49 protein-coding genes and 1 tRNA gene (2 of these 50 running past the window's edge) are annotated in these 57,671 nt (G+C 48.4%); 16 read left to right on the forward strand and 34 right to left on the reverse strand.

The window, feature by feature from the left end; all coding sequences use genetic code 11:
* From pseC to DXD78_RS11190, 6 genes are all read right to left on the reverse strand, one after another.
* Nucleotides 1-423: the beginning of a UDP-4-amino-4,6-dideoxy-N-acetyl-beta-L-altrosamine transaminase gene (gene pseC, locus DXD78_RS11165; protein ID WP_009038599.1), read on the reverse strand. The gene continues 741 nt to the left of window position 1, outside the view; only the first 423 of its 1,164 coding nucleotides appear in the window; its start codon is at nt 421-423; its stop codon lies beyond the left edge, outside the window.
* Nucleotides 420-1,442, reverse strand: coding sequence for a UDP-N-acetylglucosamine 4,6-dehydratase (inverting) (pseB, locus tag DXD78_RS11170; protein ID WP_009038600.1), 1,023 nt, complete (start codon nt 1,440-1,442; stop codon nt 420-422). The genes pseC and pseB overlap by 4 nt, the downstream gene beginning before the upstream one ends.
* 14 nt (nt 1,443-1,456) lie before the next feature.
* Entirely contained in the window at nt 1,457-1,945 is a 489-nt protein-coding gene (locus DXD78_RS11175; RefSeq protein ID WP_009038601.1) for a UpxZ family transcription anti-terminator antagonist, read from the reverse strand.
* Nucleotides 1,946-1,980: 35 nt separating this feature from the next.
* The gene (locus tag DXD78_RS11180) at nt 1,981-2,517 is read right to left on the reverse strand and encodes a UpxY family transcription antiterminator (RefSeq protein WP_009038602.1); all 537 of its coding nucleotides are present in this window, start codon (nt 2,515-2,517) and stop codon (nt 1,981-1,983) included.
* A gap of 542 nt (nt 2,518-3,059) precedes the next feature.
* Complete coding sequence (locus tag DXD78_RS11185) at nt 3,060-4,169, reverse strand: PspC domain-containing protein (RefSeq protein ID WP_009038603.1); 1,110 nt, start codon at nt 4,167-4,169, stop codon at nt 3,060-3,062.
* An 82-nt stretch (nt 4,170-4,251) separates the two neighbouring features.
* Nucleotides 4,252-4,578, reverse strand: a complete 327-nt coding sequence (locus DXD78_RS11190) for a PadR family transcriptional regulator (protein WP_009038604.1) — start codon at nt 4,576-4,578, stop codon at nt 4,252-4,254.
* Between the two features lie 318 nt (nt 4,579-4,896).
* Between DXD78_RS11190 and DXD78_RS11195 the strand changes: the two genes are divergently transcribed.
* From DXD78_RS11195 to nuoE, 3 genes are read left to right on the forward strand one after another with little or no spacing between them, the layout of a single operon-like run.
* Complete coding sequence (locus DXD78_RS11195; protein ID WP_009038605.1) at nt 4,897-6,804, forward strand: NADH-ubiquinone oxidoreductase-F iron-sulfur binding region domain-containing protein; 1,908 nt, start codon at nt 4,897-4,899, stop codon at nt 6,802-6,804.
* 12 nt (nt 6,805-6,816) lie between these two features.
* Nucleotides 6,817-8,583, forward strand: a complete 1,767-nt coding sequence (locus tag DXD78_RS11200) for an NADH-dependent [FeFe] hydrogenase, group A6 (protein ID WP_009038606.1) — start codon at nt 6,817-6,819, stop codon at nt 8,581-8,583.
* A 21-nt stretch (nt 8,584-8,604) separates the two neighbouring features.
* Complete coding sequence (gene nuoE / locus DXD78_RS11205; RefSeq protein WP_005836594.1) at nt 8,605-9,081, forward strand: NADH-quinone oxidoreductase subunit NuoE; 477 nt, start codon at nt 8,605-8,607, stop codon at nt 9,079-9,081.
* 6 nt (nt 9,082-9,087) lie between these two features.
* On the opposite strand, the gene hydF is transcribed toward nuoE, so the two are convergent.
* The 4 genes from hydF to DXD78_RS11225 are packed head-to-tail and all read right to left on the reverse strand — an operon-like array spanning nt 9,088 to nt 14,314.
* Nucleotides 9,088-10,296 carry a [FeFe] hydrogenase H-cluster maturation GTPase HydF gene (gene hydF / locus DXD78_RS11210; protein ID WP_009038607.1) on the reverse strand — a complete coding sequence of 403 codons (1,209 nt, stop codon included), beginning with the start codon at nt 10,294-10,296 and terminating at the stop codon, nt 9,088-9,090.
* A gap of 11 nt (nt 10,297-10,307) precedes the next feature.
* Nucleotides 10,308-11,726, reverse strand: coding sequence for a [FeFe] hydrogenase H-cluster radical SAM maturase HydG (gene hydG, locus DXD78_RS11215; protein WP_009038608.1), 1,419 nt, complete (start codon nt 11,724-11,726; stop codon nt 10,308-10,310).
* A 52-nt stretch (nt 11,727-11,778) separates the two neighbouring features.
* On the reverse strand, nt 11,779-12,837 hold the full coding sequence (hydE, locus tag DXD78_RS11220; RefSeq protein ID WP_009038609.1) for a [FeFe] hydrogenase H-cluster radical SAM maturase HydE: 1,059 nt from the start codon (nt 12,835-12,837) through the stop codon (nt 11,779-11,781).
* Nucleotides 12,838-12,853: 16 nt separating this feature from the next.
* The gene (locus DXD78_RS11225) at nt 12,854-14,314 is read right to left on the reverse strand and encodes a monomeric [FeFe] hydrogenase (protein ID WP_009038610.1); all 1,461 of its coding nucleotides are present in this window, start codon (nt 14,312-14,314) and stop codon (nt 12,854-12,856) included.
* Nucleotides 14,315-14,421: 107 nt separating this feature from the next.
* On the opposite strand from DXD78_RS11225, the gene DXD78_RS11230 reads away from it, so the two are divergent.
* Nucleotides 14,422-14,919: a GNAT family N-acetyltransferase gene (locus tag DXD78_RS11230; protein ID WP_005836588.1), complete on the forward strand. Its 498-nt coding sequence runs from the start codon at nt 14,422-14,424 to the stop codon at nt 14,917-14,919.
* An 89-nt stretch (nt 14,920-15,008) separates the two neighbouring features.
* On the opposite strand, the gene DXD78_RS11235 is transcribed toward DXD78_RS11230, so the two are convergent.
* The 3 genes from DXD78_RS11235 to uvrA all read right to left on the reverse strand — a co-directional run bounded on the left by DXD78_RS11235 (nt 15,009) and on the right by uvrA (nt 19,983).
* Nucleotides 15,009-16,529: a peptide MFS transporter gene (locus DXD78_RS11235; RefSeq protein WP_005836587.1), complete on the reverse strand. Its 1,521-nt coding sequence runs from the start codon at nt 16,527-16,529 to the stop codon at nt 15,009-15,011.
* 117 nt (nt 16,530-16,646) lie between these two features.
* Nucleotides 16,647-17,126 (reverse strand): Cys-tRNA(Pro) deacylase, encoded by a 480-nt coding sequence (gene ybaK, locus DXD78_RS11240; RefSeq protein WP_005825350.1) that lies wholly within the window; start codon nt 17,124-17,126, stop codon nt 16,647-16,649.
* Nucleotides 17,127-17,151: 25 nt separating this feature from the next.
* A complete protein-coding gene (gene uvrA / locus DXD78_RS11245; RefSeq protein ID WP_009038611.1) occupies nt 17,152-19,983 on the reverse strand; it encodes an excinuclease ABC subunit UvrA in 2,832 nt (943 codons plus the stop codon).
* 189 nt (nt 19,984-20,172) lie between these two features.
* On the opposite strand from uvrA, the gene DXD78_RS11255 reads away from it, so the two are divergent.
* Both DXD78_RS11255 and DXD78_RS11260 read left to right on the forward strand, forming a co-directional pair.
* Nucleotides 20,173-21,963, forward strand: a complete 1,791-nt coding sequence (locus DXD78_RS11255) for a LysM peptidoglycan-binding domain-containing protein (RefSeq protein ID WP_009038612.1) — start codon at nt 20,173-20,175, stop codon at nt 21,961-21,963.
* Nucleotides 21,964-22,036: 73 nt separating this feature from the next.
* On the forward strand, nt 22,037-22,738 hold the full coding sequence (locus DXD78_RS11260; protein WP_009038613.1) for a porin family protein: 702 nt from the start codon (nt 22,037-22,039) through the stop codon (nt 22,736-22,738).
* A 168-nt stretch (nt 22,739-22,906) separates the two neighbouring features.
* Here DXD78_RS11260 and DXD78_RS11265 read toward each other — a convergent pair whose 3' ends face one another.
* The 5 genes from DXD78_RS11265 to DXD78_RS11285 all read right to left on the reverse strand — a co-directional run bounded on the left by DXD78_RS11265 (nt 22,907) and on the right by DXD78_RS11285 (nt 26,505).
* A complete protein-coding gene (locus DXD78_RS11265; RefSeq protein WP_005825355.1) occupies nt 22,907-23,368 on the reverse strand; it encodes a DUF4293 domain-containing protein in 462 nt (153 codons plus the stop codon).
* Entirely contained in the window at nt 23,368-23,703 is a 336-nt protein-coding gene (locus DXD78_RS11270) for a DNA-directed RNA polymerase subunit omega (protein WP_005825356.1), read from the reverse strand. The genes DXD78_RS11265 and DXD78_RS11270 overlap by 1 nt, the downstream gene beginning before the upstream one ends.
* Before the next feature lie 24 nt (nt 23,704-23,727).
* Nucleotides 23,728-24,546, reverse strand: coding sequence for an outer membrane protein assembly factor BamD (locus tag DXD78_RS11275; RefSeq protein ID WP_009038614.1), 819 nt, complete (start codon nt 24,544-24,546; stop codon nt 23,728-23,730).
* 189 nt (nt 24,547-24,735) lie between these two features.
* On the reverse strand, nt 24,736-25,161 hold the full coding sequence (locus tag DXD78_RS11280; RefSeq protein ID WP_005825359.1) for an amino acid-binding protein: 426 nt from the start codon (nt 25,159-25,161) through the stop codon (nt 24,736-24,738).
* A 45-nt stretch (nt 25,162-25,206) separates the two neighbouring features.
* Nucleotides 25,207-26,505 carry a phenylacetate--CoA ligase family protein gene (locus tag DXD78_RS11285; RefSeq protein ID WP_057087770.1) on the reverse strand — a complete coding sequence of 433 codons (1,299 nt, stop codon included), beginning with the start codon at nt 26,503-26,505 and terminating at the stop codon, nt 25,207-25,209.
* 116 nt (nt 26,506-26,621) lie between these two features.
* On the opposite strand from DXD78_RS11285, the gene uvrB reads away from it, so the two are divergent.
* The 4 genes from uvrB to DXD78_RS11310 all read left to right on the forward strand — a co-directional run bounded on the left by uvrB (nt 26,622) and on the right by DXD78_RS11310 (nt 36,220).
* Complete coding sequence (gene uvrB / locus DXD78_RS11295) at nt 26,622-28,682, forward strand: excinuclease ABC subunit UvrB (protein WP_005825363.1); 2,061 nt, start codon at nt 26,622-26,624, stop codon at nt 28,680-28,682.
* Between the two features lie 87 nt (nt 28,683-28,769).
* A complete protein-coding gene (locus tag DXD78_RS11300; RefSeq protein ID WP_057087774.1) occupies nt 28,770-29,825 on the forward strand; it encodes a linear amide C-N hydrolase in 1,056 nt (351 codons plus the stop codon).
* A gap of 132 nt (nt 29,826-29,957) precedes the next feature.
* A complete protein-coding gene (locus DXD78_RS11305) occupies nt 29,958-33,284 on the forward strand; it encodes an exodeoxyribonuclease V subunit beta (RefSeq protein ID WP_087332527.1) in 3,327 nt (1,108 codons plus the stop codon).
* 44 nt (nt 33,285-33,328) lie between these two features.
* Nucleotides 33,329-36,220, forward strand: coding sequence for a PD-(D/E)XK nuclease family protein (locus DXD78_RS11310; protein ID WP_117652726.1), 2,892 nt, complete (start codon nt 33,329-33,331; stop codon nt 36,218-36,220).
* 121 nt (nt 36,221-36,341) lie between these two features.
* Here DXD78_RS11310 and DXD78_RS11315 read toward each other — a convergent pair whose 3' ends face one another.
* The 5 genes from DXD78_RS11315 to DXD78_RS11335 all read right to left on the reverse strand — a co-directional run bounded on the left by DXD78_RS11315 (nt 36,342) and on the right by DXD78_RS11335 (nt 40,829).
* A complete protein-coding gene (locus DXD78_RS11315) occupies nt 36,342-37,469 on the reverse strand; it encodes a response regulator (protein ID WP_005825374.1) in 1,128 nt (375 codons plus the stop codon).
* Nucleotides 37,470-37,510: 41 nt separating this feature from the next.
* Nucleotides 37,511-38,446, reverse strand: a complete 936-nt coding sequence (locus DXD78_RS11320; protein WP_005825375.1) for a UDP-glucuronic acid decarboxylase family protein — start codon at nt 38,444-38,446, stop codon at nt 37,511-37,513.
* Nucleotides 38,447-38,611: 165 nt separating this feature from the next.
* Nucleotides 38,612-39,145 carry a ParB/RepB/Spo0J family partition protein gene (locus DXD78_RS11325; protein WP_005825377.1) on the reverse strand — a complete coding sequence of 178 codons (534 nt, stop codon included), beginning with the start codon at nt 39,143-39,145 and terminating at the stop codon, nt 38,612-38,614.
* A complete protein-coding gene (locus DXD78_RS11330; RefSeq protein ID WP_005836560.1) occupies nt 39,142-40,431 on the reverse strand; it encodes a DUF3440 domain-containing protein in 1,290 nt (429 codons plus the stop codon). Before DXD78_RS11330 ends, DXD78_RS11325 begins: the two co-directional genes overlap by 4 nt.
* A gap of 2 nt (nt 40,432-40,433) precedes the next feature.
* Complete coding sequence (locus DXD78_RS11335) at nt 40,434-40,829, reverse strand: hypothetical protein (RefSeq protein ID WP_005825381.1); 396 nt, start codon at nt 40,827-40,829, stop codon at nt 40,434-40,436.
* A 192-nt stretch (nt 40,830-41,021) separates the two neighbouring features.
* Between DXD78_RS11335 and DXD78_RS11340 the strand changes: the two genes are divergently transcribed.
* On the forward strand, nt 41,022-41,573 hold the full coding sequence (locus tag DXD78_RS11340; protein ID WP_005825383.1) for a chromate transporter: 552 nt from the start codon (nt 41,022-41,024) through the stop codon (nt 41,571-41,573).
* Entirely contained in the window at nt 41,570-42,094 is a 525-nt protein-coding gene (locus DXD78_RS11345) for a chromate transporter (protein ID WP_005825387.1), read from the forward strand. The genes DXD78_RS11340 and DXD78_RS11345 overlap by 4 nt, the downstream gene beginning before the upstream one ends.
* On the opposite strand, the gene fucP is transcribed toward DXD78_RS11345, so the two are convergent.
* Nucleotides 42,086-43,303 carry an L-fucose:H+ symporter permease gene (gene fucP, locus DXD78_RS11350; RefSeq protein WP_009038620.1) on the reverse strand — a complete coding sequence of 406 codons (1,218 nt, stop codon included), beginning with the start codon at nt 43,301-43,303 and terminating at the stop codon, nt 42,086-42,088. The two genes, DXD78_RS11345 and fucP, sit on opposite strands and share 9 nt — an antisense overlap.
* 153 nt (nt 43,304-43,456) lie before the next feature.
* Between fucP and DXD78_RS11355 the strand changes: the two genes are divergently transcribed.
* Nucleotides 43,457-44,341 carry an AraC family transcriptional regulator gene (locus DXD78_RS11355; RefSeq protein WP_005836553.1) on the forward strand — a complete coding sequence of 295 codons (885 nt, stop codon included), beginning with the start codon at nt 43,457-43,459 and terminating at the stop codon, nt 44,339-44,341.
* A gap of 94 nt (nt 44,342-44,435) precedes the next feature.
* Nucleotides 44,436-44,855, forward strand: a complete 420-nt coding sequence (locus DXD78_RS11360; RefSeq protein ID WP_009038621.1) for a pyridoxamine 5'-phosphate oxidase family protein — start codon at nt 44,436-44,438, stop codon at nt 44,853-44,855.
* Here the strand turns inward: DXD78_RS11360 and DXD78_RS11365 are convergent.
* From DXD78_RS11365 to DXD78_RS11390, 6 genes are all read right to left on the reverse strand, one after another.
* On the reverse strand, nt 44,832-46,001 hold the full coding sequence (locus DXD78_RS11365) for a MalY/PatB family protein (protein ID WP_009038622.1): 1,170 nt from the start codon (nt 45,999-46,001) through the stop codon (nt 44,832-44,834). The two genes, DXD78_RS11360 and DXD78_RS11365, sit on opposite strands and share 24 nt — an antisense overlap.
* Nucleotides 45,998-46,864 carry a DUF3737 family protein gene (locus DXD78_RS11370; RefSeq protein WP_009038623.1) on the reverse strand — a complete coding sequence of 289 codons (867 nt, stop codon included), beginning with the start codon at nt 46,862-46,864 and terminating at the stop codon, nt 45,998-46,000. Before DXD78_RS11370 ends, DXD78_RS11365 begins: the two co-directional genes overlap by 4 nt.
* 16 nt (nt 46,865-46,880) lie before the next feature.
* Nucleotides 46,881-47,444 carry a sugar O-acetyltransferase gene (locus DXD78_RS11375; RefSeq protein WP_009038624.1) on the reverse strand — a complete coding sequence of 188 codons (564 nt, stop codon included), beginning with the start codon at nt 47,442-47,444 and terminating at the stop codon, nt 46,881-46,883.
* Nucleotides 47,445-47,639: 195 nt separating this feature from the next.
* Nucleotides 47,640-48,455 carry a carboxymuconolactone decarboxylase family protein gene (locus tag DXD78_RS11380; protein ID WP_009038625.1) on the reverse strand — a complete coding sequence of 272 codons (816 nt, stop codon included), beginning with the start codon at nt 48,453-48,455 and terminating at the stop codon, nt 47,640-47,642.
* A gap of 11 nt (nt 48,456-48,466) precedes the next feature.
* Nucleotides 48,467-49,462: a flavin reductase gene (locus DXD78_RS11385; RefSeq protein WP_009038626.1), complete on the reverse strand. Its 996-nt coding sequence runs from the start codon at nt 49,460-49,462 to the stop codon at nt 48,467-48,469.
* 283 nt (nt 49,463-49,745) lie between these two features.
* A tRNA-Asp gene (locus DXD78_RS11390) sits at nt 49,746-49,819 on the reverse strand.
* 165 nt (nt 49,820-49,984) lie between these two features.
* Between DXD78_RS11390 and DXD78_RS11395 the strand changes: the two genes are divergently transcribed.
* Complete coding sequence (locus DXD78_RS11395; RefSeq protein ID WP_009036966.1) at nt 49,985-51,301, forward strand: pyridoxal phosphate-dependent aminotransferase; 1,317 nt, start codon at nt 49,985-49,987, stop codon at nt 51,299-51,301.
* Nucleotides 51,302-51,331: 30 nt separating this feature from the next.
* Here DXD78_RS11395 and DXD78_RS11400 read toward each other — a convergent pair whose 3' ends face one another.
* Complete coding sequence (locus tag DXD78_RS11400) at nt 51,332-52,912, reverse strand: SusD/RagB family nutrient-binding outer membrane lipoprotein (RefSeq protein ID WP_005824658.1); 1,581 nt, start codon at nt 52,910-52,912, stop codon at nt 51,332-51,334.
* A 20-nt stretch (nt 52,913-52,932) separates the two neighbouring features.
* Nucleotides 52,933-56,040 carry a SusC/RagA family TonB-linked outer membrane protein gene (locus tag DXD78_RS11405; RefSeq protein ID WP_009036965.1) on the reverse strand — a complete coding sequence of 1,036 codons (3,108 nt, stop codon included), beginning with the start codon at nt 56,038-56,040 and terminating at the stop codon, nt 52,933-52,935.
* Nucleotides 56,041-56,180: 140 nt separating this feature from the next.
* Here DXD78_RS11405 and DXD78_RS11410 point away from each other — a divergent pair, with 140 nt between their 5' ends.
* Nucleotides 56,181-56,774, forward strand: coding sequence for a YqgE/AlgH family protein (locus tag DXD78_RS11410; RefSeq protein WP_008663291.1), 594 nt, complete (start codon nt 56,181-56,183; stop codon nt 56,772-56,774).
* On the opposite strand, the gene DXD78_RS11415 is transcribed toward DXD78_RS11410, so the two are convergent.
* Both DXD78_RS11415 and DXD78_RS11420 read right to left on the reverse strand, forming a co-directional pair.
* Entirely contained in the window at nt 56,767-57,303 is a 537-nt protein-coding gene (locus DXD78_RS11415) for a GNAT family N-acetyltransferase (protein ID WP_034528745.1), read from the reverse strand. The two genes, DXD78_RS11410 and DXD78_RS11415, sit on opposite strands and share 8 nt — an antisense overlap.
* A 13-nt stretch (nt 57,304-57,316) precedes the next feature.
* Nucleotides 57,317-57,671: the 3' portion of a hypothetical protein gene (locus DXD78_RS11420; protein WP_009036963.1), read on the reverse strand. It continues 104 nt past the right edge of the window; 355 of the gene's 459 nt are visible here — the last part of the coding sequence; the start codon falls outside the window, past its right edge; its stop codon occupies nt 57,317-57,319.

Consider the following 57,671-nt stretch of genomic DNA (forward strand, 5'->3'; position numbering starts at 1 on the left):
ATCCAAAGGATAGCCTGCAAAATCAACCGGAACAATACCTTTGTAAGTACCGCGGGGAGAAGCTTTAAGCATGGCTTCGAGTTTACGGATATCCATGAGGTAAGTATCCTTGTCAATATCACAGAATACCACCTCGCCGCCACAATAGCGGATGCAGTTGGCACTGGCAGCAAAGGTCATGGGAGTGACAATCACCTTGTCGCCCGGCTTTACATTCAGTGCGGTAGCTGCAAGATGAAGCCCCGAAGTGGCATTGTTCACCGCTACGGCATATTGTGCACCTACATATTCGGCAAATTTCGTTTCAAATTCCCTGATTTTGGGACCTTGTGTCAGGTAATCGCTTTTCAGGGTATCGATGACTGCCCGGATATCCTCATCTGTGATATGCTGACGACCGTATGGAATAGGCTTGCTTATCATTTCACCTCGAAATTAGGGTCAACGTATTTCTTTATATTCTCGCGCATAGTCTCTACTGTCTCCCACTCCGTATTGTTGTCACTGCTGTAGTGGAAACCGTCGGGAACGGGCATTGCATTGTGATGTCTGATGAACTCTTCGCGACTGTGCTTGAAAGATACGGAAGGAAGAATGACATAATATCTGCCCAAATCGATTGTATCAAGAGCATCGGTTACAGTAATCATCTCCTCGTGCAGCTTCTCTCCCGGACGGATGCCCACTTCCACCTGCGGCAGATTGGGTGCAATGGCGGTAGCCACGTCCTGGATATGATAGGAAGGAATCTTAGGAATAAAGATTTCACCACCCAGGTGATGTCCGATGGCATACATGACCAAAGCGACACCGGCTTCCAGCGAAATGTTGAAACGGGTCATGCGCATATCGGTTATGGGAAGTTCCTTCGCCCCGTTGTCACGCTTGTTGATAAAGAAAGGGATTACGGAACCGCGGGAACCCATCACATTGCCATAACGGACTACGGAGAACCTGATGTTCTTGGAACCGCTGATATTGTTGGCAGCAGTAAACAGCTTGTCGGAAGTGAGCTTGGTGGCGCCATAAAGATTGATGGGGGCACATGCCTTGTCGGTAGAAAGGGCCACCACATGCTGTACACCGGTGGCAAGAGCAGCCTTTATCACATTCTGCGCACCGTGTACATTGGTTTTGATGCACTCTTCGGGATTGTATTCAGCGGTATCCACCTGCTTGATGGCGGCTGCATGGATAATCACGTCCACTCCTTCGCAAGCCCGCGTCAGGCGTTCGAGGTCACGGACATCACCGATAAAGAAACGCAGTTGCGGATACTTATGACCGGGATATTTCTGTTTCAGCTCAAATTGCTTCAGCTCATCGCGGGAGTAAATAATGATTTTCTTTACTTGCGGATAATCACGGAGGATGGTTTCCACAAACTTCTTTCCGAAGGAACCCGTTCCTCCGGTAATCAATACGGATTTATTGTTAAGCATTATAATGAAAAGTTTTATTCATCGATATATTCCCACGGATAGGGATTGTCTGTCACATTCTGAAACTCATCAACCGCTTCCTGCTGTTCGGGAGTAAGTGATAAGGAATCCCAGGAGGCGATGATGGAACGGCCTTCGTCGGCCAAAGACTCGTCGAACACTTCACCGTAGCAGGCGGTAAGCAGACGGAGCTTCAGTAAGGAAGCGGGAAGGGCATCGAGCACATCCCAACAACAGTCCAGCACTTTCTGGACATGCCGCTGCTTTTCGCCATGGTCCACAAAAGAGGCGCTGTAACCCATAAGAAGGGCAAGACAGACATTTGCCTGCTCTTCGATGGTAGTGCCTTTTACACCCGACCGGTACAAAGCCATGGTAAGACGGTAGACCTCACCGTTCCGCCGTGACAAGTCATCGCTATAGACGGGACTGCCGTCCATACCCAAATACATCAGTTCGTGCGCAGCACGCTGAAGAGTGATTGCTTCTTCGGAAAGAGACATAAGCAATTATAGAATTAAAAATTAAAAATTAAAGTTCAGCCGATTACTTCTATAAGATCGGGATGGATAGTGGCCATGGCAACAGCTATGACACCTTGTATTTCGATAACCACGCGACGGTCACGTGCGCCCTTTACCTTCAGAAATATCCCCTCTTGCCCCTCAAATTCACCGCCGGTAATCCGGACTTTGGTACCTTTGGACAAGTTCAATTCATCCGGTTGAAAATAAAGAAGATGATCATCGTAAGTGCCGGATACGGCAATGAAACGCTGCATCTGACCGTCTGGGACAATAATCTTCTGCCCACTGCGGGTATCGGTGATATATTGCAGATAAGTGACTTGAGACTTGACACGCTGCACATTGGAAGGACGGGCATGGACAAAAAGCAGATTATGAACGACCGGAACCAGAGCACGGACTTTTTTCCTTTTTTTTATACATATCTTGTATTGCATAGGAATGAAACAGCCCAAGTTTTCTTTCTTGAGCAGATGCATGGCATCCGGTTCTCTGCGGTAGGTGGCACGCATAGCATACCAGATTTCGACCTCTTTCTCTATTCCCATTTTTATGCTTTTGTTCAGACAAGGGTGTTCTCTTGGGGCTTTAAATTCCTTGCATACACTTGGAATTCAATCACTTGCGGACACTTTATGTAGAATACGACAAGCTTTATGCCCTTCTTGTCAACAGATTTTTTGCAGTCATTCATTACCTAACAGGTAAAATGCTGTAAACGAATCTATTGCAAGCAAAAAGCGTTCAATAGACGTTCGTTTTTTGAACGTCAATATTTAAGAAAATTAAAGAGGGAAGATTACTTAAAAATTAGTAAAAGGAAGAAGTTAGAGAAATACAATGCAACAGGCTTACTGACAAAGTATTATACTCACTAAAAAGAAATTTATAGAATATTTTTATTAAACATTTTGCGAGATTCAAAAATACACGTTATCTTTGCGTTCATTAAACGAACGTTTAAAAAACGCCTTTTCCAAACGCAATATTTCACTGTATAACAACCAATTACAACCAAATAAAAAATATCGTGTTTATAGAAATCAGATTTCCACAAACACGATATCAATTAAAAAAGAAATTACTATTCTCAGAAATTAAAGATACCCAATTCCGGGAAAGTAGCCCCCTGCACCGCAAAACAGATTCCGAAACAAGCCGCACTTACAATCCAAAGGATAACCAGCGTCCACTTCAAGCCGGAGTTCATCGGCTGCCACTTGAATATCTGGCTAAAGATGGCCCACACAAGGCTGACCAAAGGAATTCCTACCAGCAAGATTCCTGCAATGTACATCACAATGGCAGACAGTGGAGAAGTAGGCAGTACCACATCAGCCATCGGGAAAAGGGAAATGAGAGCTGCACCACCACCAACAGCCACCGCTATCGCAGCAAACAACAGCGCCACGAATACCACTCCAAACACAAACAGTATCGGACTGCAAATAATGGCGAATATCACCAGACAGATTTTCAACAGCCAACCGACTACCATCACCAGCGTATCTCCCAACTTCTGCAAGAAAGTACGGGGCTTGTCCGACCTCATATAATCATTCACCCCATTGGCAACCTTCTCGAAGCCATCCGTCACCGTCTTTCCGATATTCTCTACCGTAACAGCCTCACCGCGCATGCTTAACTTCTCGGCAGCCGTGCGGGCTTCCGGGATAATCAGCCAACATACGATATAAACCGGTATCAACGTTCCTACCCCACAAATCAAGACGACAAGCAGCAACAGACGGAGCAAAGTCACATCCCAACCCAGATAGGCAGCCATTCCACTAATGACACCACCCAGCATCTTGTCATCAGGATTGCGGTAGAGACGGCGGCGTGTAGTGCTATAAGCGGTATTGCTGCTCCATGCACCGGCACCATAACCACCTCCGGCATTTGTACTACCGGCATCGGCACTGCTGCTCTCTCCTTCCGTCTCCATGTCCTCCGGCTTTCCCATGCGGGCAATCACCTCTTCCACATCGGCAATCGTGATTACTTGTGAACCGGCCGACAATTTCTCGGCAAAGAGTTCGGAAATGCGGCGTTCTATATCATCTACAATCTCGTCGGCACCGGCTTCCTTACGGAAGTGTATCTTGAGATTACTCAGATAATTATCCAAAAGGCGGTATGCGTCATCATCAATATTAAAAACGGTTCCACCTAAATTTACAGTTAATGTCTTTTTCATAACACACTATTTATTTACAATTTGACTATTTACGATTTACTATTTACCATTCGGCGAATGCAGCATATTCTCTGTGGTCATTTCAAGAATTGCTGATGTGATTCACCGTCTCGTTCAACTCTTTCCAGGACATTTCCAGTTCACCGAGAAAGACTTCTCCTTTTTCCGTCAACCGGTAATACTTACGTGGAGGACCTTGCGTAGACTCAATCCATTCATAACCCAGCAAGTCGTCGTTCTTCAGACGGGTGAGCAACGGATAAAGTGTACCTTCCACTACAATCAGTCTGGCTTCTTTCAACTTCTGAATGATATCCGAAGCGTAAGCCGGCTCCTTGTGAAGCAGCAACATGATGCAATATTCAAGCATGCCCTTGCGCATTTGCGACTTTACATTGTTTACATCCATAATGGTATTTACTATTTGACAATTTACGATTTACTATTTTGCTGCGCAATAGAGTAATGAGTGTTCTCATTCATTCTATTGTTGTTCCTTGTATGACACAAATATATGTATTATATCAGTACCTTGTATTACAAAGTACCTTATATTAAGCATAATTAACAAGACGAGAGCTACTTTACTATGTTCATAGGACAAGTATAATCAATATCATAATGTAATATAAATAGGGAAATTTCCCCATTCTAATCTTTACCTACTTTCTTTTTGCTATTCTAAAAGCTTTTCATATCTTTGTTTCTGGCCCTAATCTATTACGTAATGAAAGTACTAACTATCCATGATTTGGAAGCAATCAAGAAGAGGGCAGAAAACGCACTTCTGTTGCGCGAACAAAGCAATGAAGCAGTGGCCGAACAATGCTGCGGACTGGCGGCAGGCACTAAACATCTGCAGATTCTGATTTGCGGCGGCACGGGATGCAAGGCATCCGCCAGCCATGTCATCGCTGAAAAACTTCAGCAGGCACTCGAGAAAAACAAGATTACCGACCAAGTAAATGTAATCACCACCGGATGCTTCGGCTTCTGCGAGAAAGGACCGATTGTTAAGATTATCCCCGACAATACCTTCTATACGCAGGTCACTCCCGAAGATGCGGAAGAAATAGTCAGCGAACACATCATCGGCGGACGGAAGATAGAACGGCTGCTCTATGTGGACCCGAAAACAGAAAAGGCCGTCAGCGACTCCAAGCACATGGACTTCTACCGGAAGCAGATGCGCATCGCCCTACGAAACTGCGGCTTCATCGACCCGGAGAATATAGAAGAATACATCGGCTTGAACGGTTACCGCGCACTGGCAGACAGCCTGCTGAACGGTACGCCGGAAGCGGTAATAGAAGAAATAAAGCGCTCCGGTCTGCGTGGACGCGGCGGCGGCGGTTTCCCCACCGGAAGGAAATGGGAACTTGCCAGCCGGCAGCAAGCCGACACCAAGTACGTGGTGTGCAATGCCGACGAAGGTGACCCCGGCGCATTTATGGACCGCTCCATCATGGAAGGCGACCCGCACTCCATTGTAGAAGCGATGGCGCTTTGCGGCTACTCCATAGGTTCGTCCAAAGGCTTGGTCTACATCCGTGCCGAATATCCGCTTGCCATCCAACGGCTAAAGACTGCCATTGCACAAGCCCGCGAATACGGATTGCTGGGAGACAACATCTTCGGCACCGGCTTCTGCTTCGACATCGAGATACGCTATGGCGCAGGCGCCTTTGTCTGTGGCGAAGAGACGGCACTCATCCACTCCATGGAGGGAAAGCGCGGAGAGCCTACCTTGAAACCTCCCTTCCCGGCAGAGTCCGGCTATCTGGGCAAACCCACCAACGTGAACAATGCGGAGACGCTTGCCAACATACCTATTATATTGACACGCGGTGCAGAATGGTTCTCAACTATCGGAACTGAATTCTCCAAGGGGACAAAAGTTTTTGCCCTTGCAGGAAAAATAAATAACGTAGGATTGATAGAGGTTCCGATGGGAACCACCCTCCGCGAAGTAATCTACGAAATAGGCGGCGGCATCAAAGGCGGCAAGAAGTTCAAGGCTGTGCAGACCGGAGGTCCTTCGGGCGGCTGCCTGACGGAGAAGCATCTGGATACCCCGATAGACTTCGACAACCTGCTTGCCGAAGGTTCCATGATGGGTTCCGGCGGCATGATTGTAATGGATGAGGACGACTGCATGGTGTCCGTAGCCCGCTTCTATCTGGACTTCACGGTAGAGGAGTCGTGCGGAAAATGCACCCCTTGCCGCATCGGCAACAAGCGCCTGCTGGAAATACTGAACAAGATAACCGAAGGACGTGGCAGCGAGAAAGACCTGCAAACCCTCTCCACCCTGGGACAAGTGATAAAGGACACCGCCCTCTGCGGACTGGGGCAGACTTCGCCCAACCCAGTACTCTCCACCCTCAACAACTTCTACGACGAATACGTGAAGCACGTCAGGGAGAAGACCTGCCGCGCCCGGCAATGCAAGTCACTGCTCACCTACACCATCAATCCGGAGTTGTGCATCGGCTGTCACCTCTGCTTCAAGCATTGTCCGGCAGACGCCATTCTGGGAGATGTGCGCAAGCCCCACGTCATCAATCCGGACAAGTGCATCAAGTGCGGCATGTGCATGGCACGCTGCAAGTTCAAAGCCATATCTGTCTGCTAATCCCCCATTGCCATGGAAAAGAAACAAATTACCCTGCAAATAGACCGGCACTACATCACCGTGCCCGAAGGCGCTACCATCCTGAAAGCCGCCCGCAAAATAGGTATCGACATCCCTACCCTTTGTCACATCGACCTGAAGGGTACCTGCATCAAGAACAACCCCGCATCGTGCCGCATCTGTGTGGTTGAAGTGGAAGGACGGCGCAACCTCGCCCCCGCCTGCGCCACCCGCTGTACGGAGGAAATGGTGGTGCGTACCAGCACCCTGCGCGTGATGAATGCCCGCAAGGTGGTTGCCGAACTCATCCTGTCCGACCATCCCAACGACTGCCTCACCTGCCCCAAATGCGGCAACTGCGAGCTACAAACGCTGGCACTGCGCTTCAACATCCGCACCATGCCCTTCAACGGCGGCGAGCTATCACCCCGCAAGCGGGAGGTGACTTCGTCCATCGTCCGCAACATGGACAAATGTATCTTCTGCCGCCGCTGCGAGAGTGTCTGCAACGACGTGCAGACCGTAGGCGCGCTGGGTGCCATCCGCCGCGGATTCAACACCACCATTGCCCCCGCCTTCGACAAGATGATGACGGACAGTGAGTGCACCTACTGCGGGCAGTGCGTAGCCGTCTGCCCCGTAGGCGCGTTGACGGAACGCGACCATACCAACCGCCTGCTCGAGGACCTTGCCAATCCAGACAAAGTGGTCATTGTGCAGACGGCACCTGCCGTACGAGCCGCCCTGGGCGAAGAGTTCGGTCTGCCCCCCGGCACACTGGTGACGGGCAAGATGGTATATGCCCTGCGCGAACTGGGTTTCGACTACGTGTTCGACACGGACTTTGCCGCCGACCTCACCATCATGGAAGAAGGAGCCGAGATACTGAACCGCCTGACCCGTTACCTCCAAGGCGACAAGTCCGTCCGCCTGCCTATCCTTACCTCCTGCTGTCCGGCATGGGTCAACTTCTTCGAGCACCACTTCCCCGACATGCTCGACATACCCTCTACGGCACGCTCGCCGCAACAGATGTTCGGCTCCATAGCCAAGACATTCTGGGCAAAGAAGATGGGCATTCCCCGTGAGAAGCTGGTAGTGGTATCCATCATGCCCTGCCTGGCAAAGAAATACGAATGCGACCGAGAGGAGTTCAAGACAGACGGCAATCCCGACGTGGACTACTCCATATCCACCCGCGAGCTGGCACGCCTCATCCGACGCGCCAACATAGGATTCACACTGCTGACCGATAAAGAGTTCGACCTGCCGATGGGAGCCTCAACGGGTGCAGGCGTTATCTTCGGCACTACCGGCGGCGTGATGGAGGCAGTCTTGCGCTCCGTCTACGAAATCTATACGGGACGGACGCTGGATAATGTAAACTTTGAGCAAGTGCGCGGACTCGCCGGTGTACGCCGCGCCACCATCGACCTGGACGGCTTTGAACTGAAAGTAGGCATCGCCCACGGTCTGGGCAATGCACGCCATCTGCTGGAGGACATCCGCAACGGGCACAACGAGTATCATGTAATTGAAATCATGGCTTGTCCCGGCGGCTGTATCGGCGGTGGCGGCCAACCGCTGCACCACGGCAATTCGGACGTGCTCTATGCACGTGCCAATGCGCTGTATCGCGAGGACGCCAACAAACCGTTGCGGAAGTCGCACGAGAACCCCTATATCAAGACACTGTATGAAGAGTATCTGGGCAAGCCGCTCAGTGAAACCGCGGAACATCTGCTGCATACACACTACTTCAACAAGTCTATGGATTAACCGCTAAAAAACAGAAGAACTATGTCAGAAATAAAATTGGCTTGTGACGTTGTCAAACAAGTGCGTGCCATTTGTGACAAGCATGGCAACCAGCCCGGCGAACTTATCAATATACTCCACGAAGCCCAGCACCTACACGGCTACCTGCCCGAAGAGATGCAGCGTATCATTGCCGCCCAACTGGGTATTCCCGTATCTCGCGTGTACGGCGTGGTGACGTTCTATACTTTCTTTACGATGCTGCCCAAGGGGAAGCATCCCATCTCCGTGTGTATGGGTACCGCCTGCTACGTGCGTGGTTCGGAGAAACTGCTCGAAGAGTTCAAACGCGTGCTGGGCATTGAAGTGGGCGAAACGACTCCGGACGGCAAATTCTCCCTCGACTGCCTGCGTTGCGTAGGCGCCTGCGGACTGGCACCCGTAGTGATGATTGGCGAAAAGGTGTACGGAAGGCTGCAACCAATTGATGTTAAGAAGATATTGGAGGAGCTGGAATAACTCATTTCAACCTTGCGGATATCCATCCCAAGGAATGATTATCTTGTCCAGTATACCACTCAGGCAGGCTATTGCCACTCCGTAGTTCGTCATAGGAATATGTTGCGCACGGGCATGGGCTATACGATTGAGCACATATTTCCGGTTGAACATGCAGGCGCCGCAATGGATAATCAAATCATATCGGGACAAGTCTATGGGAAAGTCATTTCCGGAGACGAAGTCTATCTGCAACTCCCCGCCGATGCGTTTTCGTAGCAGGCGGGGAATTTTGACGGTACCGATGTCCTCAGTCAGCGGAGCATGGGTGCAGGCTTCGGCTATCAGTACACGCGATTGGGGTGTCAAGCTATGGATAGCGGCAGCCCCCTCCACGAAGGCATTGATATCTCCTTTATAACCGGCAAAAAGAACCGAGAAGGAAGTAAGACTACTCTCGGCAGGCTTTTGCTGATAGACGATGGGAAATACTTGTGAATCGGTGATAATCAGCTTGGGCGGACGGGCAAGGGCTTGCAGGGAAACTTGCAGCTTGTCGGTGGTGCAACTCATCACCAGGCACTTCTTGTCCAGCAACTCGCGGATGGTCTGCACTTGCGGAAGAATGAGACGGCCTTTTGGGGCTTGCATATCCTGGGGCATAACCAGTAGGACGACATCACCCTCGCTTACCAAGTTTCCCGTGATGGTCTGCTCACCAAAATTCTCGGGAAGCTTTTCGAGAATAGCATCGAAGATGCCTTGAATGCCGGTACCCTCTTTGGCACTGACCACAACGGGAACCTGCCCGCACTCCTTTTCAATCCGAAGCACCACGGAAGCGGTGTCTTGACGCGAATCAGCTTTATTCAGTATCAGTATCACGGGAATTTCGCGCGCTGCCAGCAGCTTTATCCATTGCTGTTCCAGCGTTCCGTCAGCTTCATAGAGCAAGAGGGCGATGTCCGCTTTCTCCACCGTCTTTAAGGTACGCTCCACGCGCATACCGCCCAACTCGCCTTCGTCATCATCAAAACCGGGGGTATCGATAAAAAGGCACGGTCCCAAAGGATATACCTCCATGGCTTTAGTCACGGGGTCGGTAGTAGTGCCGGGCGTTGCGGATACTAATGCCGTGTCTTGCCCGGTCAAGGCATTGACCAGGCTGGACTTTCCACTGTTCCGCCGCCCAAAGACGGCAATGTGCAGACGGTTGGAATGAGGTGTATTATTCATAAATCCGAAAGCTAAAATCTAAAGTCTCTTTTCCCTTCTCCTATTTCCTGGAGGTTGCGTTCGGCTATCGCCCGTATCTTAGGGTTCGGGATATGTGTCATCTCCTCACAAATCAGCCGTATGCCCTTCTCCTTGGTTTCGGGGGAAGCATAGTCCTCCAGATATTCTTTTAATGTCATCAGTGCATTGGGCTGACAGCAGTTTGCTATCTGTCCGCGCTTGACGAGCGACATGAAGCGGTCTCCGGTACGTCCCTTACGGTAGCAGGCGGTGCAGAAGCTGGGGATATGCCCCAGGTCGAGCAGCCAGCTCACCACTTCATCCAGCGTACGCCGGTCGCTCACATCGAATTGGGAGGAGTCTTCCTCTTTGGCTTCCGGCACGGCATAACCTCCTACGCTGGTGCGTGAACCGCCGCTTATCTGCGAAACACCCAGTTCGAGCACCCGACGGCGTACGGCTTCCGACTCACGGGTGGAAATAATCATTCCCGTATAAGGCACCGCAATACGCGCCACTGCCACAATACGGCAGAACATCTCATCCGAGATGGCATCGGGAAAATCTTCGGTCGAAATGTCATCTGCCGGACAGATACGCGGCACGCTGATAGTATGCGGACCCACGCCAAAGGCAGCTTCCAGATGTTCGGCATGCATCAGCAGTCCTACGAAGTCATAGCGATAGGTGTTCAGACCGAACAATACGCCGATACCTACGTCATCGATGCCGCCCTCCATGGCGCGGTCCATCGCTTCGGTGTGGTAGGCATAGTTACTCTTGGGTCCTGTGGGATGCAGGGCTTCGTAATGCTCTTTGCTGTAAGTCTCTTGAAAAAGGATATAGGTGCCGATGCCTGCTTCTTTCAGCAACCGGTAGTTCTCCACCGTAGTGGCGGCTATGTTGACATTCACCCGGCGGATGGCTCCGTTTTTGTGATGGATGCTGTAAATGGTGCGGATGGACTCCAGGATATAGTCGATAGGGTTGTTTCGCGGGTCCTCTCCGGCTTCCAGGGCAAGGCGTTTATGCCCCATGTCCTGCAAGGCGACAACCTCGCGGCGTATCTCCTCTTGCGAGAGTTTCTTGCGGGGAATGGTACGGTTCTTGGCATGATACGGGCAATAGACGCAACCGTTCACGCAATAGTTGGAAAGATAAAGCGGGGCAAACATCACGATGCGGTTACCATAGAATTTCTGTTTGATTTCGCGTGCCAGATGGAAGATGCGCTCCACCAGTCCCGGCTCGTCACATTCCAGCAGCAGGGCTGCTTCCCGATGGGAAAGACCCTGGCACAAAGCAGCCTTGTCAATCAGACTTTCGATGAGCGGACGGTTGTTGCGGTTTACCTGCGCATACTCTAACGTATCCAATATCTCTTGGTGATTGATGAATTCTTCCGCTTGTCTTGACTTTATGTTATACACTTCGTAAATTGATAATTGGTAATTAAAATAAAGAATGAAGATTTGAAAATTATCAATTATCGACGGTCAATTCTCCATTCTCATAATCTCCTCTCTCTTTTGATACCTCGTAACCTATCCCTTTCAGTTGTTCCTCCAATTTTTGCAAACCTTCTGCGGCTTCGGCACCCGCAGAGGCTTTGTTATCATAGAGGGAGTACTTCGCTCGCTGGTTAGAAGGCGAAAGATTAGGCATCACGACATTGGCGCCTGCCAATATCCCCCGCTCCCGCCCGTCCGGAGCAAGTGTGGCCAGGGCAGTGGTAGCAGGTATCAGTGCGAAAGGCTGCATCAGCCGGAAGATAGAAAGCAACTTCAGCGTCAACTCCATATCTCCCGGAAGAAAAGAAGAAAACGGAGTATCGTGATGCGGAAGAAAAGGTCCCATGCCTATCATCTCCGGATGAAACCGTTCGATGAAAAGAATGTCTTCTACCAAATGGTCCACCGTCTGGTAAGGACTGCCTACCATGATTCCGGTTCCCACTTGATAGCCTATCTCCTTCAACCACTCCAGACATTGTAACCGGTGGGGAAGGGACATCTCTGCCGGATGGAGCTTGCGATAGTGCCCTTCGTTGCAGGTTTCGTGCCGTAACAGATAGCGGTTGGCACCTGCCAGGAAGAAACGTTCGTAGGCTTCCCGCGATTTCTCGCCCAAGGATAAGGTAATGGCACAATCCGGGAAGGATTGCCGGATGGCGGCAACTGTCTCCACCATCCCCTCATCCTTCACCGCCGGCGCTTCGCCCCCTTGCAGCACAAAGGTTCGAAAGCCCAACCGATAGCCTTCATGGCAACACGAAAGAATCTCCTCCTGCGCCAGCTCATAACGGACTATGTTCCGGTTCTCCTTCCGTATGCCGCAATAGTAGCAGTTATTGCGGCAATGGTTGGTTATCTCAATCAGTCCGCGAATGAAGATTTTATTGCCAAAGCGAGCAAGCGCTTCTTCCCGGGCAAGCTCCTGCAGGTAGGCTGCAAGTTCTATGTCCCGGCTAAGAAGCAAGGCTTTATACTCCCCGGCATCCAGCCTGCGATTGCTCCGCAATTTGTCAATCAAATGCTTCATATAAACGGACAAAGGGCTAATACGTCTCTTTTCTCTTTGCCAACTCCTGCGTCAGCTGGCGCTTTCCGGCAGTTATTTCATTATGCGAACATGGCCCGGTAATACAACCGCCCTCGCAAGCCATCACTTCAATAAATTGCCCCGGAGCCTTGCCCGACTTGGCGTAAGCACGCAACGCACCGATAGCCTTCTTATCCAGATTAGCCATTTGTACGGCATTGATTTTGTCTGCCTCTTCCTTCAGATAGGCTTTCACGGCACCCATCACGCCCCCCGCCTGCGCAAAGCCATGCGCCTCGCGCACGGAAGTGAAACTCATGGAATAGGGCTGTGCCTGCTCCATCTGAATATCCAATCCGGCAAGCACGGAAGCCACCTCCTCGAAAGTCATGATAAAGTCCACCGCCTCGTCGCGCTGCGCCTCTTTGCGCTTGGCAACGCAAGGACCTATGAAGACCACCTTCGCATCCGGATACTTCTCTTTAGCAATGCGGGCAGCATAATACATCGGCGAACCGGTGCCCGACACGTAAGGCTTCATGGCAGGAATATGCTTGTTCACCAATTCTATATAAGACGGACAGCAGGAAGTCGTCATAAACTTCTGACCCTCCTCCAGCTTCTCAATCAGCTCGTGCGCCTCGTTGCTGACGGTATCCATCGCTCCCTGAGCCACCTCGATGACATCCGTAAAACCGACTTGTTTCAATGCGCCATATACTTGTTCAATAGTCGTCTTGAACTGCCCCAGGATGGACGGAGCCACGATAGCCACCACCTGCTCACCCTTGCGGATTCCGTGCAACACGTCGAACACCTGCGATATTTCGAAAATTGCTCCGAATGGACATGCATTGAGACACTTTCCGCAATAGATACATTTGCTTTCGTCAATATGCTCTATCCCCTTCTCATCCTTACTGATGGCTTTCACGGGACAAGCTTCCTCACAAGGTACGGGAATATAAACAATGGCATGGTAGGGACAACTCTTATGGCAGATGCCGCAACTGATACATGCATCATGGTCAATCCATGCCTGACCGCTCTCCTTGACATGCACTGCCTTTTTGGGACAATTCACCTGGCAACTGCGTGCCGTACATCCGCGGCAGAGGTTCGTAATCTCGTAGTTAATCTGCACACATGCCGAACAAGCTTCGTCAATCACACACATGATATTGTCTTTCGGCCTGCCATTTTCCGCTCTGTCCAGTGCACGGGCAGCGTACTCCGACAAGGAGGTCAACTCATCCGTCTCATCCTCCATATCGAGTCCCAGCAGCGGCAATGACTTGTATTTCCACACCGCACGCTCTTTGTGCACGCAGCAGCGTCCCGCATGCTTGGACCGTCTCGGACTCAGTTCGATGGGCAGCCGGTCTATTTTATCCACAAGTTCGTTGTTATTCCACAGCTTTACCAGTTCCTTCAGCAATCTGTGGCGGACAATCATAATGTTGCTCGTAAATGCCATAATTTTTAAAATCAGAATTAGTTAGTTCGGTAACGGTCTGCAAAGATAACGATTGTTTCACAAAAAAGGCTTAACTTTACGCCCCAAACAATATAAATACAACCGATATGTTTACCATAAGAAAAGCAACGACAGCAGATTGCGCACTGATTCAGAAACTTGCGCAGCAAATATTTCCCGTCACGTATAAGGACATCCTTACTCCCGAGCAGACCGACTACATGATGGAATGGATGTATTCATTGGACAATATCCGTAAACAAATGGAGGAGGAAGGCCACGTCTACTTCCTGGCCTACGAGGAATGTGAAGCAGCGGGCTATGTGTCCGTGCAGCAGCAAGGGGAAGATTTGTTCCACCTGCAAAAGATTTATGTACTCCCCTACTACCAGGGTGCACACTGCGGCAGTTTCCTCTTCCGCGAAGCCATCAAGTACATCAAGGAAGTGCATCCCGGACCTTGTCTGATGGAACTGAATGTGAACCGCCACAACAAGGCACTGCAGTTTTACGAGCACATGGGAATGAGGAAACTTCGCGAGGGAGATTTCCCGATAGGAAACGGATATTACATGAACGACTATATCATGGGGCTGGACATCTGAACCCCGGCATTAAAACCCCTCCTAAAACTAAAGGCTGCGCAGTTCATTACGAACATTGCGCAGCCTTTAGTTTTATCTTTCGTTTCCGATTACTTCGCCACCTTTTCAAGCCATTTCAGCATGAACAGCATGGTGAACATGGAAATGCAGCACGCTACTACGAATACCGTCCACGTCATCCAGATAGGGATACTTTCGTAGAGGATAGCACCGATAACAAGCAACTGGTTACCAATGGCAGTAGCACCCAGCCAACCGCCCTGCATGATACCCTGGTATTTGGGAGGAGCCACCTTGGACACGAATGAAATGCCCAACGGAGATATGTACAACTCGGCAACGGTCAATATCAGATAAGTAACCATCAGCAACAGCGGAGTCACTTTCACCGGAGAGGTACCCAGAGCGATAATATCCTTGTGCATCGGCAAGTTGCTTACATAAGAACCGATAGCCATTATAAGGAAGCCAGTGGCAGCAATACCCATACCGATGGCAATCTTCCGAGGAGTGGAAGGCTCTTTACCTTTGGCACGCTGTGCTGCAAAGACAGCCATGATAACCGGCGTCAGAGATACCACAAAAATCGGATTCAAAGACTGGAACAGCTCAGCGGAAATAGCCATGCCGAACAAATTCAAATCTGTATATTCCTTGGCAAAATACGTCAGTGTCAACCCATTCTGATGGAACGAGAACCAGAAGAAAATTACCACACCGAATACGGCAAACAATGCATACATGCGCTGTCTTACCTCTTGTGCGCTCATCTCCACTATAGTGGCGTCGCCCGCTTTTGCAGCCACCTTCTTGCTGGGATCGGGGAATTTCTTTCTGTTGATGACGAAAATTACCAAAGAGAGAACCATAGCCAGGATAGCTACACCGAACGCATAGTGGAAACCGGTAGTAAACACGTTCAGATATTCATTGGCAAATACCGTCATATCCGTTACGGGCGTTCCGGAAATAGTGGCTTTGGCTGCCAGTGCACTATAAGTGTCCACAGCCTCAGGAGTCAGCGTTCCAGCCAGATGTCCGTGGCAAAGGGCAGGCAGGTCGGCATCATAATTGTAGCCGAATGTGGACAACCACCAGTTACGCACGCCTACTGCGGCAAACGGAGCAAAGATGGCACCTACATTGATGAACATATAGAATAAGGAGAAACCGGAATCGCGCATGCTGGAGTACTGGGGATTGTCGTACATCTGCCCTACCAGCGCTTGAAGATTTCCCTTGAAAAGACCATTTCCGAAAGCAATGACAAACAAGGCTGCACAAGTAATCACCAGAAACAAGGTCTTATTGGCAACCGGTGTAGGAGACGGGATGGCCAGCATCAAGTAACCTACCGCCATCAAGACAATACCGGCAAAGATGGTACCTTTGTAATTACGGGTTCTGTCGGCAATAATACCACCTATCAATGCAAGAATGTAAATAGAAAAATAAAATGTTGAGTAGATCAAACCTGCCTCTTTTCCATCCAGTCCGAACTTGGCTTGCAAAAAAAGTACAAGAATGGCCATCATGGTATAAAAGCCGAAACGCTCGCCCAAATTAGCAAAGGATGCGGCAATCAGACCTTTAGGGTGTTTGTTGAACATAAAAATTAGTTTTTAGAATTAGTAATTGGATTGATTTCTTGAATAATTCCTGCAAATATATAAATTCTATTGAAGATTTCCTTATAAAATTAAAATATCTCGGCAGAAATAGAAGATTTATTCATTAAAAAGAATACAAACCTCTGCATGCACTTCCCTTACCAAATCCTTCGGATCCAACTTAAGCTGCAAACCGCGTTGTCCGGCACTGATATAGATATACGGAAACCGCAGGCACGTTTCATGGATATAGGTAGGGAAAGGTTTCTTCATGCCGATGGGTGAACACCCACCCCGGATATAGCCAGTCAGAGGTAAAAGTTCCTTAACCGGGATAAGGTCACATTTTTTGTTTCCTGACGCTTTTGCCGCCAGCTTCAAATCCACTTCGTGCTCACCCGGGATGACACAGACAAAATAACCGGATTTATCACCGTGAAGAATCAGCGTCTTGAACACGCAATTGATGTCCTCACCCAAACTGGCAGCTACATGCACTGCACTTAAGTCGTTCTCATCCACCTCGTAGGGAATGAGCTCATACGCAATCTTGGCCTTGTCGAGAAGCCTTGCTGCATTCGTCTTATTGATTTTCATAATATTCTCTATGATGAGACAATTATCACTTGATATTCAATTCTTCACGCAGGAACTTAGGCGTATAGCCTTTCTTGCTTTTAGCAACCTCTTCCGGGGTTCCGCAGGAAAGGAGTTCTCCCCCTCCCTTACCGCCTTCTGGCCCCATATCGATGATATAGTCCGCCATCTTGATGACATCGAGATTATGCTCTATGACGATGACGGTATTCCCTTTGTCTACAAGTTTGTTCAACACGTTCATCAAAACGCGGATATCTTCGAAATGAAGTCCGGTAGTAGGTTCGTCAAGGATATACAGAGTCTTGCCCGTATCACGTTTGGAAAGTTCCGTAGCCAACTTCACGCGCTGGCTCTCACCTCCGGAGAGCGTGGTGGAAGACTGGCCCAACTTGATATAACCCAATCCCACTTCCTGGATAACCTTAATTTTGTTCAATATCTGAGGCACATTCTCGAAAAACTCCACCGCACGGTTGATGGTCATATCCAGCACATCGGCAATGGATTTTCCCTTAAAACGCACTTCCAGCGTCTCTCGGTTGTAACGCTTGCCGTGACATACCTCGCATGGCACATACACATCCGGCAGGAAATTCATCTCAATGCACTTGTACCCATTGCCTTGGCAAGCTTCGCAGCGTCCGCCACTGACGTTGAAGGAGAAGCGTCCCGCCTTATATCCACGTATCTTCGCTTCGGGCAAGCCGACAAACAGATTGCGGATATCGGAAAACACACCGGTATAAGTGGCAGGATTGGAACGCGGCGTTCGTCCCAAAGGAGACTGGTCCACATTCACCACCTTGTCTATATATTCCAGCCCTTCAATACTATCATAGTCCAAAGGATCCTGCAGTGAACGATAGAACTTCTGCGAAAGAATAGGCTGCAACGTCTCGTTGATAAGCGTGGACTTGCCACTGCCGGAAACACCGGTAACGCAAATCAGCTTGCCCAGCGGGAACTCCACATCCACATCCTTCAGATTATTACCTTTGGCGCCACGCAGCCACAGACTGTGTCCATTGCCCTCGCGACGCTTGGCAGGCACCTCAATGGCACGCTCACCATTCAAGTATTGGGAAGTCAGCGTATGCGTCCGTAGCATTTCACGGGGAGTACCGGTAAAGACAACATCCCCTCCCAGCCTACCGGCTTTCGGCCCCATATCAATGACATAATCGGCGGCGAGCATCATATCCTTGTCATGCTCCACCACAATGACGGAGTTGCCAATGTCACGCAGTTCCTTCAAAGAGTGTATCAAGCGCTGGTTGTCGCGTTGGTGCAGGCCGATACTCGGCTCATCCAATATATACAGCACATTCACCAGCTGTGAACCTATCTGTGTAGCCAGGCGGATACGCTGGCTTTCACCACCGGAAAGGCTGACGGAACTACGGTTCAGCGAAAGATAATCCAGACCTACATCAAGCAGAAATTTGAGCCGTGTACGGATTTCCTTCAGGATTTCACCGGCAATCTGCCGTTGCTTGCTACTAAGATACGGGTCTACGTTTACCAGCCAGTCATACAGCTCATTGATGTCCATCGTAGACAATTCGTAGATGTTCTTGTCGTGAATGCGGAATGAAAGCGCTTCCTTATTCAACTTGGCGCCATGACACTCCGGACAAACGGCAGTCTTGGCAAACTGGTCCGCCCACTTCTGTGCCGTGGCAGAAGCATCCTTCTCCTGCAGCATCTGGATATACTTTACAACCCCCTCAAACGTCACAAAATAATCGGAAGAGGTGCCTATCAGTGAACTCTTTATCTTGATACGCTCGTCCGAGCCGTAGAGAATCTCGTCGATGGCATCCTCCGGCAAGTCTTTGACCGGTGTTTTCAGCGTCGCTTCATATTTCTCCAGCAAGGCGGTAATCTGCCAGAAAATCATGCTGTTCTTGGCTTTCCCCAACGGTGCGATGGCACCTCCGGCAATGGAGAGCTCACGGTCGGGAATCACCTTGTCAATATCAATCTGGCTGACCACCCCTAACCCCTTACACTTAGGACATGCACCTTGCGGCGAATTGAAGGAAAAGTTGTGCGGCGCCGGTTCCCGATAGGACAACCCCGTCACGGGACACATCAGCCGTTTGCTGTAATGGCGCACGCTATCCGTCTGCGCATCGAGTATCATCAGCAATCCGTCACCTTGGCGCATGGCAGTGGCCACGCTGTTCTTCAGGCGTGTGTCATCCTTGTCCGTCACCACCAGCTTGTCTATCACCACCTCCACATCATGGTTCTTATAGCGGTCCAGCTTCATGCCTGGCAAGGCTTCGCACACCTCACCATCCACACGTACGTAGAGATAGCCTTTCTTGCGCACCTGCTCGAAGAGCTCCTTGTAATGCCCCTTACGGCTGCGCACCAGTGGAGCAAGGATATAAATGCGTTTTCCTTTGTAATCCTTCAGGATAAGATCGAGTATCTGTTCCTCGGTATACTTCACCATCTTCTCGCCGGAGAGATAAGAATAAGCCTCTCCTGCACGGGCATACAACAAACGAAGGTAATCATAAACCTCTGTCGTTGTACCCACCGTGGAACGTGGATTCTTATTCGTGGTTTTCTGCTCGATGGAGATAACCGGACTCAGTCCCGTTATCTTATCCACGTCCGGACGTTCCAAATTTCCCAGGAAGTTACGGGCATAGGCTGAAAAGGTCTCGATATAGCGGCGCTGCCCTTCGGCAAAAATAGTATCGAATGCCAAAGAGGACTTGCCGCTTCCGCTCAGGCCTGTAATCACAGTCAGGCTGTTACGGGGAATCTCGGCATCGATATTCTTGAGGTTGTGCACGCGCGCACCATATACATTGATATATTCTGTTTCTTCTTGCATGTTGATTTATCCTATCGTTTTAACTGCAAAAATAACTGTTTCCCCCCGAATATCAGCCGAAAAGCGCTATTTTTCAGTTTTGAAATGCACAATATTATTTCTTAACGCAATCCTTTGGTTTGAATGCCACAATATTCGTACCTTTGCAGCTACTTTGGGAAATTGTAAACATAAACCAACGATTACTGAATGAAAACGATTAACCGCATTATCTGCTCCCTGCTGCTTGCCAGTGCATGCAGTATCGGTGCAATAGCACAAGAGAATCAATCTTATTTTCTGCATACTATCGAAAAAGGACAAAGTCTCTACTCCATCGCCAGCATGTACGGCGTCAGCCAGTCGGACATCATCAAACTGAACCCCGGCAGTGACGAGAAAATATTCATCGGACGCACATTGCGTATTCCACGCAGCGCTGCCAACATACAAAAAGAAACATACCATACCATCGAAACCGGTGAGACCCTTTACCGACTGACCGTGAAATACAATGTATCTGCCAAAGCCATCTGTGACGCCAACCCGGGACTGAGCGCCGAGAATTTCCGTATCGGACAAGTAATCCGTATCCCTTCCACAACCGAGCCCCAAACCATGGTCCCGGTTGAGACACAAAGCAGCACTGTGGTTGCCAACAACAATATTCTCGGCCCCGTAGAGTCACGATGCCGTGACATGCATAAAGTGAAGCGGAAAGAAACCGTATTCAGCATCAGCCGTGAATACGGCATCAGCGAAGCCGAACTGATAGCCGCCAACCCGGAATTAAAAGGCGAAAACAAAATAAAGAAGGGAACCTTCCTCTGCATTCCCTATCCCAAAGCACAGACGGAGCAAAATATCCAGTCGCAGGCAATACCTACCGACAGCGAGCTGTTCCGTGAAAACCGGAAAAAGACAGAACGCTTCAGCACCATCAAGGCTGCCGTCATCCTTCCCTTCCTGGACGGGGTATCAAAGAGCGAGTCTTCCCGTATGGTGGAATACTACGAAGGCCTGCTGATGGCCGTAGACAGCTTGAAACGTACTGGCACTTCCATTGACTTGTACACTTACAATTCTGGTCCCGAAAGTGCCTCGCTGAACTCCATCCTGGGCAAAAGCGAGATGAAAGACATGGACATCATCTTCGGGCCTCTGTACCAACAGCACATCAAACCTCTGGCCGAGTTTGCCAAGAAACAAGACACACGCCTGGTGATACCATTCACATCGAAAGACAACACGGTATTCCAGAATCCGACGGTCTATCAGATAAATACCCCCCAATCCTATCTGTACTCCGAGGTGTACGACCACTTTGTGCGCCAGTTCCCCAATGCCAACGTCATCTTCATTGAAGCCAGCCAGGGCACCAAGGACAAGGCAGAATTCATCAAGGGACTGAAAGATGAACTGCGCAACCGTTCCATCCCGATGAAGAGCCTGAAAGAGGATGTCACCGTAGAATCCCTGAAAACAGTATTACGCACGGACCGTGAGAATATCTTTATCCCCACATCCGGCAGTAACCTGACATTGATTAAGATACTTCCCCAATTGACCTTATTGGTGCGCGAACAACCCGAAAGCCGTATCCATCTGTTCGGCTATCCGGAATGGCAGACCTACACCAAAGACCACTTGGAAGCCTTCTTTGAACTGGACACCTATTTCTATTCCTCTTTCTATACCAACAACCTGCTGCCTGCCGCCATCAACTTTACCAAAAACTACCGCAGATGGTATGGCAAGGAGATGGACGAGCGCTATCCCAAATTCGGAATGCTGGGCTTCGATACCGGTTATTTCTTCCTGAAAGGACTTGCGCGCTATGGCTCTTCTTTCGAGAAGAACATGCAGGGACTGGATTTGATTCCCATCCAGACCGGCTTCAAGTTCCAACGGGTAAACAACTGGGGAGGCTTCATCAACAAGAAGGTGTTCTTCGTGCACTTCACCAAGAACTTTGAGCTGGTGAAGTTGGACTTTGATTAGGGATTAAGGATTAATAATCTGATAATCCACTATATAACTATTAACTTGTAGCTTGTAACTTATAACTTATAACATGAACCTGAGAACAATCATCATATTCGCCCTGCTGGTGTGTGCATGTATATTGCCCCTGCATGCGCAGGTGGGCGAGCAACGCCACAACTTCGCTGTGGGCGTCAATGGAGGCATCAATCTGAATAACGTAAGCTTCTCTCCCTCTGTCAAGCAGAAGAATCTGATGGGTATCAACGGCGGTGTAACAGCCCGATACATTTCCGAAAAATACTTCAGTATGATTTGCGGTGCACAAATCGAGCTGAACTTCTCACAACACGGTTGGGACGAGTATTACGAGGACTATCCCACACTGAGCTACACCCGCACCATGAACTATGTGGAAATACCGTTCCTGGCACATCTGGCATTCGGCAAGGACCGCGGTTTGCAATTCTTCATCCATGCCGGTCCGCAGATAGGTTTCCTGCTTGGCGACAGCGAAAAAATAGACGGCGACTGGGACGGCACTGTAGCAGAATCCTACACCAACATCACCGTGGAACAGCACGGCAAGGCCATAGACAACAAATTCGACTACGGCATTGCAGGCGGAGCAGGCATAGAGCTGCGCACCAAGGCAGGCAATTTCATCGTAGAAGGAAGATACTACTATGCTTTATCCGATTTCTATGGCAGCACCAAGAAAGACTTTTTCTCACGCTCCGCACACGGAGTCATTACGGCCAAGATAACTTATCTCTTCGACTTGAAGAAGTAATGCTTATAGGAGACACCCGTTTCCACACGTAGGAACGACAATTTCCTCTAATGGGAACAGTATAATGGAACGGCTTAACCTCAAGCGGAAACGATAAAAAAGGCAGACCACGTATTCCGAATGAAATACGTGGTCTGCCTTTTGTTATTATCAAGTAGATAAACCTTCTTATCTTCTTAAACGGTCTGCCGCCTTCACCATCACCTCATCTTTGTAGATGGCACGGAAGGCCAGATAGTTAAGGATGATGGCTACCACCGGAAGGCAAAGCGCCCATCCTAACTGGAAAGTCATTGCATCCAAATCACCCTTCAAAATAAACATAAATACACAGAAGGCTATGTAGTAGCCTATCAGCAGAATGCTGCTGAAAATCGTCATGCGTATTTGCAACATACGGTTACGGAAAAGGAATATCGTACAGAAGGCAACAAGTGCACTGAGCAACAATATCCCGAACAAGCCCCAAGTAGACTGAAATCCTCCGTCGGCCAAAGCCACTCCCAGAGGTTTGAAAACATGCGCCGTCACTCCGTCCGCTCCGATGAACTGTCCTACAGGCATGCAAATTGCCACAACCAACAGGATAGTTACCAACAACAAATAAACAGATTGAATACGTTGTATCATTACTGTAATTTTTCTTTTTCCTTAGCCGGGTTACGATAGTAAATCTTACCCTCCACATACTCTTGTGTTGCAATCAATGTCGGCTTCGGCAGTTTTTCGTAATAGCGGGAAATCTCAATCTGTTCCCGGTTTTCGAACACTTCTTCCAAATTATCATTGTAAGAGGCAAACTCAGCAAGCTTTTTGGAAAGGTCATTCTTGATTTCCACACTAATCTGGTTGGCACGTTTTCCGATAATCGCTACGCTTTCGTATACATTACCGGTATCCTCACACAACTCCATCATATCACGGGTCACCGTAGTAGTAGGAGCATTTGTCTTTCTGTAATCCATAAATTTATCTATTGTATTATTATATTATTGCTCTTCACTTCCTTCTCCCAGCATTTTCTGTGCTTCCTTAAAGATTCGGTCGACTTCCTTCATATACTTACTTTCGGGGAACTCATTTTTAAAGGCATAACATTCATCCACAGCTTCGCGGTAACGTTCTGCCCTTTTGTCTTCCACACTGTATACAGCCAACTCATACTTGGCACGCAAGATAAGAATGGATAAATCTTCACGCAGGTTGGTATAGGGATAATCCTTCAAAGCATTCTGCGCAGTGATAACGCAAGCCTGATAGTTGTTACCCAGATAATTACCCATATTATAATAAAGTTTTGCAGACAGATACTCCTTCATCACCAGCTTGTCCTGCAAGGCAAATATCATGTTCTGCGCCTCCTCTTTCTTGGAACTTTGCGGGAAGTATTCCATAAACATCTGCAACTGCTGGATGGCGCTATACGTGCCGGATTGGTCCAAACGCGGCTCCGGAGTATCCAGATACAAAGCTTTACCGGCGTGGAAACGTGCCAGTTCTGTGAATGTACCGCGGGGATAAACGTTGTAGTATTGAATGAAAGTCTGCGCAGCAGTCTGATAATCCTTCTGGTTATAGTAACTCATGCCCAGCATATAGAGGGATTCCTCTGCCTTATCAGTACCTTTGAGAATAGCAATCAATTCATTGAGCAAAGTGGCAGCACGGTTATACTGACCTTTTGCGAAGTAATTTTTTGCCGCTTCGTACTTGTATTCGTAATCTGTGCTTTTCAGCAATTTGTTGTATTCTCCACACGAGGAGAGCAGCAATGCTGCAAGCAGAGTTATTAGGATGTTCTTCTTCATTACTTTTGTTCAAATAATGCGCAAAGATAGGGGTTCGCATCGAATAAAGCAACGATACGAGCCTTAATTTTTCAAAAACCAGACGAACGGGCAGGAATTAGGGATGAATGGTGAAGGATTAGGGATTAGTGACTGTGCTATCAACTGCATAGTCCTCATCCCTAATCCTTCCTCCCTAATCCTTCGTTTTCACAGTTTATAGAGTTCGCTTGCCGCCAGCAAATCGACCTTTTTTTCTGTCAATACACGGATACAGTTATCCATGTCGTTGGGACGGATGATGACATTGGCCGTTTCACCATTGGCAAAGGAATACATGTACTCGATGAACACGCCTTCATCGGAGAGGAAACGGAGCACTTTCGCCAATGAGCCGGGGATATTGGGACAACTGATGCCTACTACATCCGTTACGTTCACTGCGAAGTGATTATCTTTCAAAGCCTTATATGCTTTATCCGGTTCGGAAACAATGCCACGAAGGATACCGAAATCGGCATTCTCTGCAATACATAGAGCAGAAAGGTTGACACCTTCTTTTGCAAGAACTTCAGTCACCTCTGTGAGGCGACCGGATTTGTTCTCCAGAAAAATGGAAAGTTGTTTTGCTACCATAGGTTTATTTACTATTTGACGATTTACCATGTACAATTTGGCGATTTACAATTTGCGGTTGTCGATAACGCGCTTGGCTTTACCTACGCTGCGCTCAATACTGCGTGGTTCTACCAAACGGACATCTACGCCGAGACCGAGTACGCTCTGCAGGCGGGCCACAAGCTTCTTCTTCAAAGCCAGCATCTTGTTGATTTCGTCGGAATAGTATTCGGGACGAACTTCAACCTGCAACTCCATGGTATCGGTATTGTTCTTGCGGTCTACCAGCAAGAGGTAGTGAGGCTCGAACTCCGGCATTTCGAGGATAACGGACTCTATCTGCGTGGGGAACACGTTGACACCACGGATAATCAGCATGTCATCACTACGTCCCAAGATGCGGTCCATACGAACCAGTGTACGTCCGCAGGAGCACTTATCGTAGTGCAGGGCGGTGAGGTCCTTGGTACGGTAGCGCAACAGCGGCATCCCCTCTTTGGTAAGGTGAGTGAACACCAATTCGCCGGTCTGACCAGGAGCAACCGGCTCGAGGGTCTTCGGGTCTACAATCTCGGGGAAGTAATGGTCTTCATTGAGGTGGGTACCGTGCTGGCACTCGCATTCGTAACCTACACCGGGACCGGCAATCTCACTAAGCCCATAAATATCAAATGCCTTGATACCCAGCTTGGTTTCAATATCCCGACGCATACTTTCGGTCCATGGCTCGGCGCCGAAGGCTCCCACTTTCAACTTAAACTCTTCACGGGGAAGACCGGAGTCTTTGATGGCATCTGCCAGATAGAGGGCGTATGAGGGCGTGCAGCAAAGTACGGTAGAACCGAAATCATGCATCAGTGTAATCTGCTTCTCCGTATTGCCGCTGGACATCGGGATGACGGAAGCGCCGATATTCTCGGCACCGGCATGCGCACCCAGTCCGCCGGTAAAAAGTCCGTAACCGTAGGACACCTGGAAAATATCCGAGCTACCGGCACCATAGGCGGTAAAGGCCCGTGAAAGGCATTCGGACCATGCTGAAAGGTCTTTTCGGGTATAGCCTACCACAGTGGGTTTTCCGGTTGTGCCGGAAGAGGCATGAATACGCACAATCTGGCTCATAGGTACGGCACAGAGGCCGAAGGGATAATTGTCCCGCAAGTCGTACTTGGTAGTAAAAGGCAGTTTTACAATATCATCTATACTGTTTATGTCATCGGGAGTAACTCCCAGTTCCTGCATTTTCTTACGATAAAAAGGAGTGTCATGATACACACGCTCCACAGTCTTTTTGAGACGAATGCTCTGGATTTTACGAAGGCTTTCGCGATCCATGCATTCGATGCTTTCATTCCAAATCATGTTCTTCGTTGTATTACAATTATTAATGGTTGTTATCAATATAGCTGCAAAGTAAACAAAAAAATTTTGTTTATCTCAAAGATTTTACCGAATATTGCCACTCCTAAGAAGAGAAAATGAACAAATTCGAACTGACATCCGCTTACCAGCCCACCGGTGACCAGCCGGAGGCCATCGCACAGCTGACCGAGGGCGTGCGCGAGGGACTTCCCGCACAGACACTGCTCGGTGTCACCGGGTCCGGAAAGACATTCACCATAGCCAACGTCATCGCCAACATCAACAAGCCAACGCTGATATTGAGCCACAACAAGACGCTGGCTGCCCAGTTGTACAGCGAGTTCAAGGGATTCTTCCCGAACAATGCCGTGGAATACTATGTGTCCTACTACGACTACTATCAGCCCGAAGCCTACCTGCCATCATCGGACACCTATATAGAAAAAGACCTCGCCATCAACGACGAGATAGACAAGTTGCGCCTTGCCGCCACCTCTGCCCTGCTTTCGGGCAGGAAAGATGTAGTGGTGGTATCCTCCGTTTCGTGCATATACGGCATGGGGAATCCGGCGGACTTCTACAACAACGTCATCGAAGTACAGCAAGGCAAGAATTTCAGTCGCAATGTCTTCCTGCGACGCCTGGTGGACAGTCTTTACGTACGCAACGACATTGACCTGAACCGCGGCAATTTCCGCGTGAAAGGCGATACGGTGGACATTTATCTGGCTTACGCCGACAACTTGCTGCGCGTCACCTTTTGGGGAGACGAGGTAGACAGTATTGAGGAAGTGGACCCTATGAGCGGCGTTACCGTCGCCAAGTTCGATGCCTACAAGATTTATCCCGCCAACCTCTTCATGACCACCAAGGAAGCCACGTTGCGTGCCATACACGAAATAGAGGATGACCTTCACAAGCAGGTGCAATGGTTTGAAAACGAAGGCCGCCCATTCGAGGCCAAACGCTTGCAGGAACGGGTGACCTATGATATGGAAATGATACGCGAATTGGGACATTGCTCCGGCATTGAGAATTATTCTCGCTACTTTGACGGGCGTGCTGCCGGTACCCGCCCCTACTGCCTGCTGGACTTCTTCCCCGAAGATTTCCTGATAGTCATTGACGAAAGCCACGTCAGCGTCCCGCAGATACGTGCCATGTACGGAGGTGACCGCGCCCGCAAGATAAACCTGGTGGAGTACGGATTCCGCCTACCGGCTGCCATGGACAACCGCCCGCTGAAATTCGATGAATTCGAAGAGATGGCCAAACAAGTGATTTACGTCAGCGCCACACCGGCAGACTATGAGCTGATGAAATCCGAAGGCATCGTAGTAGAACAAGTCATCCGCCCGACGGGACTGTTAGACCCCATTATTGAGGTGCGTCCCAGCCACAACCAAATAGACGACCTGATGGAAGAAATCCAAGTACGCATCGAGAAGAACGAGCGTACCCTCGTCACCACCCTCACCAAACGAATGGCTGAAGAACTGACGGAATATCTGCTGAACAACAACGTGAAGTGTAATTATATCCACAGCGACGTAGACACTTTGGAACGTGTGAAGATTATGGGTGACTTGCGCGAGGGCGTTTACGATGTACTTGTTGGTGTCAACCTGCTGCGTGAAGGACTCGACCTGCCTGAAGTCTCTCTCGTTGCCATTCTCGATGCAGACAAGGAAGGTTTCCTTCGTTCCCACCGCTCACTGACACAGACTGCCGGACGTGCCGCCCGTAACGTGAACGGTATGGTCATCATGTATGCCGACAAAATAACGGACAGCATGCAACTGACCATCGACGAGACCAACCGCCGTCGCGAGAAGCAGTTGAAGTACAACGAAGAGCACGGCATCACACCACAGCAAATCAAGAAAGCAAAGAACCTCAATGTGTTTGCCACCAACGAGGCTTCCGGCGAAGCCGTCCTCAGCAGCGAGAAGTTCACTTCCAGCACTCCCCGCCCCTATGTGGAACAAGAAAGTACATCTACGATGGCTGCCGACCCTATAGTACAGTACATGAGCCGCAAGCAACTGGAAAAGAGTATCGAACGTACCAAGAAGCTTATGCAGGAGGCTGCCAAGAAACTCGATTTTATCGAAGCCGCACAGTATCGGGACGAGGTGCTGAAGATGGAGGAATTGCTGAAAGAAAAAGACGAGTAAGGGATTTCACCTCTTTTTCTCAAACTATACTCCCCTCCTTTTGTTATTCTATGAAACAGAGTATTAATTCATAAAGACAAAAGCGAGATGAATAAACCAATAAAGACAATAGCTGTTGCACTGGCTGCCATAGCCTCCATGAGTGTGCAACAAACAGAAGCGTGTACCCGAGCCACCTACATCGGTCCTGACAATACAGTCATTACAGGACGTACGATGGACTGGAAAGAAGACCTTATGAGTAACATCTATGTATTCCCACGAGGCATGCAAAGGGCAGGCTACAACAAAGGGAATGCAGTGAACTGGACTTCCAAGTACGGTAGCGTCATTGCCGCCGGTTATGACATAGGTACCTGCGACGGTATGAACGAGAAAGGTCTGGTTGCCAGCCTGCTCTTCCTTCCGGAGTCCGTTTACCACCGCCCGGGAGACAACCGCCCGATTATGGGCATCAGTATCTGGACGCAATACGTACTCGACAATTTTGCAACCGTACGCGAAGCTGTGGATGAACTGAAAAAAGAATCCTTCCGCATTGATGCACCAGACCTGCCCAACGGAGCCGCTTCCACCCTGCATCTGGCCATCACAGATGAAACCGGAAACACGGCTATCCTGGAATACATAGACGGAAACCTTGAGATACATGAAGGCAAGCAGTATCAAGTAATGACCAACTCTCCCAAATATGAACTCCAGCTGGCTATCAACGACTATTGGAAAGAGGTAGGCGGACTGAATATGTTGCCGGGAACCAACCGCTCCAGTGACCGCTTTGTACGCGCATCGTTCTACATCAATGCCATTCCGCAAACAGCGGATGCAAAGATTGCTGTACCCAGTGTATTGAGCGTAATGCGCAATGTTTCTGTACCGTTCGGTATCACCACACCGGACAAGCCCCATATCTCCTCCACCCGTTGGCGTTCTGTATCCGACCAGAAGAACAAAGTATATTATTTTGAGTCCACACTGACCCCTAACTTGTTCTGGCTCGACCTGAAGAAAATCGATTTTAGCCCGAATGCAGGAATCAAGAAACTCTCACTGACAAACGGAGAAATCTATGCCGGAGATGCCATAAAGGATTTGAAAGACAGCAAAGGATTTGTATTTCTTTTCCAGACGCCGGTAATGTAGCACAGCTCCTACACATAGCCCCTCAATAATGGATGCTTCCCACTTCTTTCTATAAGAGAAAGCAGGGAAGCATTTATTTTTCTCATTATTTTTGTGTACGTTTGCAGATACATACTCAATGCAGCAATTTACATGGAATTATTAGTATACAAAGCCTCTGCCGGCTCAGGCAAGACCTTTACGCTGGCTGTGGAATACATCAAGCATTTGATAATCAATCCACGCGCCTACCGGCAGATACTTGCCGTAACCTTCACCAACAAGGCTACGGCAGAGATGAAGGAGCGCATACTGACACAGCTTTACGGTATCTGGAAGGGAGCACCTTCTTCCGAAGCATACTTGGAGAGAATTAAAAATTATAAATTAAAAATTAAAGAAGAAGGCGGGGACAGATTGACGGACGGGGAGATTCGTCAACGGGCCGGCATGGCACTGCAATACATGCTGCATGACTACAGCCGTTTCCGCGTGGAAACCATCGACTCCTTTTTTCAATCTGTGATGCGCAACCTTGCCCGCGAACTGGAACTGAGTCCTAACCTGAACATAGAGCTGAACAACAGTGAAGTGCTGAGTGATGCCGTAGACAGCCTCATCGAGAAGCTTACCCCCACTTCTCCCGTGCTGGCATGGCTCCTGGACTACATCGACGAGCGCATCCGCGACGACAAACGCTGGAACGTATCGAATGAGGTGAAAAGTTTCGGACGAAACATCTTCGATGAAAGCTACATAGAACGCGGCGAAAAACTACGGCAATGCCTTCGTACTCCGAACACGTTGAAACTCTACCGGGATGTGCTGCGCGATATGGAAACCGAGGCTCTGGAACAGATGAAAAGTTTCTACGACCAGTTTGAAGGCGAACTGGAAGGGCATGCCCTCACTCCCGAAGACTTGAAAGGAGGTGCCCGAGGCATCGGCAGTTACTTCCGCAAACTGCGCGACGGCAGACTGTCTAACAAAGATGTGCTGAACGCCACCCTGCAAAACAGCCTGGCAGATGCAAAAAACTGGGCAACGAAAACATCCTCACGGAAGGACGACATCATCTGTCTGGCAAAAACCAGCCTGATACCTCTACTGCAGGAAGCCGAAAGAATGCGTCCGCAACGCAACCGCACCCTGAACAGTTGCCGTCTCTCGCTCCAGCATCTCAACAAACTACAACTCCTCAACCATATTGACGAAGAGGTACGTACACTGAACCGAGAACATAACCGCTTTCTACTTTCGGACACCAACGCCCTGCTGCACAAATTGGTGCGCGAGGGTGACTCTTCGTTCGTCTTCGAGAAAATCGGCGCCAACATACGCAACGTCATGATTGACGAATTCCAGGACACCAGCCGCATGCAATGGGACAACTTCCGCCTGCTGCTGCTCGAAGGACTTTCGCAAGGAGCCGACAGTCTGATTGTGGGAGATGTGAAGCAGTCCATCTACCGCTGGCGGAACGGGGACTGGGGAATACTGAATAGTTTAGGCAATGAAGAATTGAAAATGGAGAATAGAGAATCAAGTTCTCCATTAAACAACTTCCCCGTCCGTGTGGAAACCCTAAAAACAAACCGACGTAGCGAAACTAACATTATCCGTTTCAACAACCAAGTATTTACCGCTGCCATAGACTACCTCAATGCGCTACACCTGAACGAACTGAAAGAGGACTGCCTACCCCTAAAACGCGCTTATGCCGACGTAGTGCAGGAATCGCCCAAGAACACGGAGTACGGCTACGTAAAAGCTGCCTTCCTTGAACCGGACGATGAACACAACTATACAGAGCAGACCCTTCTCGCCTTAGGAGAAGAAGTACAGCGGCTACTGGAAGAGGGCGTAACACTGAATGACATCACCATCCTTGTCCGCAAGAACAAGAATATCCCACCGATAGCCGACTATTTCGACAAAGAACTGCATCTCTCTGTCGTGTCCGACGAAGCTTTCCGTCTGGATGCCTCCCTTGCCATCTGCATGCTGATGGATGCCCTGCGCTGCCTATCGAATCCGGAGAACAGGATTGCGGAGGCTGCACTGATGGAGAATTACAAATTACAAATGACAAATGACGAGCAACCGAAATTCACAACAGCCACTCCCCTTCCCGAAGCCTTTACCTCCCGACGGGAAACGCTGCGCCTGATGCCTTTGTATGAGTTACTGGAAGAACTGTTCAGCATCTTCGGCATGAGCCGCATTGAAAAGCAGGATGCCTACCTCTTCTCCTTCTTCGATGCTGTGACGGAGTATCTGCAAAGCAATTCTTCCGAACTGGACAGCTTCATCCGCTACTGGGACGAAACCCTTTGCAGCAAAACCATCCCCAGCGGTGAGATGGACGGCATACGCATCTTCTCCATCCACAAGTCCAAAGGACTGGAATTCCATACCGTACTGATTCCCTTCTGCGACTGGAAGCTGGAGAACGAAACCAACAACCAGCTGGTGTGGTGCGTCCCACCGGAAGAGCCTTATAATGCCATCAGCTTAGTACCGGTGAACTATTCCACCACCATGGCGGAATCCATATACCGGCAGGACTATCTGCACGAACGTCTTCAGCTGTGGGTGGACAATCTGAATCTGCTGTACGTGGCCTTTACCCGTGCCGGCAAGAATCTCATCCTCTGGAGCCGGAAGGAACAGAAGGGAACCATGTCCGAACTCCTTGCCAACACCCTGCCCCACATAGCCAAAGACGGAGCAGGCAGTTGGGACGAAGAGGCTGCCATATACGAGAACGGCAGGATTTGTCCCTCCTCCGTCCCCGTCTCACAGCATGACGCAGACAACCCTGCTGATGACGAAGCCAAACCTCTATGCTGCGAACGTAAACCTCTATACTGCGAACATAAACCTGAGGTTTATGAACAGCAACCGGTCAACAGACTTTCGCAAAAGCCGGTCAAACTGCCCGTCCACATGGAGAGTATGCTCCACGACATCGAGTTCCGGCAATCCAACCGTTCGGCAGACTTCATAGCAGGAGTAGACGAAGCAGAGTCCAGCTGGCGTTTCATCAACCGGGGACGTTTGCTGCATACCCTATTCTCCGCTATCGAAACCGAAGAAGATATTGACAATGCCATCAGCCAGCTCGTCTTTGAAGGAGTAATTGGACGGAGTGAGACGGAAAAAGAAATACGCGACCTCACCGAACGCGCCTTCTCCCTGCCTCAAGTCAAGGACTGGTATTCGGGGACGTGGCGGCTGTTCAATGAATGCGACATCATCTGGCAGGAGAACGGCGAACTGCGGACACGCCGCCCGGACCGTGTGATGATGCGTGGTGAAGAAATCGTAGTGGTAGACTTCAAGTTCGGAAAGCCGAATAAGAAGTACAACAAGCAAGTACAGAGATACATGCAACTGCTAGTCCGCATGGGGTATGCCGCAGAAAATATACGGGGCTACTTGTGGTATGTAGAGGAGAACAACATAGAACCGGTATAAACTCACTCTCCATCCACTATCAATTATCAATTATCAACTGAATTATGAAAACATTTCTCCAACTGGTCGCCCGCGACCTTTACGCCAAAATAGGAAACGACCTCTCGCGCACCGCCATCGTTTTCCCCAACAAACGTGCCAGTCTGTTCTTCAACGAATATCTGGCAACTGAAACGGACCGCCCTTTGTGGTCGCCTGCCTACGTCAGCATCAGCGAACTGTTCCGGCAACTCTCTCCATTGAAGTCCGGCGACCCTATCCGCCTGGTATGCGAACTGTATAAGGTGTTCCGCGAAGAGACCCGCAGCGAAGAAACTCTGGATGACTTCTACTTCTGGGGAGAACTGCTCATCAGCGATTTCGATGACGTAGACAAAAACCTTGTAGATGCCGACAAACTCTTCAGCAACCTGCAAGAACTGAAGAACATTATGGACGATTACGACTTCCTCGACCAAGAACAAGAAGAAGCCATCCGCCAGTTCTTCCAGAACTTTTCCATAGAAAAGCGCACGGAGCTGAAAGCCAAATTCATCTCCCTCTGGGATAAACTGGGCGACATCTACCGCCACTACCGCCGCAATCTTACAGAACTGGGCATCGCCTACGAAGGCATGATGTACCGCAATGTCATGGAGCAACTCGACACCGACCGACTGCGCTACGACCGCTATGTATTTGTCGGCTTCAACGTGCTGAATAGAGTAGAAACCCGTTTCTTCCAGCTCTTGCAGGATGCCGGGAAAGCAATGTTCTATTGGGATTACGACGTGTTCTACACCCGTCTTCCCCTTGAGCAAAAGCCGCCCTATACCCACGAAGCAGGCGAATTCATCCTCCGCAACCTAAAGCTGTTTCCCAACCAACTGCCCGAAACTTCTTTTGATGTACTGCGGAAACCCAAGAACGTACGCTTTATCTCCGCTTCTACCGAAAATGCACAAGCCCGCTACTTGCCGCAATGGATTAGGGGGAATGAAGAATTAAGAACCCCTTCTTCATTCAAAGACACTGCCGTTGTCCTTTGCAACGAATCCCTACTGCTTCCCGTCCTCCACTCCATTCCGGCAGAGGTAAAGAACGTCAACATCACAATGGGATTTCCCCTTGCCCAAACTCCGGTGTACAGTTTTATCAACGCCCTTGTAGAGCTACAGACTACCGGCTACCATGCAGGTACCGGACGATACATCTACGAAACCGTAATCACGCTGCTGAAACACCCTTACACCCGGCAACTTTCCCCCAATGCCGAAACACTGGAAAAACAGCTTACCCGGGACAACCGCTTCTATCCCCTTCCCTCGGAGCTGAAGCAGGACGCATTCCTTGAACAAGTCTTTACACCACAGAACGGCATCGCCGCCCTATGCAGCTACCTCACCGAACTGCTTCGCGAAGTGGCCGTCCTCTACCGCCAGGAAAAAGACGTGGAAGACATCTTCAACCAGCTGTACCGCGAGTCTCTGTTCAAAAGCTACACCCTCGTCAACCGCCTGCTCAGCCTGATAGAGACCGGCGAATTGAGTGGTGTGCGCACAGACACGCTGAAGCGACTGCTGAACCGCTTGCTTACCTCTGCCAACATTCCCTTCCACGGAGAACCCGCCATCGGCATGCAAGTAATGGGGGTGCTGGAAACGCGTAACCTCGATTTCCGTAACCTCATCATGCTCTCCCTCAACGAAGGGCAATTGCCCAAAGCCGGAGGCGACTCCTCCTTCATTCCCTACAACCTGAGGAAGGCCTTCGGCATGACCACCATAGAACACAAGAATGCCGTCTATGCCTACTACTTCTACCGCCTCATCCAACGGGCAGAAAACGTCACCTTATTATATAACATCTCTTCGGACGGACTGAACCGCGGGGAGATGTCCCGCTTCATGCTGCAATTCCTGGTAGAGTCGCCGCACAACATCTCCCTTGAGTACCTTGAAGCCGGACAATCTCCACAACAAGCCCTGGAAATTGAGATTCACAAGACACCGGAGATGTTGCAACAGATGTTCGACGCCTACGACATCCACCGACGTCCCAAAGCGTTCTTCTCCCCCTCTGCCCTCAATGCCTATCTGGACTGCCGGCTGAAATTCTACTACCGATACGTAGCCGGCCTGAAGGCTCTCGATGAAGTAAGCGCCGAAATAGACTCCGCCCTCTTCGGCACCATCTTCCACCGTTCTGCCGAACTGGTGTACAACGAACTGACAACCAACGGACGGGAAATACGTAAAGAAGACCTGGAACAGTTACTGAAAGACGATGTCCGCCTGCAAGCCTATGTGGACAATGCTTTTAAAGAAAAGTTCTTCCATGTGCCCCTTACGGAGCAACCGGAATATAACGGTACGCAGCTTATCCATTCCAAAGTCATTGCCTCTTACCTGCGCCAGCTTCTGCGCAATGACCTGCAATATGCCCCGTTCCGTATGGAGGGTATGGAACAGGACGTCAGAGAAATGATGGAAATAGATACTCCGCAAGGAAAGCTTGCCTTACAGATAGGCGGTACCATCGACCGCCTGGACAGCAAAGGAGACACGCTACGTATCGTGGACTACAAGACAGGCGGTACTCCCAAGACTCCTGAAAATATAGAACAACTGTTTACTCCCGCCGACAACCGTCCCAACTATATTTTCCAGACGTTTCTGTACGCCGCCATCCTCTGCCGCAAGCAATCGCTGAAGGTAGCCCCTTCCCTACTTTACATCCACCGGGCAGCTTCCGAAAGCTACTCCCCGGTCATCGAAATGGGAGCGCCGCGACAACCCAAGGTACCGGTCAACAACTTCGCTTTCTTCGAAGACGAGTTTCGCGAACGGCTGCACGGACTCCTGCAGGAGATATTCAGCCAAGAAGAAACATTCAGCCAAACAGAGGATACCCGGAAATGTGAATATTGCGATTTCCGCAGTCTGTGTAAGAGATAAAAAAACAGACCATCCGTTCATAAGAAACAGATGGTCTGCACGACCGTAACAGACGGTCTATTTGAGTCTGACGGATGGTCTGTTTTACTTCAACGGACCATCCGTTCTATTTTCTTCGTTATCACTTCTTCACCGGAATAGAGAAGCTGAATATGGAGCCTTCGCCTTCCTTGGAAGTAAACCACAGTTTACCGCCATTCTTCACGACAAAATCCTTGCATAGCAACAAGCCCAGTCCCGAGCCTTCTTCGTTGTTCGTGCCGAACGTGCTGAAATGCGTATCAGTATGCAACAACTTCTTCTGCCCCTCCTCGCTGATGCCACAGCCATAATCCTGGACGCTGACAACTGCCATACCATCTACTTCCTCCATCTTCACCAGTACCTCTGAGTTCTCCTTACTGAACTTAATGGCATTACTCAACAAGTTACGGACCACTGTCTTCAGCATGTCAATATCAGCGTTGACCATCATTTTTTCCGGTTTCATCTCGTGGATTCTTATCTTCTTCAGGCTTGCCACCATACTGAAAATCTCAATGACACCGTCTGTCACTTCGACGAGGTCCACATCCTGATAAACCACGTTCAACTTACCGATTTGACTCTTTGTCCATTTCAGCAGGTTATCCAGCAATGAAAACACATCCTCCGTAGTCTGATTAGCCATCGTCAGAAGCTCGTACATTTCGGCGCCAATTTTCTCAGATGGCAAGTTCAATATCAGCATATTCAGCACCATTTTGATGGATCCCATCGGAGAACGTAAGTCATGGGCAATCACCGAATAAAGCTTGTCACGCCCGGCAATAGTACGTTGCAGTTCTTCCGTCTTACTCAAAATCAACCGTTTGGCAGCTACCAAAGATATTTGGTGGGTAACACGGATAATCAATTCCTCCTTATTGAAAGGCTTAGAGATGAAGTCATTCGCGCCAACCTGAAACCCCTTCACAATATCTGCCGTACTATTCAGTGCGGTCAGAAAGATGATTGGAATATCAGCTGTATTCGGATTTGACTTTAAATGTTGAGCTACTTCAAAACCACTCATGTCCGGCATCATTACGTCAAGCAAAACCAAATCAGGATTTTCCTTTTCCACCTGTTCCAACGCTTGCCGCCCGTTACTTGCAGTAGCAATCGCGAATTTCTCATTTGTCAAAAGCACTTTCAACAATAAAACGTTTGACATCACATCGTCAACGATGAGAATCTTGTATTCGGAAGGATTTATTTCCATGTTCATCTTTCTATATTGTTTTTCCCGTTATCAAAATTACTATTTAGTTAGGAACGATATTCCTTAAAATACTCTATTATATACTGTAAACCCTCTTCCAGCTCTATAGTCGGTTCCCAGCCCAACTTTTCCTTTGCCAGAGTGATGTCCGGCTGACGCTGTTTGGGATCATCATGAGGCAGTGGCTTGAAAATCAGTTTCGACTTGGAATTCGTCAGCCTAATGACCTTTTCCGCCAGTTCCAATATGGAGAATTCATTCGGATTTCCCAAGTTTACCGGACCGATAAAATCGTCCTCCGTGTTCATCATCCGCACCATACCTTCTATACAGTCATCTACATATTGGAAACTTCGCGTCTGATTACCCGAACCGTATATTGTAATATCCTGGTTCTGCAATGCTTGAACCACGAAATTGGAAACCACCCGTCCGTCATTCGGCAACATCCGAGGACCGTACGTATTGAATATACGGATAATCTTGATCCGCACTCCATTCTGGCGGTGATAGTCCATAAACAATGTCTCGGCACAACGCTTCCCTTCATCATAACAAGAACGGAGGCCAATTGGATTTACATTTCCCCAATAACTTTCCACTTGGGGATGAATAACGGGGTCACCGTACACTTCGCTGGTAGAAGCCTGCAATATCTTGGCATTCGTCTTTTTGGCCAGTCCCAGCATATTGATGGCGCCCAATACAGAAGTCTTGATGGTTTTAATGGCATCATATTGGTAGTGGATGGGAGAAGCAGGACAAGCCAGATTATAGATTTCGTCCACATCTGCCTCATAAGGGGTTTCCACATCATGCAGTACAAATTCAAAGCGGGGATTGCTCTTCAGATGAGTGATATTTCCTTCCGAACCGGTGAAAAGATTATCCAGACAAATCACCTGATGCCCGTCGTTTATCAATCGGGTACAAAGATGAGAACCTATAAAACCAGCACCGCCACTAACCAAAATTTTCTTCATGTAATGTTTTTTATAGTGCCTTAAAGCACATAGGACCTATTCTGTTTGTTTTGATGCTGACAAATGTAGGCGATTTGACTAAATTATGCAAGTTTGCAACGAAATATTTCACTTGTTAATGAATATAAAGAGGCAGATTAAAAAATCCACCCCTGAAATATTCATTTATTTATCCGCCACATACTCTTCTTTCTTATCCGGAATGCTGAAGTTCTTGTTCGCAAACAAGTCTGCCAGACCCGAAATTTGCTTTAAACGCAACACTTCGTCGCGATCCATTCCGATATTCTTCATTATCCATTCATCAGACATACCGGCTCTGTCCAATTCCGCAACAATATGGCACATCAACTCGATATTATGCGTACCACGGGCACGATTATGACGGATAGTGGACGCCATACGGTTGGAAAGTTCCTTGTCAATCACGACCACGGGAAGCAACCCGTTTTCGCGCTGATAAATTCTTTTGGATGTCTTCAACACCTGATAACGGTGGTAACCGTCCACCAGGATGTAGTTATCCTCTTCCTCATCATAGTAACAGACACAAGGCATGGTGAAACCATCTTCCCAGATGGAAAGCTCCAGAAGCTTCATTTCGGGCGGTGCCACTACATTCGGATTGTAATCGTTTGCTTGTATTTTCTCTATTGGAATTGCCCTTACGTTATATACCGGACTTTTATCTACGCTCATAACATCATATTTTTGAATTGTTCCATTATCTTGTCTCTTTTGTATGCCTCTTCCTTGTTCAAGGCAAAACCCATGTACTTGCAGGCATGGTCATTCTTCAGGATGCATATGCACATCCGCTTATAAGTGGGAATTTCCCGGAATTCCGCGATGTCAATATCATCCAGATAATCCATGCGCACCGGCTTCTTGTTTGTCTTGTAATTCGTGATATTTATCACTTCAATGGACACTCCTGCATCCCTCAGCTTCTGGATGGTCTCGTCAGCCAGACACCCCCCTTTTGTACGCCAGAATTCAATGCTGACGGTAAGCTTTTTCAAGTAGTTCCTCCGGGTCTCTTCCGGCAAGGTGGAAAGCAGGAACTGCATAAAGCCTTTCCACGTATACCCTTCGGGCAGTCGGACCGTCTGCCACCCCATAGCACGCGTCCCTCCGTAAATACCGGTAAAGTTCACCCCGTTGACCCGCCCTATCATTCTTCCCCAAGTATTCGGGTCGATGACACGATACAGCTTCAGGCTCTCTTGTGCCTCACAAAGAAAAGGGCTTGCCACACGCTGGCGTTCGATATTGACTCCGGCTTTATAATATAGGTCATACAAATGGTTATAGTCAAAGCCGAATTTGCCATTGGCCGTCCAGATATCCGTCGTCTTCCAATCATAAATGGGATAAGCATTGAAAATGTCATTGCCTATCTTCGAGGTCCAGCGGTAATTGTGGTACATCTGATACTTCCGGTTCAGATGGATGCTGCGCCAGCGGTTAAAACTCTCTTGCGTACGGATGCCTATGAGAAAGCAGGCACGCACTCCATCCTTCTTCTCATGCAGCCATTTGGCAAAGTGCATCTGGAACTCATAATCCCACATTTCGGGAGTGTAGAAAGGAAACGTCTCTTTAGTGAGGCAGCCTTTCGGCATCTTCCTTACCCAAATGTCCTCCAAATCCTCCTGCCACGGACGCCAGTAACTCTGGTACATCGACGTACAAGTCGTTACACGGAAAGGCACACAAACACGATACACCTCCAATATATCCTTATTCGCCTCCAATACCCGGTCCACATAATCAATGGTCATGCTGTACTGTATCTCATAGTCCATATGGAATACACACAGTTTACGGTTCAGCCGGTTCCGGCGGATATAGTCTATGCACAAATTCAGCAACACTCCACTATCTTTTCCTCCCGAAAAAGAGACGCATATCGTGTCAAATTCCCTAAAAATCACATCAAGACGTTCTTGCGCCAGTTCATACACATTTTTGGGTGTAGCCATAATTATCTGTTTTTCTTCATTTTCACATAACGGGTCCATACCTTGTCTTCCAAAAAGCCCAGCTCGCTGAAGACATCCCTATCTTCAACAAAGCTAACAGCCGTCAGACTACTCTCCTCGCCCTGCTTCTCAAGTACCTTTTCCAGAAGCAATTTTAGCGTGTCAACATTCCTTTCCTTAATATAATAGTTGTTGATGACACATTCATACTTCTTGTGCTCCACCGGCACAAAACCTACAACATGTTTATTATCCAGAGCAACAAACCACTCGTACTCTTCCGATGTCCGGAAAGGGTAATTGTAGTTCTGTTTCAGCACTTCCGGGCTCATAACCAAAGGGGCTACAAGCTCGTACAGCTTTTTATCCGTACCATGTAATTGCACTATCTGTATCATATCTACATTTATATTATTTGTAATTACGTGTTAAAGATAAAGCTTATTTACGACGGAATATTCTCCTTTTAAATAGATTTAAGAATATAGCCCTGTAATATAAAATATTAATAAATAAATATTATCCCCCTAATTTGTATATGTTGATTAATTTGGGTTTCTTTGCAAAAGAAAGTCACCCGAAGAGAAATAATGAAATATTTACTGCTTTTTATGACCTTTGCCAAGATAGGAATGTTCACTATCGGTGGCGGATACGCTATGATACCTCTCATTGAACGGGAAATCGTAAAAAAGAGATGGATGAGTAAAGAAGATTTCATGGAAATGTTTGCGTTGACCCAGTCACTTCCCGGTGTTTTTGCTGTCAATATATCCATATTCGTCGGCTACAAGCTGCATAAAGTAAAAGGTAGCCTGGTGTGTGCACTTGCCACAATCCTCCCCTCTTTTGTCATCATGATGCTGATAGCCATGTTCTTCGCTCATTTTCAGGACAACCAGGTGATGATACGCATCTTTAACGGTATCCGTCCGGCAGTAGTCGCACTGATTGTGATACCCTGCATTTCGGCTGCACGGGCACTGAAGCTGAAGTATTGGCAACTGGTGCTTCCAGCCATCGCCACCATACTCATCTGGCAATTCGGGCTATCCCCCGTATACATTGTCCTTGCAGGAATTGCAGGAGGAATGCTCTATACATTATGGTTAAAAGATAAACTGAGAAAATTACAGATATGATTTATTGGCAGCTGATATTGGTATATCTAAAAATCGGAATGTTCGGTTTCGGAGGCGGTTACGCCATGTTGTCCCTCATCCAATATGAGGTGGTGGACCACCATCACTGGCTCACCCTGCAACAATTCACGGACGTAGTGGCCATCTCGCAGATGACGCCTGGTCCGATAGGCATCAACAGTGCCACCTATGTGGGCTATGCAGTTACTCAAAGCGTGTGGGGAGCTGTCGTGACCACCATTGCAGTATGTCTTCCCTCGTTCATCCTGGTATTGCTCATCTCTTACTTCTTCGTGAAATGCAAGGACAACAAATACATCAAGGCGGCAATGTCGGGACTGCTGCCCATGTCCGTATCATTGATAGCTGCTGCTGCCCTATTGCTGATGAACAAGGAAAATTTCATAGATTACAAAAGCATACTTATCTTTGCAGCCGCTTTCGGCGTGACGTGGAAGTGGAACCTCCACCCTATCTTACTGATAATCCTTGCCGGAGTCGCAGGCTTCCTTCTATATTGAAGAAGCGGTAGAGACGGACACCATCTTGCGGGCATATGCCCACACCACGCAATAGGCAACCAGCGGTACGATGAACGCCCACACCATCGTCGTATGGTCTGCCACCAGTCCCATCAACAGCGGACCTACCACGCCTCCCACGGGAGACATCATCAGGAAAGAGGAAGCCCTCTTGGTATGGTTGCCCAGCCCGCGCAAGGAAAGTGCAAAAATCGTGGGAAACATAATAGCCTCAAATGCATATCCGCACAACAGAGCTGCAAGCGACACCATTCCTACATCCAGCAACACCAACAAGGTAGTCATCACAGTGCCCGTAGCACAAACCAGCAACATCTTCTCGGCACGCACACGTCCCATAATCCAGCTACCGGCAAAACGTCCTAACATAAATAATCCCAGTCCACCGAAAGAAAGCACTACGGAAGCTTCGCGGGCATTCATCCAATTCTGCTCCACCACGTAGTTGATGAAGAAGCTGTTGATGGAAATCTCGCCGACCTCATAGGCAAACAAGGCTATCAGCCCGAAAATGAAAAGCCGGTGTGACCACAATCCGACCTTATTACCAGCTTCGTCCACCTCCACACTATGTTCAATCTCGGGCAACTTGATTCTTGAAAAGACCAACGCTACCAGCAACACAATTACCCCCATGCAGATATAGGGCAATGCGACATTACCCGAGCCCGTCTGCCCATCCTTCGAGAAGAGCAGCAGTCCAGCCAGTACCGGTGCACAGATACATCCCAGACCGTTGAAGGATTGCGCGAAATTCAGCCGACTGGCAGCAGTTTCCTTTGCGCCCAATTCTGTGGCATAAGGATTGGCGGCAGTTTCAAGAAACGTCAGTCCACAGCCTATCACGAACAATGCAAACAAGAAAAGATTAAAAGACAGATAATGCTGCCCGGGGATAAAGAGCAGCGAACCGATGCCGTAGAGCAACAGACCGAATACCACACCCCGGCGGTATCCGAAGCGACTGATGAAAAGTCCTGCAGGAATGGCCATAATGAAGTATCCCATATACATCGTCATCTGTATAAAGGCCGAATGTGTCTTCGTGATATCCAGTATCTCTTGAAAGTGCTTGTTCAGTACATTCAGAATGGCATGGGCAAATCCCCACAAAAAGAAAAGAGAGGTAATCAAAATGAAGGGCACAAGGTATTGTCTGCCCACCAATGGTATTCGTTTCTGTTTCATAATATGATAATTCCAGACAATCGTTGCAAGGCGATTGATAATTGCGGGTGCAAAGATAAACAAAACTCCCGGTCTTTACCCAACATTTTCCTATTCGCTATTGTACGGAGCAGCTTTTTCTCTAACTTTACTGCCATCATACAATGTTAAGCCATGAAAAATGCCATCCCACGATACAATTTCTACAAAACTAAGTACGGAAGCGAACTTCTGATAGATGTCGTTGATTTGCAGTATACCCGGAAATTCTTGACCCAGGGAAAAGTACATATTCTGACCTACTATGACATCACCTTCATCACAGAAGGAGAAGGAGAATTCACTATCGGTAACCGGACACACTTGGCAGCTCCCGGTGATGTATTCTTCTCCAAACCAGGTGAGGTGCGCAGTTGGGACACAGACCGTATCGGCAACGGTCATGCTCTAATTTTTGAGGATACCTTTTTGACCTCTTTCTTCAAAGACCCACTATTCGTGCAGCACCTCCCGTTCTTCCGAATGGGAAAAATGGTAGACAAACTCCAACTGCCGAACGGGCTCTATGCACGAATACTCCAACTTCTGCACGACATAAAGGTCGAAATCGACTCTTTCCACCCACACGATACGGGCATATTACGCGCCTTACTTTACGAAGTCCTCATGCTACTCAACCGTGCCTACCGCACCTCTATCCCTCCGGAGACGGGTAAGGAGCCACATAAAGATATCAGCAGCTTCCACCTCAGCCGATTCTTCGAATTGGTTGGGGAGCACTTCCGGGAGCAGCATTCTGTACAATTCTATGCCGATAAACTATGCATCACTCCCAACTATCTGAACGAAATCCTCTCTTCGGCCATAAACATCAACGCCAAGCAGTACATACTCAACAAGGTTACAGACGAAGCCCAGCGTCTGCTCACCTACACCGACCTCCCCATTTCAGAAATAGCCTCCGAACTCCATTTCTCAACCGTCTCCTACTTTGTACGTAGTTTCCGACAATGTATAGGGTATACTCCCCTCGCCTACCGGAAAATGGAGAAACCGTGAAAAGTGACATATCCTCCTTCTTTTTTATTGTACAAAAGTTCCACTTACCGGCTATCTTTGCCCTTGAAACAATAACCCATAAAAAAAACAAACAATGAGAGATGCAGAAAAAACAGTAGGAAACATGATTGACAAGGAAAAAACCATCTTTGTCGGTTCGGTGGATGCCGAAGGCTTTCCCAACATCAAGGCCATGTTGCAAACCCGCAAAAGGGAAGGGCTCAAACACATTTACCTATCAACGAACACCTCGTCGATGCGCGTTTCGCAATTTCTCAAAAATAACCGGGCATGCCTTTACGTCTGCAACACACGCTTCTTCAAGGGCGTAATGCTGCGCGGCACGATGGAGATACTGACGGACAGCACCAGTAAGGAAATGATATGGCAGGAAGGCGACACTATGTACTACCCCGAAGGAGTGACTGATCCCGATTATTGTGTCCTGAAGTTCACCGCCTTCGCCGGTAGGTATTACAGCGGATTTAAATCAGAAGACTTCACGATAGAATAAACGGGCCATCCGTTCCAGTCCATCAGCAAGCAGAGCCCGGGGACAAGCGATATTCAGCCGGATAAAGCCCTCTCCACCGGGACCGTACATCGTACCGGAATTGACCATCAGATGCTGTTGTTCTTGCAAACGCAAGGCGACAACATCTGAGCTGATACCGGAAGCACGGCAGTCTATCCAAACCAAATAAGTTCCTTCGAGTGGCAGCACGGGATATTGTGGTAACCGTTCCTTGAAAAAGCAGCAGAGGTATTCGTAATTCCCCCGCAGATATTTCCGCAAGGCATCGAGCCATTCCCCACCTTCGTTGTAAGCTGCCATTGTGGCGATTACGCCGAACGGATTGACGTCGCATACCTCGTTGATGTTAATGGCTCTGTCAATACGGCGGCGCACCTCTTCATCGGCTGCGATGATATTGGCGATTTGCAACCCGGCAAGGTTGAACGCCTTACTCAGCGAAACGCAAGTGACGGAATTTTGCAAAAAGCGTTCGGACAAGGAGGCAAAGGGTGTGTAGTCATATCCTTCGTAAGTCAGTTCACAATGAATCTCATCCGCCACGACAAACACCTCATTCCGTAAACCAATATCACCTATATGCTGCAGTTCTTCCGGAGTCCAGACCCGTCCGACCGGATTGTGAGGATTGCACAGCAGCAGGATTTTTGCTTTCGGATCGGAAGCTTTCCTTTCAAGATCGGCAAAGTCGATTACGTAGCGGCCATCCTGATAAACGAGATTATTGGCAAACAACTCGCATCCGTCATTACGGATAGATGAGTAGAAACAATTATAGGCAGGAGTCTGAACGATGACTTTATCACCCGGCATGGCCAAGGCTTTGATAATGGCTGACAGAGCCGGCACGACACCACTCGTATAGATAATCCACCGGGAATCAACCTGCCAGCGATGCCGGTCATCGAACCACCGGACAACCGCATCATAATAGGCTTCGGGTACTTTTGTATAACCGAAAATACCGTGCGCCACCCGCTTTTGTAAGGCATCGATAATAGCGGGTGCTGTACGAAAATCCATATCCGCCACCCACATGGGCAGTACATTCTCCTCTTCGGGAGTATCCCATTTATAAGAATTCGTCCCGCGACGCGAGATGATTGTATCGAAATCGTATTTCATAATTTATAAATCCAGTTACCATCCCAAAGCCTCAACTCACAATCGGCAGGCGCCTTTATATTTTCGTCGAGAATGATTTCCCCATAGCTTTCGGCAGTGATACAGCCTGTCCGTGGATTCTTCACCCCGCCTATTGTTCCTTTGATGGTTGCCTGCACCGAACTATATTCAAAAGCCCGGTCGCAGTCGGGACCAAAGGTGCAATTCTCCAGTACGAGGTCGTGGGCATAGCAGAGCGGTTGCTCACCGGTTATATGGCAATTCACCAACCGGAGATTGTGCGAATGCCAGCCGAGATATTCGCCGTTGAGTTCAGAATCGTAGATTGTCACATTCTCCACCTCCCAGAAGGCATCCTTCGTAGTGATTTTGGCATTGCGCAACTCCACATTCTTCACATACTGGAAAACGTACTTGCTGTCGCTTTCCAATCCGTCTATGCGGATGTCGCTGCTGAACATGAACGGATAAGTTCCTCCATGCAGTTTCAGATTTTTGATATTCAGATTTTTACAACGCCAGAACACCTCATTGGCATCGTTTATCTCTACATTCTCTATTTCGATGTCATGCATCTCGCGAAACATTTTGGGTGCATCGATACGCGTATCAGTCATTTTCAGATGGTCGGAATACCACAGTGCCGAACGCCCGCCGACATCGAAAAAACAACGGTCGATAACAAATCCGTGAACATGCCAGAAGGGATAATTTCCTTCGAACCGACAATCAACAGCTTCGATGTTGCTGCATTCCTTGATGGCTGATTCTCCAGCACGGATAACTACATTCTCCATACGTAAGTCATGCAATTCGAACAAAGGTCTTTCTCCGCCAAATGCTGTATTTGATATTATTTTCATCTTGTTTTCAATTTTATTATTCTATTCTCTTTATCAATTTTGCGGGGACACCACCTACTATTGTATTTGCTTCCACATCTTTCGTCACGACCGCTCCAGCTCCCACCACAGCATTGTCACCAATTGTCACTCCTTGAAGAATCGTTGAATTAGAACCTACCCAGACATTCTTGCCTAGTACAATTGGTGCCGGATAGGTAGTTTGGCGTTCAGCCGGAGGCAAACCATGATTGAGCGTTGCAAAGACTACATTATGCCCAATTTGGCATCCGTCGCCGATTATCACACCACCATGGTCTTGAAAATGACAGCAGGCATTAATAAATACGCCTTCGCCCACTGTTATATTCTTCCCGAAATCGGCATAAAACGGCGGAAATACCCGGAACGATGACGGAACTTGATAACCGAACAATTCGGATAGCAACTCACGTACTTCGTCCGGCGTATAGTATGCGGTGTTCAGCCGGAAAGTGATACGCCTGGCTTCACTGCTCATTTCGTCCATAAAACGGTGTATCTCCTCCGTATTAAGCGCTTGACGCGTCTTTACATATTCTTTAAATTCGTTCGTAGTCATAATTTCTCCTATTTAATTTTTATTACCAAATTAATGATAATGCAAAAATAGGCGGTATCCGTCATATGCCGTGTAGATAAATCCCCGGTATCTATACCCAAATTACGGATTATGCTGTCCCCTCCAGCTACTAAATCATAGCTCCATAAAACAAAAACTCCCGTAATCGCTTGAATTACGGGAGTGTGGGTGGTGTTATTTAAGTTTATCGTATTCTTCATCCGTCACCGGCTCTAGCCATTCATTAGAAGTATCCTCACCGGGAACTTCGAAAGCAAGATGGGCAAACCAACCATCAGAAGCAGCACCGTGCCAATGCTTCACATTTGCAGGGATATGGATAACCGTACCGGGTAGAATCTCTACTACCGGCTTGCCTTCTTCTTGATACCACCCACGACCGGCAACACCGATAAGCATCTGTCCACCGCCTTTAGTAGCACGGTGTATGTGCCAGTTATTGCGGCAACGAGGCTCGAAAGTGACGTTAGAGACGGAAACCTGCTCACGTGAAACGGGAGCAAGATAGCTGTTACCTATGAAGTACTGTGCGTATGCTGTGTTCGGTTCTCCAATGGGGAAAATCATTTCACGCTGGAACGCGGCTTTGGTATCTTCACCGGCGGTGTCCTCTGCCCATACGCCTTTGGCCAGATTAAACGCTGCCCACGCTTTGGGCCAACCGGCATAGAATCCGATATGGGTGATGATTTCAGCAATCTCCGTACGGGTGATGCCGTTCTTTTTTGCCGACTGAAGGTGGAACACGAGCGAATTATCCGTGATTCCTTGACTGATAAGAGAAGTTATAGTTACCAAACTACGGTCACGCAGACCGAGTTTGTCGGTGCGGCTCCAGACCTCGCCAAAGAGGACATCGTCGTTTAGTTCCGCAAATTTAGGAGCAAACTCACCCAACTGGGTGCGTCCTGCTGTCTGTACTATCTTTTCTTGTGCCATAACATTGAGTGTTAAAATGCTGAATACTGAAATTAAAAAAATCTTGTTCATAGTCGTTCTATTTATTGCATGAAGTTATTGAGCTTGTTAGCCGGATTAAGTGGCGTCTGGTCAGACAAGACCAATGATTTGACCATGTGCAACGTTCCTTGCTTGTATTTCTGAAAGTGTTCTGATGCAATATGTTTTTCATAAGCCGCATGGCTCGCATAGGTTTCGAGAATAGTCACCTTACAGGGATTCTCCTTCTCGCCGACCGCATACATAGTCAGTACGCCCGATTCGGTACGCAGAGAGATTTCGCCTACTTCGGTTGCGTATTTCATATACTCGTCGAGATACTGCGGATAAACCTCGATTTTCGACAACCGCACGATACCGTCAGCACTCATCGGCTCTTTGGCGCACATACCCGGCTGCTTATCCAGATTCAGGCATTTGCCGATAATCTCTCCCGTGGCAAGGTAGGAATAGGTCGGAAATTCAAACAATACGGGTTTCAGCTTCGTATAGTCAAGTTTCCCGTTATTATCAAGCACTTCAGGAGCAGCGTATGTATTGACTATCGCACAAATGAAATTGTCGAAACCTTCAGTTTCATAGATGTCTACCACCTCACACTCCATGGTGAGGGGTGATGCGTCTATAACGGGGGTACCGTTTTCGCCAATATGGTAGGCAAACACCTCCGACTTATCGACCGTCGCACCGCTTACACTTCCCACATAGTCAGCTTTCGGCAATATTTCACGACTCACTAGATTGACGGAAAGTCGTTTTGAGTCCTTTATCCCTTGATTAGTGTAATGGCTTTTACTCATGCTGATGAGTATCCGCTCATGTCCAATAACACCCGTATGCCCTACCACTAGCCAGTTTACTTTCCCTTCAACCTCCGCCCCAACAACCGTCATCGGCTTGGGATAGAGCGCCAACAGATTTCCGAGATTTTTCTTGTTCGTTTCCATTATATTGGGTTGAACGGTGTTCTCCTTTACGGGAATACTGCACGACATTATGACAAGCAGTGACAGAACTCCTAAAATTGTTTTTGCCATACGCTATATTACTCTATTTTTCTTGTTAAACTTCTGATGACAAAGGTACCGCGATAGCACAAGCGAAGGTGTATATGATTTACGGATATTTGTACCCGAATTCCCGATTATACCGCAAGAAAGTTCAAGTTCATCAGATGAGTATAGTAAGACTGGCAGAAATCCCACGAATAATCCCACGCATGATTTTTTTTTAATCGTTATTCTTGCCGATACAGAAAACAAAAAAAACTCTGAAATCCTTGAATTTCAGAGCTTTGCTTTAATTTATTATTTACTTTCGCGGTGCGTACGGGACTCGAACCCGTGACCCCATGCGTGACAGGCATGTATTCTAACCAACTGAACTAACGCACCATTATTTCATTCTTTCGTTGCTATCTCTCTCGATTGCGGTTGCAAAGGTAGACAAAATTCTTATATCTGCAATAGCTTGAAAGAAAAAAAATCATCTTTTTTTTAACATAGCTTGATTATAAGAGATTTATGTTACCTTTGCAAAACTAAATTAATATTGAAATCATGAGAAATACTCCTATTGAACGTAAGTTGATAGATGAAACTATCGCAGATTTTCATATCACAGACTTTGCCAAAGCAACCATCCGTGAAGTAAAAGCCATTGCAGCCAATGCCGAAGCGGCATCGGGTGTGGAATTCATAAAAATGGAAATGGGTGTACCCGGACTCCCCCCCTCAGCCGTCGGCGTAAAGGCCGAGGTGGAGGCATTGCAGAATGGTATTGCCAGCCTCTACCCGGACATTAACGGACTTCCCGCCTTGAAAGAGGAAGCAGCACGTTTTATCAAAGCCTTTATCAATGTAGATGTAGCCCCCGAAGGTTGTGTACCAGTTACCGGCTCCATGCAAGGAACTTTCGCTTCATTCCTCACATGTAGCCAGTGCGATGAGAAAAAGGATACCATTCTCTTCATCGATCCCGGTTTCCCGGTACAGAAGCAGCAGTTGGTCGTGATGGGACAGAAATATGAAACCTTTGACGTATATGACTACCGTGGCGACAAGTTGAAAGCGAAGCTGGAAAGTTACCTCAGCAAAGGCAATATCTCTGCCATCGTCTATTCCAATCCCAACAACCCCAGCTGGATTTGCCTGAAAGAAGAAGAGTTGCGCATCATCGGCGAACTGGCAACCCAATATGACGTCATTGTGTTGGAAGACCTCGCCTACTTTGCCATGGACTTCCGCCAAGACTTGAGCAAACCGTTCCAAGCGCCTTACCAACCTTCTGTGGCACACTATACGGACTATTACGTGCTGCTCATTTCCGGTTCCAAAGCTTTCAGCTATGCCGGTCAACGTATCGGTGTCAGCTGCATTTCGGACAAACTGTATCACCGGGCCTATCCCGGGCTGACACAACGCTACGGCGGCGGCACCTTCGGCACAGTATTCATCCACCGCGTACTCTATGCACTCTCCTCCGGCACCAGCCACTCTGCTCAGTATGCTCTTGCCGCCATGCTTAAAGCAGCTAATGAAGATCAATACAACTTTCTTGATGAAGTGAAAGTATACGGTGAACGTGCCCGCCGCCTGAAAGAAATCTTCTTGCGCCACGGTTTCCACTTGGTATACGACAATGATTTGGGTGATCCCGTTGCCGACGGTTTCTATTTCACCATCGGTTACCCGGGCATGAGTAGCGGAGAACTTGCGCGGGAACTAATGTACTACGGTGTAAGCGCCATTTCACTGGTGACCACCGGAAGCCATCAGGAAGGATTACGTGCCTGCACTTCCTTTATCCAAGACCATCAGTACGACCAGTTGGACGAACGTATGGCAATTTTTGCCGAGAATCACCCCATCCAATAAAAAATATCCCTATATAATAATAAGGTATCTCTACCAGTTGATGCCGGTATCCCACCACAATCGGGTACCGGCATTGTCATCTCCACCCAGTGCCTCTACCAAAGCGGCATACTGCTCGGCATTCTCCGTCTTCAGTCCGCCGGGAAAGTTCAGACGGCGAATCATTGTCTCAGTATCTATACACCCGTCTTTACTGTGATTAAAGCGCACGGGGAATAGCCGGGGATACCCCGTCCGGCGCTGTTCCGCCCAAGCTTCACACCCTTCAGGAAACATGGCAATCCATTTTTGGGTAATAATCTTCTCCAGTTTCGTATCCCTATCCGCTGACTCCAGCCAGCGTGGCGAAACCTGACAACGGGCGGTAATATCATTCTCCATATCGTAGGTATCCACAAAATCGGCAGGCAACAAGTCGCTCTCCAGATAAGCATCGGACTGCAAGATGCCATACTGACGGAAAGAAGCCATTACCCCTTCTTCATAGCAGGTTTTCACCGACTCATCGGTCCATCCCCGTAGGGCAGCCTCGGCACGCAGGAACCAGACTTCTGCTGCCGGCATCAACACTGCATCAGTCTGCTGGGTAACTTTCAATTTTGAGAGTGTATTATAATAGTTATGTGCAAAGCATGTACCCTGACGAATGCCGCGATACTCGCCTGCAAACTGTTCATCCTGGCAAGTGGCAAAATAGATTTCACGACGGGGATCTTCATATCCGTTCAGTATGGACTCCATCGGCGCTCCCATATAAGCTTCATTCCAAACAAGGTTTATCTCGCCCAACGGATTGGTATATCCACTCGCCGTGGAAACCGCCACCGACTCGTCCGCCTCCCGAATGACTCCGTATTCATTATCCATCGCTTTACGGAATTCCGTTTTTGCCTTCTCCGGACTGGCTACCGCAATGCGCATGGCAAGCCGCATCCTCAACGAGTTGGCAAACTTTATCCAAGAGTCATAATCACCGTCCAACAACATATCGAAACGCGCAAACTCCGAAGCTCCCGGATGCTCGACAATATAATCGGAAAGTACAGCTACAGCCGTATCAAGTTCACAGAAAAATGCATTATAGACCTCTTTCTGCGTGTCGGGCATATAACGGGCTTCGAGATCGGCAAAATGACTATACACAATAGGGCCGTAATAGTCCGTGACACGGTGCATCACTTCCACCTTCAGTATCTTGGTAATGCCGAAAAAGGCAGGCATGCGATCACGTGTGGCATTCTCCGACTGATATATCTGCGGGAAAACATACTCATAGGTATGTCCCCACATGGCGCTGTTCCATCCATCCTGCAAGTTGTAGTCCGAATTGTGCGAACCTCCATTCAGAGGCTTGGCATCGTGCATGTAACCGCTGAACATGTCGGCATTCAAATTCTGGGTCAACTGAAAAGGCCAGTTCTTCCCCTTTCCGTAGTCGTAATTGAAATAGATGCCTTGCTGGATGATTCCAAGACGGATGCCATGTTCGTTATAGTCGGCCTGCAAGTCCTCGTCCGTCACGCCGGACTTGTCCGTATTGATTTCCTTAAAGTCTCCCGTACAAGCCAGAAACACGAAAACCATGCCAATCAGTACTATAATCCTCTTCATATCAAGTCTCCCTCCCCCTCTTAAAATTCACACTTCAAAGAAAATCCCCAACTACGCGTGGTAGGCATACCGTAGACTTCAATTCCCTGGTTATCGTTGCCCGTAGAGAGTACCAGGTCAGGGTCGAAAGGCGCCTTTTTGTAGAAGAAGAACAAGTTGCGTCCCGAAAAGGACAGTTGTGCCCGCTTGAGGACTTTGGTCTTTTCCATCCAGGCAGCAGGCAGTTGGTAGCCCACGGACAGCTCACGCAGCCTGATGTTCGTGGCATCATACATATAATATTCCGTCACCCCGGCCCGTCCGCCTACAACATTCTTATAAAATCCTTTCACATTATCTATCCGGTTACCTTCAAGCATTACATAACCTTTGTCTCTGGCCCGGGCCGTGACTTCAGAAACGCCATACATATCCATATCCGCCTGCGTCTGGGACAAAATATCGCCTCCAAAGCGACAATCCACCAGAAAATAGAAAGAAAAATTCTTGTAAGACAGCATATGATTCCAGCCCAGCATCAGTTTTGGATTGGCATTGCCCACTTTCACCGTATTGCCATCACCTTCCACCAAAGGCATGCCGGTATTGTCTCCTTCCGTGCCGTAAACGATATTGCCCGCATCGTCACGTACAAAAGCTTTTCCGTAGATGTCACCGATAGAGCCCCCTTTCACCAATTTCATGGCATAACTGGACGAGAAGCTGGTAGGACCGTAAAGAAACTCCTTCAGCGCTTCGTGCAGTGAAATTATCTTGTTGCGGTTGGTGGAGAAGTTTACCTCTGTTTTCCACTTGAAATGGTTTGTCAGCAAAGGAACGGCATCCAATGAAACCTCCCACCCCACATTCTGTATATTACCCGCATTGACATAACGGTAGGCATATTTATCGCCCGACAGAGTGGGAAGCTTGAAGAACTGGTTCCGGGTATTCGTCTTATAGAAAGTGGCATTCAAACCAATGCGGTTCTTTAAAAAACGCGCTTCTATACCCGCCTCAAAGGAATGCGTCATCTCCGGTTCCATATCCTTGAACGGCGCGGCATCACTTGCCAGGAACTCTCCACCCGCCGTGATATGCGAGGAAGGATTTGTGATGAACATGGGAATATCATTGCCCACCATGCTGTATGCCCCCCTTATCTTTGCCAGTGACACCCATCGGGGTAAAGTCATCAGCTTATTGAATATCAGCGAAAATCCCACGGAGGGATAGAAGAACCCGCTTTTCTCATGAGATGTATAAGCCAGCGTGGAAGACCAGTCATTACGGGCCGACAAATCAAGATAGACAAACTCGTTGTAGCCCAGTTGTGCCGTCGCAAACAAGGACTGCAATTGGCGCCGCGCATCAATCTTCTGGTCCAGCCCAGCGGAACCATTCATGATGATATTGGCCAGATTGAACACATTGGCATATTTCAGCGAAGCTGTTTTAGAGTCATAGCGGGTGGAGTTCACTGTCTTGTCATTGATACTGGCACCGAGCGCCGCGTTGAGAGAGAATGCATCCCACTGCTTTTTCATCATCAGTATGGCGTCTCCGTAATATTGGGTTTCCTGATAGTCCATCTCGATATAACGCCCATTGGCTCCCGCTAACGCCGGAGCGGTAGAGGCATAGAACTGCTGGCGCACCTTGTCGTTAATATAGTCTACATTGCCACGGGCCTGCAGGCTTAACCAATCGTTTATCTTCAGATTGGCAGATAAGGAGACTATGACATGCATACGGTTCTCCTTGCTCAATATGCGATTGGTAATCCAGTAGGGATTCTGCTCAAAATCCTCGTAGGAGGTATGCCAATTCTGTATGTTCAGGTTTCTACCCTCATCATAAACCTCGAAGTTCTCCTTATAATAAGAAATATCCTCACCCCGTGGAAAACGGTAGAGCCCCACCAAAGGATTCATGTAGAAACCACCCACGGTAGGCTTGTTCTTCACCACCTGGCGCATCAAGTTCATACTGCCATCTAACTTCAGACGGGAATTCAACAGAACGGAAGTCTCTCTGAAAGTGAGGTTGTGCTTCGAAAGGTTATGTTTCCCAATGATGCCATGCCCCGTAGTATTAGCATAGGAGAAATAGTTCTGCAACTTCTCATTGCCGTGACTCAAGGAGATGGAAGTTATGGAGGTGACACCAGTAGAGAAGAAGTCTCTCAGATTATCGTATTCGGGAAGGTTTGCCCGTTCTCCCCAACTGTCCACACCGTCACTTACTCCATAGCGGTTCTGCATCTTGGGTAGCGCAAAAGCATTGTCGAACATTAGGCTCGTCGAGAAAGAAACACTGCGCTGCCCGTGCGACTGCCCCTTCTTTGTAGTAATCAGTATCACCCCATTGGCGGCCTGACTACCATACAAAGCTGCCGCTGGAGCTCCTTTCAGGATACTGATACTCTCTATATCCTCAGGATTCAGATTGGAAATGCCATCTCCTCCGTCACGGTTGCCGGCATTGGCCGTTCCACCTATGGCAGAGTATGCTTGCTCGGAAGTGGAGTTCAGAATGGGAACACCGTCTATCACATACAGCGGTTGGTTGTCACTCGCCACCGAGCGGATTCCACGGATACTGACTTTGGCTGAGGCTCCCAGACCGGAAGAAACCTGATTAACACGCACACCTGCCGACTTGCCGGTCAACGAAGTAATTAAGTTGGGCATTTTTACTCGCGTCAACTCCTCGTTTTTTATTAAATCTGTGGCGTAAGAAAGAGAATTTTCTTTCTTTTCGATACCCAAAGCGGTAACAATAACGTTATCCAGCTCTATCATATCTTCTCTTAGCGTGATATGAAAGGTCGAACGTCCTTCCACCTCAATATCCTGGGAAATGTAGCCGATAAACGAAACACGAAGCACTGCATTATCGGCAACCACCAGAGTGAATTTTCCTTCCGAATCCGCTATCGCACCATTGGCAGTTTCTTTCTCTTGAATAGTGGCACCGGCCAGCGGAAACCCGCTTTCATCCAGCACACGGCCACTTATCGTCACTTTAGAAAGCTGTATTTCAGAATGTCCCGGACGCTGCATACGCTCCATAAAATCCTCCGGGCAATCCGTCCATCCTATAGAAAACAGCCCTAAAATTAACGTATATAATGTAGTATATTTCATTGCATTAAATTGCCAATTACTTGCAAACTTAAGTATTTTCTCCGAATAAAAAAAGCCATAAAATCTGAGAAAAGAAACTTTTAAAATGAAAAACAGCGAAGAACTTTTGTTTATTGTGGAATATTATGTATATTAGGGGCATGTATAGCAATATAGATCTATTCAAGATAGAAACAAACCATGTGGTTCCTGCCCGGGGAAAGGTCTTGATTTCCGAACCCTTTTTGTGTGACCATATGTTTGGGCGATCCGTCATTCTACTGGTGGACCATACACATGACGGCACAATGGGACTGGTTCTGAACAAACCGCTCCCCCTATTCTTGAATGATGTGCTGAAAGACTTCGACTGCCCGGAAAACATACCTATCTATAAAGGAGGACCGCTCAGCACAGATACGTTGTTCTATCTACACACGCTCAAGGGCATTACCAGAGCATTGCCCATCGGCAAAGGCTTCTACCTGAACGGTGATTTTGAAGCCATTAAAGACTACATCATGCAGGGAAATCCCGTTAAAGGCAGAATCAGATTTTTTTTGGGGTACTCCGGCTGGGAGTACGAACAGCTGGGCCGGGAAATTGAAGAAAACACCTGGCTGGTAGGCAAAGAAAACATCAGTTCGCTAATGGACGAGGCGGCCAGCGGCACACTCTGGAAGAAGGCATTGTGCAAGCTGGGAGCAAAATATGAAATATGGTCGCGCTTCCCCCAGATTCCAACGTTCAATTAGTGCTGCGGAGAAGTTGCAACAGTACGACATCCTTATAGCACCCTCCTACGCGCCACCACTCCCTCAAAAGCCCACAACGCACAAAACCGCAGGATTCAAAAAGGCGGATACTTGCCTCATTATCCACCGAGATATGGACTATCAACTGTTTCAGATACAAGAAACTGAAAACATAGTCGCACAGCAAACGCAGCGCTTCCTTGGCATAACCATTGCCCTGATACTCCTTCCGTATGGCAATACCCACCTCTCCCCGGGCATGCATGGGAGAAAACTCTGTAATATCGATAGTGCCTATCACCGCATCATCCTCTACACGTATAATCATCATACGCAGCTGGCGGTCGGCAAACATATCGCATTCGGAATTCTCAATATATTGTTTCAAGACAAATCTGGAATAGGGTACGGTGAAGTTCGTCACATCCCAAGTCTGGGAATCATTCTCCATAGCATACATCACTTCCAGGTCTTCCGGCTCCATAGCACGGAGACGCACCCTTTCACTGCAGAAATAAGATTTATTCATATCTTCCAGTCGGTTACATTTCTTCTTCTTTATTGATATGCAGTTCTTTACGCAGGCGTCCCTCACCCGGTAGGCAGAACAGAGAAGCCGTCAGTCCTATCAGTGCACACAGTGCACCCGTACTGCTCAACATGATATAATAGGTGAAAAAGCCTGCAAGCACCGGTATGGCAAGCAATGCCAGCCGCACGCCACTCCACAGCGCATAGAGGCGGAGGGCTTCGGGAAGCGTCACTACATCTATTTTCCGGATTAATACCCATGAAAAGAGTTTCAAGGCTATGGGTACGCAAGAGGCAGCCAGCAGAATGGTTACCGTCTCAGCCATATAGGTGGCACGTACATCTCCGGCATACATACCTACCCAT

The organism is Bacteroides sp. D20 (assembly GCF_003436255.1).
GTDB lineage: Bacteria > Bacteroidota > Bacteroidia > Bacteroidales > Bacteroidaceae > Bacteroides > Bacteroides uniformis.

Coding starts and splice junctions, on each gene's coding strand:
- pseB (WP_009038600.1), bottom strand. CDS start 1,442: ATGCTTAACAATAAATCCGTATTGATTACCGGAGGAACGGGTTCCTTC.
- DXD78_RS11175 (WP_009038601.1), bottom strand. CDS start 1,945: ATGTCTCTTTCCGAAGAAGCAATCACTCTTCAGCGTGCTGCGCACGAA.
- DXD78_RS11180 (WP_009038602.1), bottom strand. CDS start 2,517: ATGGGAATAGAGAAAGAGGTCGAAATCTGGTATGCTATGCGTGCCACC.
- DXD78_RS11185 (WP_009038603.1), bottom strand. CDS start 4,169: ATGAAAAAGACATTAACTGTAAATTTAGGTGGAACCGTTTTTAATATT.
- DXD78_RS11190 (WP_009038604.1), bottom strand. CDS start 4,578: ATGGATGTAAACAATGTAAAGTCGCAAATGCGCAAGGGCATGCTTGAA.
- DXD78_RS11195 (WP_009038605.1), top strand. CDS start 4,897: ATGAAAGTACTAACTATCCATGATTTGGAAGCAATCAAGAAGAGGGCA.
- DXD78_RS11200 (WP_009038606.1), top strand. CDS start 6,817: ATGGAAAAGAAACAAATTACCCTGCAAATAGACCGGCACTACATCACC.
- nuoE (WP_005836594.1), top strand. CDS start 8,605: ATGTCAGAAATAAAATTGGCTTGTGACGTTGTCAAACAAGTGCGTGCC.
- hydF (WP_009038607.1), bottom strand. CDS start 10,296: ATGAATAATACACCTCATTCCAACCGTCTGCACATTGCCGTCTTTGGG.
- hydE (WP_009038609.1), bottom strand. CDS start 12,837: ATGAAGCATTTGATTGACAAATTGCGGAGCAATCGCAGGCTGGATGCC.
- DXD78_RS11225 (WP_009038610.1), bottom strand. CDS start 14,314: ATGGCATTTACGAGCAACATTATGATTGTCCGCCACAGATTGCTGAAG.
- DXD78_RS11230 (WP_005836588.1), top strand. CDS start 14,422: ATGTTTACCATAAGAAAAGCAACGACAGCAGATTGCGCACTGATTCAG.
- DXD78_RS11235 (WP_005836587.1), bottom strand. CDS start 16,529: ATGTTCAACAAACACCCTAAAGGTCTGATTGCCGCATCCTTTGCTAAT.
- ybaK (WP_005825350.1), bottom strand. CDS start 17,126: ATGAAAATCAATAAGACGAATGCAGCAAGGCTTCTCGACAAGGCCAAG.
- uvrA (WP_009038611.1), bottom strand. CDS start 19,983: ATGCAAGAAGAAACAGAATATATCAATGTATATGGTGCGCGCGTGCAC.
- DXD78_RS11255 (WP_009038612.1), top strand. CDS start 20,173: ATGAAAACGATTAACCGCATTATCTGCTCCCTGCTGCTTGCCAGTGCA.
- DXD78_RS11260 (WP_009038613.1), top strand. CDS start 22,037: ATGAACCTGAGAACAATCATCATATTCGCCCTGCTGGTGTGTGCATGT.
- DXD78_RS11265 (WP_005825355.1), bottom strand. CDS start 23,368: ATGATACAACGTATTCAATCTGTTTATTTGTTGTTGGTAACTATCCTG.
- DXD78_RS11270 (WP_005825356.1), bottom strand. CDS start 23,703: ATGGATTACAGAAAGACAAATGCTCCTACTACTACGGTGACCCGTGAT.
- DXD78_RS11275 (WP_009038614.1), bottom strand. CDS start 24,546: ATGAAGAAGAACATCCTAATAACTCTGCTTGCAGCATTGCTGCTCTCC.
- DXD78_RS11280 (WP_005825359.1), bottom strand. CDS start 25,161: ATGGTAGCAAAACAACTTTCCATTTTTCTGGAGAACAAATCCGGTCGC.
- DXD78_RS11285 (WP_057087770.1), bottom strand. CDS start 26,505: ATGATTTGGAATGAAAGCATCGAATGCATGGATCGCGAAAGCCTTCGT.
- uvrB (WP_005825363.1), top strand. CDS start 26,622: ATGAACAAATTCGAACTGACATCCGCTTACCAGCCCACCGGTGACCAG.
- DXD78_RS11300 (WP_057087774.1), top strand. CDS start 28,770: ATGAATAAACCAATAAAGACAATAGCTGTTGCACTGGCTGCCATAGCC.
- DXD78_RS11305 (WP_087332527.1), top strand. CDS start 29,958: ATGGAATTATTAGTATACAAAGCCTCTGCCGGCTCAGGCAAGACCTTT.
- DXD78_RS11310 (WP_117652726.1), top strand. CDS start 33,329: ATGAAAACATTTCTCCAACTGGTCGCCCGCGACCTTTACGCCAAAATA.
- DXD78_RS11315 (WP_005825374.1), bottom strand. CDS start 37,469: ATGAACATGGAAATAAATCCTTCCGAATACAAGATTCTCATCGTTGAC.
- DXD78_RS11320 (WP_005825375.1), bottom strand. CDS start 38,446: ATGAAGAAAATTTTGGTTAGTGGCGGTGCTGGTTTTATAGGTTCTCAT.
- DXD78_RS11325 (WP_005825377.1), bottom strand. CDS start 39,145: ATGAGCGTAGATAAAAGTCCGGTATATAACGTAAGGGCAATTCCAATA.
- DXD78_RS11330 (WP_005836560.1), bottom strand. CDS start 40,431: ATGGCTACACCCAAAAATGTGTATGAACTGGCGCAAGAACGTCTTGAT.
- DXD78_RS11335 (WP_005825381.1), bottom strand. CDS start 40,829: ATGATACAGATAGTGCAATTACATGGTACGGATAAAAAGCTGTACGAG.
- DXD78_RS11340 (WP_005825383.1), top strand. CDS start 41,022: ATGAAATATTTACTGCTTTTTATGACCTTTGCCAAGATAGGAATGTTC.
- DXD78_RS11345 (WP_005825387.1), top strand. CDS start 41,570: ATGATTTATTGGCAGCTGATATTGGTATATCTAAAAATCGGAATGTTC.
- fucP (WP_009038620.1), bottom strand. CDS start 43,303: ATGAAACAGAAACGAATACCATTGGTGGGCAGACAATACCTTGTGCCC.
- DXD78_RS11355 (WP_005836553.1), top strand. CDS start 43,457: ATGAAAAATGCCATCCCACGATACAATTTCTACAAAACTAAGTACGGA.
- DXD78_RS11360 (WP_009038621.1), top strand. CDS start 44,436: ATGAGAGATGCAGAAAAAACAGTAGGAAACATGATTGACAAGGAAAAA.
- DXD78_RS11365 (WP_009038622.1), bottom strand. CDS start 46,001: ATGAAATACGATTTCGATACAATCATCTCGCGTCGCGGGACGAATTCT.
- DXD78_RS11370 (WP_009038623.1), bottom strand. CDS start 46,864: ATGAAAATAATATCAAATACAGCATTTGGCGGAGAAAGACCTTTGTTC.
- DXD78_RS11375 (WP_009038624.1), bottom strand. CDS start 47,444: ATGACTACGAACGAATTTAAAGAATATGTAAAGACGCGTCAAGCGCTT.
- DXD78_RS11380 (WP_009038625.1), bottom strand. CDS start 48,455: ATGAACAAGATTTTTTTAATTTCAGTATTCAGCATTTTAACACTCAAT.
- DXD78_RS11385 (WP_009038626.1), bottom strand. CDS start 49,462: ATGGCAAAAACAATTTTAGGAGTTCTGTCACTGCTTGTCATAATGTCG.
- DXD78_RS11395 (WP_009036966.1), top strand. CDS start 49,985: ATGAGAAATACTCCTATTGAACGTAAGTTGATAGATGAAACTATCGCA.
- DXD78_RS11400 (WP_005824658.1), bottom strand. CDS start 52,912: ATGAAGAGGATTATAGTACTGATTGGCATGGTTTTCGTGTTTCTGGCT.
- DXD78_RS11405 (WP_009036965.1), bottom strand. CDS start 56,040: ATGAAATATACTACATTATATACGTTAATTTTAGGGCTGTTTTCTATA.
- DXD78_RS11410 (WP_008663291.1), top strand. CDS start 56,181: ATGTATAGCAATATAGATCTATTCAAGATAGAAACAAACCATGTGGTT.
- DXD78_RS11415 (WP_034528745.1), bottom strand. CDS start 57,303: ATGAATAAATCTTATTTCTGCAGTGAAAGGGTGCGTCTCCGTGCTATG.